At 52.3% G+C, this 57,671-nt stretch carries 49 protein-coding genes (2 of these 49 running past the window's edge); 17 read left to right on the plus strand and 32 right to left on the minus strand.

Translation table 11 applies throughout. The features are described from left to right. Together B036_RS32770 and B036_RS0127165 are read right to left on the minus strand one after the other, a co-directional pair. A protein-coding gene (locus B036_RS32770; RefSeq protein ID WP_020571881.1) for an RlpA-like double-psi beta-barrel domain-containing protein crosses the window boundary here: on the minus strand, positions 1–814 show its 5' portion. The gene continues 521 nt to the left of window position 1, outside the view; 814 of the gene's 1,335 nt are visible here — the first part of the coding sequence; its start codon is at positions 812–814; its stop codon lies beyond the left edge, outside the window. A gap of 451 nt (positions 815–1,265) precedes the next feature. Then, entirely contained in the window at positions 1,266–1,886 is a 621-nt protein-coding gene (locus B036_RS0127165; RefSeq protein WP_020571882.1) for an inorganic diphosphatase, read from the minus strand. A 329-nt stretch (positions 1,887–2,215) separates the two neighbouring features. Here B036_RS0127165 and B036_RS0127170 point away from each other — a divergent pair, with 329 nt between their 5' ends. Next, complete coding sequence (locus B036_RS0127170) at positions 2,216–3,397, plus strand: serine hydrolase domain-containing protein (protein WP_020571883.1); 1,182 nt, start codon at positions 2,216–2,218, stop codon at positions 3,395–3,397. Between the two features lie 462 nt (positions 3,398–3,859). Here the strand turns inward: B036_RS0127170 and B036_RS0127175 are convergent, their stop codons facing one another. Next, complete coding sequence (locus B036_RS0127175) at positions 3,860–4,753, minus strand: hypothetical protein (protein ID WP_026232399.1); 894 nt, start codon at positions 4,751–4,753, stop codon at positions 3,860–3,862. Positions 4,754–4,834: 81 nt separating this feature from the next. Here B036_RS0127175 and B036_RS0127180 point away from each other — a divergent pair, with 81 nt between their 5' ends. Continuing rightward, positions 4,835–5,257 carry a DUF1801 domain-containing protein gene (locus B036_RS0127180; RefSeq protein ID WP_020571885.1) on the plus strand — a complete coding sequence of 141 codons (423 nt, stop codon included), beginning with the start codon at positions 4,835–4,837 and terminating at the stop codon, positions 5,255–5,257. Between the two features lie 102 nt (positions 5,258–5,359). On the opposite strand, the gene B036_RS31400 is transcribed toward B036_RS0127180, so the two are convergent. The 3 genes from B036_RS31400 to B036_RS0127195 form a co-directional block, all read right to left on the minus strand. Beyond that, on the minus strand, positions 5,360–8,380 hold the full coding sequence (locus B036_RS31400; RefSeq protein WP_020571886.1) for a CotH kinase family protein: 3,021 nt from the start codon (positions 8,378–8,380) through the stop codon (positions 5,360–5,362). A 231-nt stretch (positions 8,381–8,611) separates the two neighbouring features. Then, complete coding sequence (locus B036_RS0127190; protein WP_020571887.1) at positions 8,612–9,073, minus strand: hypothetical protein; 462 nt, start codon at positions 9,071–9,073, stop codon at positions 8,612–8,614. Positions 9,074–9,210: 137 nt separating this feature from the next. Further along, the gene (locus B036_RS0127195) at positions 9,211–9,402 is read right to left on the minus strand and encodes a hypothetical protein (protein WP_026232401.1); all 192 of its coding nucleotides are present in this window, start codon (positions 9,400–9,402) and stop codon (positions 9,211–9,213) included. Positions 9,403–9,867: 465 nt separating this feature from the next. Here B036_RS0127195 and dnaK point away from each other — a divergent pair, with 465 nt between their 5' ends. Beyond that, positions 9,868–11,781 carry a molecular chaperone DnaK gene (gene dnaK, locus B036_RS0127200; RefSeq protein WP_020571889.1) on the plus strand — a complete coding sequence of 638 codons (1,914 nt, stop codon included), beginning with the start codon at positions 9,868–9,870 and terminating at the stop codon, positions 11,779–11,781. A gap of 131 nt (positions 11,782–11,912) precedes the next feature. Here dnaK and B036_RS0127205 read toward each other — a convergent pair whose 3' ends face one another. The 5 genes from B036_RS0127205 to B036_RS0127225 form a co-directional block, all read right to left on the minus strand. Continuing rightward, complete coding sequence (locus B036_RS0127205; protein WP_020571890.1) at positions 11,913–13,874, minus strand: hypothetical protein; 1,962 nt, start codon at positions 13,872–13,874, stop codon at positions 11,913–11,915. Between the two features lie 6 nt (positions 13,875–13,880). Beyond that, a complete protein-coding gene (locus B036_RS0127210; RefSeq protein ID WP_020571891.1) occupies positions 13,881–14,258 on the minus strand; it encodes a hypothetical protein in 378 nt (125 codons plus the stop codon). 18 nt (positions 14,259–14,276) lie between these two features. Next, positions 14,277–15,638 (minus strand): peptidoglycan-binding domain-containing protein, encoded by a 1,362-nt coding sequence (locus B036_RS0127215; RefSeq protein ID WP_020571892.1) that lies wholly within the window; start codon positions 15,636–15,638, stop codon positions 14,277–14,279. 66 nt (positions 15,639–15,704) lie between these two features. Next, positions 15,705–16,541, minus strand: coding sequence for an aminotransferase class IV (locus B036_RS31405; RefSeq protein ID WP_020571893.1), 837 nt, complete (start codon positions 16,539–16,541; stop codon positions 15,705–15,707). Positions 16,542–16,889: 348 nt separating this feature from the next. After that, complete coding sequence (locus tag B036_RS0127225) at positions 16,890–17,690, minus strand: polysaccharide deacetylase family protein (protein ID WP_044103902.1); 801 nt, start codon at positions 17,688–17,690, stop codon at positions 16,890–16,892. A gap of 147 nt (positions 17,691–17,837) precedes the next feature. Between B036_RS0127225 and B036_RS0127230 the strand changes: the two genes are divergently transcribed. Further along, on the plus strand, positions 17,838–18,542 hold the full coding sequence (locus tag B036_RS0127230) for an SDR family oxidoreductase (protein ID WP_026232403.1): 705 nt from the start codon (positions 17,838–17,840) through the stop codon (positions 18,540–18,542). 190 nt (positions 18,543–18,732) lie between these two features. Here B036_RS0127230 and B036_RS0127235 read toward each other — a convergent pair whose 3' ends face one another. Together B036_RS0127235 and B036_RS0127240 are read right to left on the minus strand one after the other, a co-directional pair. Beyond that, complete coding sequence (locus tag B036_RS0127235; protein ID WP_020571897.1) at positions 18,733–19,650, minus strand: MBL fold metallo-hydrolase; 918 nt, start codon at positions 19,648–19,650, stop codon at positions 18,733–18,735. A 196-nt stretch (positions 19,651–19,846) separates the two neighbouring features. Continuing rightward, positions 19,847–20,356: a VOC family protein gene (locus B036_RS0127240; RefSeq protein ID WP_020571898.1), complete on the minus strand. Its 510-nt coding sequence runs from the start codon at positions 20,354–20,356 to the stop codon at positions 19,847–19,849. Between the two features lie 378 nt (positions 20,357–20,734). Here B036_RS0127240 and B036_RS0127245 point away from each other — a divergent pair, with 378 nt between their 5' ends. Beyond that, a complete protein-coding gene (locus tag B036_RS0127245) occupies positions 20,735–21,412 on the plus strand; it encodes a hypothetical protein (protein WP_026232404.1) in 678 nt (225 codons plus the stop codon). A gap of 64 nt (positions 21,413–21,476) precedes the next feature. Here B036_RS0127245 and B036_RS0127250 read toward each other — a convergent pair whose 3' ends face one another. From B036_RS0127250 to B036_RS0127265, 4 genes are all read right to left on the minus strand, one after another. Further along, positions 21,477–22,676 (minus strand): alginate O-acetyltransferase AlgX-related protein, encoded by a 1,200-nt coding sequence (locus tag B036_RS0127250; RefSeq protein ID WP_020571900.1) that lies wholly within the window; start codon positions 22,674–22,676, stop codon positions 21,477–21,479. Beyond that, the gene (locus B036_RS0127255; RefSeq protein ID WP_020571901.1) at positions 22,676–24,145 is read right to left on the minus strand and encodes an MBOAT family O-acyltransferase; all 1,470 of its coding nucleotides are present in this window, start codon (positions 24,143–24,145) and stop codon (positions 22,676–22,678) included. The genes B036_RS0127250 and B036_RS0127255 overlap by 1 nt, the downstream gene beginning before the upstream one ends. 239 nt (positions 24,146–24,384) lie before the next feature. After that, the gene (locus tag B036_RS0127260) at positions 24,385–25,710 is read right to left on the minus strand and encodes an MFS transporter (protein ID WP_020571902.1); all 1,326 of its coding nucleotides are present in this window, start codon (positions 25,708–25,710) and stop codon (positions 24,385–24,387) included. An 87-nt stretch (positions 25,711–25,797) separates the two neighbouring features. After that, positions 25,798–26,436, minus strand: coding sequence for an SDR family oxidoreductase (locus B036_RS0127265; protein ID WP_020571903.1), 639 nt, complete (start codon positions 26,434–26,436; stop codon positions 25,798–25,800). Between the two features lie 265 nt (positions 26,437–26,701). Between B036_RS0127265 and coaD the strand changes: the two genes are divergently transcribed. Then, positions 26,702–27,178, plus strand: coding sequence for a pantetheine-phosphate adenylyltransferase (coaD, locus tag B036_RS0127275; protein WP_020571904.1), 477 nt, complete (start codon positions 26,702–26,704; stop codon positions 27,176–27,178). 265 nt (positions 27,179–27,443) lie between these two features. On the opposite strand, the gene trxB is transcribed toward coaD, so the two are convergent. The 5 genes from trxB to B036_RS33840 all read right to left on the minus strand — a co-directional run bounded on the left by trxB (position 27,444) and on the right by B036_RS33840 (position 30,709). Then, positions 27,444–28,382, minus strand: a complete 939-nt coding sequence (gene trxB, locus B036_RS0127280; RefSeq protein WP_020571905.1) for a thioredoxin-disulfide reductase — start codon at positions 28,380–28,382, stop codon at positions 27,444–27,446. A gap of 299 nt (positions 28,383–28,681) precedes the next feature. Next, entirely contained in the window at positions 28,682–29,398 is a 717-nt protein-coding gene (locus tag B036_RS0127285; protein WP_020571906.1) for a hypothetical protein, read from the minus strand. Positions 29,399–29,522: 124 nt separating this feature from the next. Next, positions 29,523–29,996 carry a DUF7149 domain-containing protein gene (locus B036_RS0127290; protein ID WP_020571907.1) on the minus strand — a complete coding sequence of 158 codons (474 nt, stop codon included), beginning with the start codon at positions 29,994–29,996 and terminating at the stop codon, positions 29,523–29,525. Positions 29,997–30,194: 198 nt separating this feature from the next. Continuing rightward, complete coding sequence (locus B036_RS0127295) at positions 30,195–30,434, minus strand: hypothetical protein (RefSeq protein WP_020571908.1); 240 nt, start codon at positions 30,432–30,434, stop codon at positions 30,195–30,197. A 17-nt stretch (positions 30,435–30,451) separates the two neighbouring features. Next, on the minus strand, positions 30,452–30,709 hold the full coding sequence (locus tag B036_RS33840) for a hypothetical protein (protein WP_157472509.1): 258 nt from the start codon (positions 30,707–30,709) through the stop codon (positions 30,452–30,454). A gap of 51 nt (positions 30,710–30,760) precedes the next feature. Between B036_RS33840 and B036_RS0127300 the strand changes: the two genes are divergently transcribed. From B036_RS0127300 to B036_RS0127310, 3 genes are all read left to right on the plus strand, one after another. Further along, positions 30,761–30,982 (plus strand): hypothetical protein, encoded by a 222-nt coding sequence (locus B036_RS0127300; RefSeq protein WP_020571909.1) that lies wholly within the window; start codon positions 30,761–30,763, stop codon positions 30,980–30,982. 139 nt (positions 30,983–31,121) lie between these two features. Next, a complete protein-coding gene (locus B036_RS0127305; RefSeq protein ID WP_020571910.1) occupies positions 31,122–31,700 on the plus strand; it encodes a YdeI/OmpD-associated family protein in 579 nt (192 codons plus the stop codon). 55 nt (positions 31,701–31,755) lie between these two features. Continuing rightward, entirely contained in the window at positions 31,756–32,742 is a 987-nt protein-coding gene (locus B036_RS0127310) for an SAM-dependent methyltransferase (protein ID WP_020571911.1), read from the plus strand. 58 nt (positions 32,743–32,800) lie between these two features. On the opposite strand, the gene B036_RS0127315 is transcribed toward B036_RS0127310, so the two are convergent. Then, positions 32,801–34,153 (minus strand): DEAD/DEAH box helicase, encoded by a 1,353-nt coding sequence (locus tag B036_RS0127315; RefSeq protein WP_020571912.1) that lies wholly within the window; start codon positions 34,151–34,153, stop codon positions 32,801–32,803. 317 nt (positions 34,154–34,470) lie between these two features. On the opposite strand from B036_RS0127315, the gene B036_RS31410 reads away from it, so the two are divergent. After that, positions 34,471–36,720, plus strand: a complete 2,250-nt coding sequence (locus B036_RS31410; RefSeq protein WP_020571913.1) for a T9SS type A sorting domain-containing protein — start codon at positions 34,471–34,473, stop codon at positions 36,718–36,720. Between the two features lie 141 nt (positions 36,721–36,861). On the opposite strand, the gene B036_RS0127325 is transcribed toward B036_RS31410, so the two are convergent. The 3 genes from B036_RS0127325 to folP form a co-directional block, all read right to left on the minus strand. Continuing rightward, on the minus strand, positions 36,862–38,166 hold the full coding sequence (locus B036_RS0127325) for an aspartate kinase (RefSeq protein WP_020571914.1): 1,305 nt from the start codon (positions 38,164–38,166) through the stop codon (positions 36,862–36,864). Positions 38,167–38,310: 144 nt separating this feature from the next. Then, a complete protein-coding gene (locus B036_RS0127330; RefSeq protein WP_157472512.1) occupies positions 38,311–39,513 on the minus strand; it encodes a DUF4230 domain-containing protein in 1,203 nt (400 codons plus the stop codon). Positions 39,514–39,592: 79 nt separating this feature from the next. Beyond that, the gene (folP, locus tag B036_RS0127335) at positions 39,593–40,429 is read right to left on the minus strand and encodes a dihydropteroate synthase (RefSeq protein ID WP_020571916.1); all 837 of its coding nucleotides are present in this window, start codon (positions 40,427–40,429) and stop codon (positions 39,593–39,595) included. Positions 40,430–40,733: 304 nt separating this feature from the next. On the opposite strand from folP, the gene B036_RS31415 reads away from it, so the two are divergent. Beyond that, entirely contained in the window at positions 40,734–42,077 is a 1,344-nt protein-coding gene (locus tag B036_RS31415) for an apiosidase-like domain-containing protein (protein WP_071596818.1), read from the plus strand. A 24-nt stretch (positions 42,078–42,101) separates the two neighbouring features. Here the strand turns inward: B036_RS31415 and B036_RS32775 are convergent, their stop codons facing one another. The 3 genes from B036_RS32775 to B036_RS0127355 all read right to left on the minus strand — a co-directional run bounded on the left by B036_RS32775 (position 42,102) and on the right by B036_RS0127355 (position 45,862). Further along, on the minus strand, positions 42,102–43,094 hold the full coding sequence (locus B036_RS32775; RefSeq protein WP_020571918.1) for a DUF6624 domain-containing protein: 993 nt from the start codon (positions 43,092–43,094) through the stop codon (positions 42,102–42,104). 67 nt (positions 43,095–43,161) lie between these two features. Further along, positions 43,162–44,433, minus strand: coding sequence for a hypothetical protein (locus B036_RS32780; protein ID WP_020571919.1), 1,272 nt, complete (start codon positions 44,431–44,433; stop codon positions 43,162–43,164). A 373-nt stretch (positions 44,434–44,806) separates the two neighbouring features. Then, positions 44,807–45,862: a sugar phosphate isomerase/epimerase family protein gene (locus B036_RS0127355; protein WP_020571920.1), complete on the minus strand. Its 1,056-nt coding sequence runs from the start codon at positions 45,860–45,862 to the stop codon at positions 44,807–44,809. A gap of 226 nt (positions 45,863–46,088) precedes the next feature. On the opposite strand from B036_RS0127355, the gene B036_RS0127360 reads away from it, so the two are divergent. Beyond that, a complete protein-coding gene (locus B036_RS0127360) occupies positions 46,089–46,613 on the plus strand; it encodes a DinB family protein (protein ID WP_020571922.1) in 525 nt (174 codons plus the stop codon). A 176-nt stretch (positions 46,614–46,789) separates the two neighbouring features. Next, on the plus strand, positions 46,790–48,286 hold the full coding sequence (locus B036_RS0127365; RefSeq protein WP_020571923.1) for a hypothetical protein: 1,497 nt from the start codon (positions 46,790–46,792) through the stop codon (positions 48,284–48,286). Positions 48,287–48,443: 157 nt separating this feature from the next. Here the strand turns inward: B036_RS0127365 and gatB are convergent, their stop codons facing one another. Next, positions 48,444–49,898: an Asp-tRNA(Asn)/Glu-tRNA(Gln) amidotransferase subunit GatB gene (gene gatB / locus B036_RS0127370; protein ID WP_020571924.1), complete on the minus strand. Its 1,455-nt coding sequence runs from the start codon at positions 49,896–49,898 to the stop codon at positions 48,444–48,446. Between the two features lie 169 nt (positions 49,899–50,067). Between gatB and B036_RS0127375 the strand changes: the two genes are divergently transcribed. The 3 genes from B036_RS0127375 (at position 50,068) to B036_RS0127385 (ending at position 53,964) form a co-directional block, all read left to right on the plus strand. After that, positions 50,068–52,119, plus strand: coding sequence for a LysM peptidoglycan-binding domain-containing protein (locus B036_RS0127375; RefSeq protein WP_020571925.1), 2,052 nt, complete (start codon positions 50,068–50,070; stop codon positions 52,117–52,119). 291 nt (positions 52,120–52,410) lie between these two features. Further along, positions 52,411–53,262, plus strand: coding sequence for a 3-keto-disaccharide hydrolase (locus B036_RS31430; RefSeq protein WP_020571926.1), 852 nt, complete (start codon positions 52,411–52,413; stop codon positions 53,260–53,262). A 3-nt stretch (positions 53,263–53,265) separates the two neighbouring features. Then, the gene (locus B036_RS0127385; RefSeq protein ID WP_020571927.1) at positions 53,266–53,964 is read left to right on the plus strand and encodes a DUF434 domain-containing protein; all 699 of its coding nucleotides are present in this window, start codon (positions 53,266–53,268) and stop codon (positions 53,962–53,964) included. A 263-nt stretch (positions 53,965–54,227) separates the two neighbouring features. Here the strand turns inward: B036_RS0127385 and dnaX are convergent, their stop codons facing one another. Then, positions 54,228–55,979: a DNA polymerase III subunit gamma/tau gene (gene dnaX / locus B036_RS0127390; RefSeq protein WP_020571928.1), complete on the minus strand. Its 1,752-nt coding sequence runs from the start codon at positions 55,977–55,979 to the stop codon at positions 54,228–54,230. Between the two features lie 444 nt (positions 55,980–56,423). Here dnaX and B036_RS0127395 point away from each other — a divergent pair, with 444 nt between their 5' ends. Then, positions 56,424–57,110 carry a hypothetical protein gene (locus tag B036_RS0127395; RefSeq protein WP_020571929.1) on the plus strand — a complete coding sequence of 229 codons (687 nt, stop codon included), beginning with the start codon at positions 56,424–56,426 and terminating at the stop codon, positions 57,108–57,110. 133 nt (positions 57,111–57,243) lie between these two features. On the opposite strand, the gene B036_RS0127400 is transcribed toward B036_RS0127395, so the two are convergent. After that, positions 57,244–57,671 carry the 3' portion of a hypothetical protein gene (locus B036_RS0127400; protein WP_020571930.1) on the minus strand. It continues 1,438 nt past the right edge of the window, so the window shows 428 of its 1,866 coding nt (coding positions 1,439–1,866); its start codon lies off the right edge, out of view; its stop codon occupies positions 57,244–57,246.

A 57,671-nucleotide genomic window follows, 5' to 3' on the forward strand; every position in this document is an offset into this window, starting at 1 on the left:
TAGGCGTTGTGGCCGTAGGGTAACGGCTGTAAGTGGTTGGTTCCCGGCTAACGGTGGCTGGCTGTACTTCACGAGACATTACCGAAGTGGCACCAGGAGCGTTCAATACAGCATAATTTCCTGAAACTGCAGCCTGTTGTGACGGCGTACCATAAACCTGCGGACTATTGTATCCCGTAGAAGGAGTGACTACCTGATTGCCATAAGCAAGAGGTGTTTGATTACGCTGCGTTGCAGGCGTGTTGGTCGTGGTGCCTCCGCGTGATTGCCATTGATTAGCGCGATTAATTTCAACGGGGCGTGTCACCTGCCCACCGTAGGCGGGCACGTTTGCGTAGGATTGCGGCTGAGTGGCTGCGGGTGAGGGGTTCCAGTTGCTGAAACCAGTCCGTTCAACTGAAACGCGACCACGGTAATTTAGGCCAAGTTGGTTGGCCGCAGCCTGACTAAGCATCAACAGGCAGTTGGCGCATTCCTGGCCCCGATCGTTGATCCGGACACTTGCCTGGCGACCGTTATCCAGGTTCTGAACCTTAACGATGGTACCAAGTGGCAATATTGGGTGACTCGCAGTCAGGAAACTATTGTTATAAATCTCTCCAAATGCGGTGCGGGCACCTTGAGCATTTGGATTGTAAATCCCCGCTAAGCCAGTTTGGCGCTCGTTGAACGCTTTATCGTAGGCTACCTGAGCTGGAGTTTTGGTCACCACCTCCTTTGGGTGGGCTTCTACAGACTTAGTATTCCATTCAAACTGTTGAGCTTGAATTATGGTAAAAGCACAACAGGCGATTAAGGTCAGTAAGTATTTCATCGTAATAGTTGGGGATTATGTAAGTCAAAAAACAGGATGAAGGTCCGGAGAGTCAATGTGTTAGACGCAAAATAATGGCTTTGACACCTTAAATGCGGGAAAACCATCATCTTTTTGCCGAAACAGGTGGTTTTTTAACACCCTTTTGCGCCTACAGCTTATTAAATGGTCGTTTTTAGCGAAGGTTTAACGCGAATTGTTTAGGGAATGGTATGTTGGAGATAATAATATTTAACGAATATGTTTAGTGAGTAGTGGGTAGAGGGTGGTAGGTAGTGCTGCCTCACGTGGCTGCTCGTTGCGCTCAATTTAAGGCTTAAGTCAACAAAGTGAGCAACAAGCGTCAGCACTAACCACTTCTCCTTGCCCGATAGACAATGGCGAAAATGGACCTGACGAACGATGAGAACAAAGACGTGCGGCACCACTACTTATTACCCATTATTTCCCCCTATTGATCCAATCGCCATTTCCGTACCTCCCGCCAGGCGTAGGTCTCGTCTTCCCATCGAATGAGCTCAGTTTGTTTGGCCCCTTTGTAATTGAGGAACCAGGCTTCGATGATGGAGCGGGCAGCGTCTTGTTCGAGGGCAAATTCCAGGAAGTTTTTGGGTTGGAAAACGCGAAGGGTCGAATCAGCCGGGACTGCGATTATTTTAGTGTCGATCTCGCCCCGGTCTCGTAGTAAAAGTGCGGCAATTGGAATAACTGGAAGCAGCGTACCGGTAGGCACGCTCTCACAGATGACCAGCACGTCAAGCGGGTCGCCGTCACCACCACGATTCCGATCCATCAGGGTGTTGGGAACGAACCCGTAATTGCCGGGGTAGGGCAGGAAGTTGACGATTCGGGTGACGCCTCCGAGCAATGTGTCGTTGCTGAAGCCGGTCTCCGTTTTATACTCAATTTTATGGTTCGTGCCGGCCGGAATCTCCACGATCACATTCAGGGCTTCCCCATCCATACTGGAAATAGCGTAAGGCGCGTTGGGAATATTATAGCCAGTTTTTTCATTTTTACATCCCACGAACAGGAGCGCAAAAAGAGGAAGGAAGAACAGGTAGTAACGCATAGGAATGTGGTAAGGGAATAAAGGTAGCAAAGGTAGAAGGGATTGGAGAGATTGTAGATTCCTAATTGTTGATTTGGCAACAGGCGCTTCCATCACCCTTCTTAAACATGCTCTTTGTCCAAGTGGAAGGGGGCAAAATTAAGTATCAAGAATTAGCTATCATCAATCAATGCTCAGGGCTTTATTTTTGGGCGCGGCCGCAGGTGCTAAGTCAGGTGAAAAGAGCACGGTGAGGACCTGCGCCGGTAAACCAACCTTGCTCCTTAAAACGTTCTCATGGCACCTGCGTTCGCGCACAAAAACAATTACCTTACCAGAAAAAACTTCAGATGAACGCTTTGCGCTTGATTTTACCCTTACTATTGATCGGTCAGCTTTTAAATGCCCAGGCCCCCGATAAATTTGCTGCCTATACAGATTTTCTCCAGGAAGAAATTGCTGAGGAACGCATTGCTGGAGCCGTGTCGCTGATTGTAAAAGACGGCGAAGTTATCCACCAGGGCGCCTGGGGAATGAGTGACCGGGAAGCTGGCGTAGCGATGAAAAAAGACGACGTCTTTCACCTGATGTCGATGACCAAGCCAATCATTTCCGTCGCCCTGATGCAACTGTGGGAAAAAGGAAACTTTAAACTTGACGATCCGGTAAGCAAGCACTTGCAGGGGTTCAGTAACCTGCGCGTGGCAAAAGACGTGAATGAGGGGAAGGATGGACTTACGGACCCCGTCAAAAGCCCCGTCACCATTCGCCAGATCCTGTCGCATACCGCAGGTTTCAGCCACGGCCTTAGAGGTACGGCGCTCGACAAAGACGTAGCCCGGGCACTTTATTACCAACCACAAAAGGACATCAAATCTCGCGTGCGAACGCTCACCCAACTGCCCATGATCGGCCAGCCGGGAGAGCAGTGGTCCTACAGCGCATCACCTGACATTGCCGCATTGTTGATCGAACATTTTACCGGAGAAACGGTGGATGATTACCTCCGAAAGCGCATTTTCAAACCACTGGGGATGAAGGATACTGGATACAATATGACGACCGAGCAGGCAGCACGGATGCCAAAGCTTTATAAAGTAGTTGATGGTGAATTGGAGCGCGACGTTATGCAGATGCCCGCCAACGGCCATTCCGTTTTCGGTGGTAGCCATGGGCTATTGTCTACGACGGCCGACTACGGTAAATTCTGTGAAATGCTGGTGAACGGCGGTAAGGCCAACGGCAAACGGATCCTGAAGGCGAAGACCCTGGAACTAATGACCCAAAACCAAATCGGCAACAACGTCTACGCCCCTGGCCAAACCTTCGGGCTTGGCTTCGGTGTTACCGCTGAATTACCGGAGGATGGGCTGGACAGCGTCGGCCGTTACTACTGGAGCGGAGCCTACTCCACCTTCTTCTTTGTCGATCCGGCGAACGACCTGTATGCTATTTTGATGACGCAGACTTCGCCTTTTACTGGTAGGTACGGGGATGCTTTGCGGAAGTGGGTTTATAAGTCGATTAAATAGTTTGGTTGCGGGGGCGCTTCGCTCCTGTTGCGGGGTCGCTTCGCTCCGGTTGCAGTTGTTGCGGGGTCGCTTCGCTCCGGTTGCAGTTGTTGCAGGGTCGCTTTGCTCTGGTTGCAGGTGTTGCAGGGTCGCTTTGCTCTGGTTGCAGGTGTTGCAGGGTCGCTTCGCTCCGGTTGCAGTTGTTGCAGGGTCGCTTCGCTCCGGTTGCAGTTGTTGCAGGGGCGCTTCGCTCCGGTTGCAGTTGTTGCGGGGTCGCTTCGCTCTGGTTGCAGGTGTTGCGGGGTCGCTTCGCTCCTGTTGCAGGTGTTGCAGGGTCGCTTTGCTCCGGTTGCAGGTGTTGCGGGTCGCGCTTCATTCTAATTCTATCGTTTGAGGGCACATTGGGGTTTGTACCTGCAACCCCTGCAACTTCTGCAACGTGAGCGGAGCGAACCCCTGCAACGTGAGCGAAAGCGAACTTCCCTACCGCTTCAACCCATAAGACTGTTTCTCCCCGGTGCTCAGATCAATGATCTCCATTCGATAATCACCGGGGGGAAGATGGTAAACCGGAACCTGATCGATTTGCCGGCCTACGGGGACGCGAAAGCGGAGTTTGTCTCCCTGGTACAACTTCAACAACTTTTCGGTGCTTTCGAGGCGAAGGTAAAGGTGCTCGCGCTCCGAGGCGTCGAATTGTTTGAGCTCAGCGGGAGAGGAAGACGGAGTGAAATCTCCTTCGGTCAGGTCATAGCCACGCAGGGCCAGTCGAATATCGTAGGTCTGATTTGGCCCCGCCAGCTGAATTATTTTCATGCCTACGCCCGGAACCATATCTACGGTCACCTTCAATTCATGACTCCCTGGAGGCAGCGCTTTTCCGAGGCCGGAAAGGCTGATGTTATCGGGCTTGTTGATGAATTGCAGCGGGAGGTCTTCCTCTCCGCGAACCCAGATCTTCAGGATTGCGGTAGCCTTGGTGCCGGCATGCCCCGCTACGTGAACGATGTCTACGGCGGAAAGGCGGTCACTAAAATCCCGGCGCTTCTGCGCCAGCGGGTCAACGCGTTGCGCGGTTTTTTGCCGGACCGTGCCCGAAGTTTGGCTGCTGCCCGAATCCATTTCTTCAGCCGACCGTGTCCGGACCAATTTCCCTTCTGCGTTATAGACGCTGATGCTGTCGAGCTGCCATACTTCGTCTCCCATTGAAAGGCCGCGCTGAAAAAGGTACGATTTAGAGACCCCTTCCGTATCTATTTTGCTGAAATGTTTGATGTTGGAAACCTGCCCCCAGCGGGTATAAACGGTGTCCTGGCGGTTTTGGCCGGCAAGTAGGGTAGTCAAGCAGAGGAAAGTGAGTGTTAGGATGTTTCTCATAGCAGGTGCTTTGCTCTGTAAGATGCGGATTTTTTTGAAAACGGTGTAATGGGGCTCTACATTAGTACCTTAACATGATCTATGCTGAAAATTAAAACAGACCCCAGGGTCGAACCGAAGTTTGAGACTTATCCTCCGGAGGTAAGGGAACGGTTGATGTATTTGCGCAAGCTGATCCTTGAAGTTGCCGCCGAAAGCGACACCATCGGCGAAATAGAGGAAACGCTGAAATGGGGAGAACCAAGTTACCTGACGAAAAAAGGGAGTACCCTCAGGATGGACTGGAAGGCCAGGGCTCCGGATCAGTACGCGATGTATTTCAAATGTACCAGTAAGTTGGTAGATACCTTCAAGGTGGTACACGGAGATATTTTTCGATACGAGAACAGCCGGGCCATCCTGTTTAAGCTGGAGGAGGAGGTGCCAGTTGCTGGGCTAAAGTCCTGCATCAGTGCGGCACTTCATTACCATTTGGTGAAGCAATTGCCTGATTTGGGGATGTAGCACTTTGTATACCGTAGCGCTTCGCAACGTACCGCTAGCGGTTTGTCCCTTATCCCGCACTTCGTCCAGGGGAACAATCGTGTAATCGATACGCAAAACCCACTACTGCTTCAGCCACCTCAAGCCCACGGAACCGCCCCCTGGCTCTCGCAGTTCCAGCCAGTAAGCGCCGGAGGCAACGTCGCCTAAACCGAAACTTTGCACCTGCGTCCCCGCCCGGAAATCAGCGTCGAATAACTGCCGGACTACCCGGCCCTGTGCGTCGATCAGGGTTGCCGTAAGGTGAGTGCTCCGACTGGCAGTGAAACTCAGGCGGAGCAGGCCGGTCGATGGATTGGGCGCAACCACGATGTCCCGAACACTGGTCAGGCTGCCATTCGGATCAGAAACGTTGTCGGTATTTTCTGTAAATACGGGCCGCAGGGCCATTGGCCTGAACATGTTCATGTTCAGCTCTTCAGCGGAAGAGGTAATGTCCAACTCCCAGTATTGGAAAGTATAATCTTCTTTCGCCACCGCTTTTACGCGGATGGGGATATTTTGGAAGTAATCGCCGGACCAGACATTCTCGTTGATCGTAAGACTGTTTACCTCCACGTAACCCGCCAGGGTATCGGTAATCCTGACCGTAAGCTGATGGTGGGCCGGCAGGTTGTATTGCTGCTTGACGAAATTCTTCATGCTGGGCGCTCGATTTCTGAAAAACCGGCGGATGGATTCAACGGCACTCCGCCAATTATTGCCAGCTTCCCAACGCTGCTGGTGAAGGGGTATTTCACTTTCAATCGCGGCGGCCTGCCTGTTGATGTGTTCAATAACGGACGTTGGTAAGAAGCGGGAGTTCATCTCATCGGCTAACTGATTGATGAAACGATGGCGAAAGCCGGTGTTCTCCATCATCCGACGAAAGAGGAAGGTAGACCAGGGCGGATTTGGCCAGTTCGGTCCGTTGGCCTCCAGGGCAAACTGCAGGGTATTGGCGTTAGCCGCATTGCCGTTCCAGAGGCCGGCACCAAAATCGGTATCAAAGAGTATCCAGCGCCATTTTCCGCCGTCGGGCTGCCAGTATTTAATGTTGTTCCCCGGCCAATCGGTATTGTCATAATAAATTTGAGCAACGAAGTACTGGATGAAATTGTCTAGATCGATCTGATCGGCGACCTGCCGGTAATTGGCCTCGTTGGTCAGCGTGTTGGCGGCCATAAAATCAATCATCGCCCGGTAGCCCTCATTGCTGCCTTGAATCACGTCTGCATCAAACTCCAGCATGTTGATCTCGTCCGGATCATGACCGTGTAAGCTGGCCAGGTAGTGTTCGTTGACTTTCTCCCGCAGGTTGTAAAGCCCCCAGTATTCACCGTTCAGGTAGGTAGCCACACTGCGGTAGGCCTGGATGTCGACGTTAGAGTTTTCCATCAGGCTGGTCAGCACCACATCGCGGAGCATGGAAGATCCGTTGTCGTTGCCGGCATTGCGGAGCACGAGTGCCTGGAATTCGGTGTAGCTACGTTGGGGGAAAAGGCCATAGTTGATCTCATCAACGCCGTAGCGACTACGGGCGAACAGAGACAGTGATCTTTGATCGTTGGCCCGACTCCAACCGCCAAAGATTTTCACCCCTCCGTCGAATTGAAACCTGGCACTTCCGTCTGGCTCATGGAAGGTGAAGTTGATCGGATTTTCAATCTCTTCCCATATGTTGGAGCCGAAGAAGGGGAGATTACCTTCGTATCCTTCCCCGAGGACATACATGCCGGTAACCGGATGGAAGAAGTTGTCTGGTTCGGTCACCAGCGTCACTACTGGTAAAGAGTGATTGGTACCGATCAGATAAGTCTCGGACTGGGTAGTGGAAGGCAGGTAATCGGGGCGGAAAATAGCCGCACGTACGACCGTGGTTGTATTGATGGCGAGGGGGGCAGTATACAGCGGGGAAGTGGCCGCTGGCTCCGTAGCGTCTAGCGTGTAACGGATCTGATAGGGGGTATCGGCGCCAGCCAGGCTAAGCGCAAAAGTTCCCGTAGGGCCGCCGCCTTGCGAGAAAATGACCGAACCGGGGGCCAGGCCGGCAAAGCCAGTGTCGGGGTTCCGTTCTCCGGGTGTGGTGGTGCGGAACAAACGGGGCACACCACCCATGCCGGGGATGCCGATGGAAACATTGGCGGGAACATCATGGACCCTGAGGCTGTCCACAAATACCCCGGCGGTGTCGTGCAGGAATAGGGTCTCTCCGTCGACAGACAGTTTAAAATTGGTGTGCAGGGTTGCTCTGGGAAGGGACAAGATTGTGGGAGGGGTCACCCCATCACTATTGAGGCCGGCGTAGCGGGCCGTGAGGAAGGGAATCATGCTCATGTCTGACGAAAATGCGTTGACATTGTGGACCTGTATACTCAGTAGATTCTCCCCGGCAACCAAAAGGGAAGCAGGATCGGCCACCACAAACCGAAGCGGGATACCCTCACCATAAATGCGTGCCTCGTAGTTGTTGTTGGCAAATGCATTCCAGGCCGGCCGGCTGTCGACCATGTTGAACCGGGCAATTTCTGTGCCGTTGAGGTAAGCCACGAAACCGTCGTCGAAGTCAACGTCGAAGAACAGTTCTTTCAGGTTTTCCAGGGTGTTGACGGTGAAGGTGCGGCGCAGAAAAACTGAGCTTGTACCGTTTGGTACGATCGTGGCGTCGTCGCCGTCGTCGTAGCCAAAGCCGCTTGGACCTTCGGCCCAGGCTGCGTCGTCAAAAAAGGGGCTTGTCCAGGAATCGTCAACGGAGCCAGTGGGAATGAGGTAGCGGAAATCATCACCCCGGTTGACGAGGGTGCGGTAAGAAGCCACGTCGGACCGGTCCTTATCTGAGGCCCAGAAGAAGGCATATTGATCGGGGGCTAAGGTCAATCCATTGGGGATGGTCCACTTGCCGGGGTTGTCGGCTTTGTCTGACAAGGTGTAACCCGATAAGTCAACGGTTTGTGTGCCTGGATTATAGAGTTCAAACCAGTCGGGAGAGTCGTCATCTTCATCCAGGAAGATGCTGTTGGAAGAGACGGCTTCGTTGAGGCGAACCTGTGCGAATATTATATTCGGCAGGGTAAAAAGGCACAAAAGTAGCAGGCGTGTTGTCATGGTGGGGGGCAGTAAAGAGAATTGGCTAAGGTAACTAAGGACTTAGACTACAGGTCTCGTTTACATCGGCTGGTGTGTACAACAGGTTGCACAACTTGAGTCTTTAGGAGGCTTTTACTTTATTTGATCTCGGTCAGTGTTGAATTGATGACCAGTAAATAAAATTGGGAGAATTCCTCTTTTAGTGCATTACTTTGATTTGAGCAGTCAATAAGTATTCTGAATCAACCGTCATACGATTCCCAGCACTTCAAAATCGAGTTCGTTGAAAGTAAAGGTGTCTCCGGTTTCCCGGCCGTGCAGTGCTTTGCCGATGGGGGCGTTCAAAGAGGTACAGAAGAAAATTCTTCCCTCCAGTTTGACTTTGCCCAGGCCAATGGCGACCAAGTAGTTGCCCCGGTTGGTGGCTACCAGACTACCGGCAGAAATGCGTCCGGAGGAGGTTTCTGGTTTGATTTGATCGAGGACCTGGCGGACCTTAAGGACCTCAGCCAGCTGACCTTGCAGTTTGGCTTCTTCCATCTGCATCATGGCGCGCCCCGTCTCGAATTTATCGCCGGCACTCGACTTGGTTTCTCCGTTTCGGGCGGTTTCGATGCCGGCCAGCGCGTCGGTGATGCCGGTAATCCGTTCGTCCGTTTGGGTTTGGCAATGGGTTAGTAGGGCTTTTTTTAGTTGTAGGGGGGTGGCCATATTGGAGTTGTTGGGGCGGCGCAAGGTAGAGAATAAGAGAATGGCTGCCGCAAGTACCGTTTGCGGCACTGTACTTGCTCACCTGGGCCGAAGTAGCACAGCGAAGTGCGTAGTCGTGGCGGTAGTTATTCACACATTCAATTATTCTCCCACTCACTTTTCAGGCGGGGCCGCAGGTGCAGGGGAAGGGTTTTGGGGCGCAGAGAGAAAGGTGCTGGTCCGAAGTGGTTTAGAGCGATTTGCTCATCGGATGCATCTTCCAGCCTGGCGTAGCCGGGTGGAAGTTCATCCGATGTGTCGAATTGCGTGCCCGCCAGCATTTTATGCATCCGATACCACGTAGTAGACGCGAAGCGAAACTTTTGCGACTGCGTCAGCAAAAGATGTATCGGATGTAGGGTGGTTAGAATTTCAAATCAGGAGGCTTTCGAGGAAGCGCTCGTCGGCCGAGGCGCGACGCAGGAGCTGACTCGTCCGCCGAGAGATTCCGACCATCTACGCCCTCTCGGCCGACGAGTCAGGCCCTGTGGGCCGCCTCGGCGGACGAGCGGTCTTAACCCTTTTGCTACTTAATCCTTCCCCTTGCACCCGCGTCCCCGCCCGGAAAGCCTTACGAATCGCCCGCGACCTGCCATAATGTCGCAACTCAGTCATAAAAAATGACAGTCCTGGCATTCATACCAAGGACCGACGGAAAAACTGACACCCGCCTCCCTGTCTTTGGCATGCGGCACGGACATTGCCTGTAATGGCCGACAAGATTTTCAACTTACAACCATAAAATATACAATCGTATGAGCAAGATTATTGGTATCGACCTCGGTACAACCAACTCGTGCGTGGCGGTGATGGAGGGCAACGAGCCCACTGTGATCTACAACGAAGAAGGACGTAACACGACCCCTTCCATCGTAGCCTTTCTGGACGGCGGCGAACGCAAAATCGGCGAGCCCGCTAAACGTCAGGCAATCACGAATCCGACGCGTACTGTAGCCTCTATTAAGCGCTTCATGGGTATGCGCTTCGATGAATCCAAGAACGACGTAAGCCGCGTGGCCTACAAAGTCGTGAAGGGTGACAACGGCGTTGCCCGTGTCGACATTGACGGCCGTCTATACACGCCACAAGAGATCAGCGCCATGGTGCTGCAAAAAATGAAAAAAACCGCTGAGGATTTCCTCGGTACTGAAGTAACGGAAGCCGTAGTAACGGTGCCTGCATACTTCAACGACTCCCAGCGTCAGGCGACGAAGGAAGCCGGCGAAATTGCCGGCCTTAAAGTCCGCCGGATCATCAACGAACCCACCGCAGCTGCCCTGGCCTATGGCCTCGACAAGCGGAGTAAGGACATGACCATCGTCGTGTATGACCTCGGTGGTGGTACGTTCGATATTTCTATCCTTGATCTTGGAGACGGTGTCTTCGAAGTAAAATCAACGAACGGTGATACGCACCTCGGTGGTGATGACTTTGACCGGGTGCTGATCGACTTTTTGGCGAATACCTTCAAGGATCAGGAAAACATCGACCTGACGAAGGATCCGATGGCCCTGCAGCGCCTCAAAGAGGCCGCTGAAAAAGCTAAGATCGAGCTTTCTTCCAGCACGGAAACGGAGGTTAACCTTCCTTACATCACGGCGGTAGATGGTGTGCCTAAGCACCTTGTCGTTAAGATCAGCCGCGCGAAGTTCGAACAACTGGCCGACGACCTGGTACAGCGTACCCTCAAGCCATGTGAACTGGCACTGAAGGACGCCGGACTGAGCAAAGACGATATCGACGAAGTGATCCTCGTTGGCGGTTCTACCCGTATCCCACGGATCCAGGAAGCCGTAGAGAAATTCTTTGGTAAGAAGCCTAACAAAGGCGTAAACCCCGACGAAGTAGTAGCCATTGGTGCTGCCATTCAGGGTGGTGTCCTGAGCGGTGACGTAAAAGACGTACTCCTGCTGGACGTAACGCCACTGAGCCTCGGTATCGAAGTGATGGGCGGTATGTTCGACAAAGTGATCGACGCCAATACGACCATTCCTTCTAAGAAGTCTAAGGTCTACTCAACGGCCGCGGATAACCAGCCGAGCGTGGAAATCCACGTCCTGCAGGGCGAACGCTCGATGAGTAAGGACAACCGGCCAATCGGTCGCTTCGTACTCGGAGATATTCCACCAGCGCCACGTGGCACGCCTCAGATTGAAGTAACCTTTAACCTGAACGCCGATGGCCTGCTGGAGGTATCCGCTAAGGACAAAGGCACCGGTAAGGAAACGAGCATCAAAATTGAAGCCGGTACCGGTCTCAGTGAAGAGGATATCGCACGGATGAAGGCAGAAGCCGAAGCCAACGCTGATGCTGATGCGGAAGCTAAGGAGCGTGTGGAGAAGCTCAATGCCGCAGACCAACTTGTTTTCCAAACGGAGAAACAACTGAAGGAATTCGGTGAAAAAATCCCGGAGGAGAAGAAAGCTGCCATCGAAGCCAGCCTGACGGAACTTCGCGACGCACACAAATCCGAAGACCTGGCCAAGGTTGACGCTGCAACTGAAACCCTGACGGCTGCATGGAATGCTGCCAGCCAGGACATCTACCAGGCTCAGCAGGAAGCTGGTGGTGCCGATGCTACCGCCGGTACTGACGCCGCCGGAGGCTCAGGCGAAGGTGCTGCCGATGATGTGCAGGACGTTGAGTTTGAGGAAGTGGATGGGAAGTAAAGTTGGTCTATCGGTTCATTAGACTATTGGCCTGTTGAACTGAACGATTAGCTGATATCCGTCCGGCTTTGCCGGAACGTAAAATGGGAAGGCCCGTTGACACTTAGTGTTGGCGGGCTTTTTCTTTTGCACTACGCTACTACCACATCCTTATTCTGCCAGAGTTCATTCAACACCGGTACCCCTTTAACAATACTTTTCATAATCTGCCACCCAAGCCAGACCCAGCCCCCCGGGCTTGTTAACTTTCCAATGGCCCTGATGATCCAGAGGGCGCTGTCGATAAAGTATAACATATCTTCCTGCATACGTTTGATATGGGAAGCGTGTTGTCCAGGTTCTTCGGGACCAAAGCCAGCAGGAACGTAATTGATGGCATCGAAATCAAGCTGGAATTTGGTAGCAAAAATGCGGGGTGGTTCCGTGGCCGTAGCCGGAGCCGTTTCAGTGACCAGCGGACGGCCAAAGACGAAATGCGAAAGGTACTTGAAGCCCTGGAAAAATCGGTCAATGGCATTGCGAATCGGGCGCAACATCTTTTTGATGAAAGTGAAAACGGGGCCTAGTAACTTGCTCAGTGCCTCACCAATTACCTTAATACTTTTCTTTAGCCAGTCAACGACTTTTTCAAGACCACCGACGATAAAGCCGCCGACCTTACGGAAAAAGGATACCCGGCGTTTGGTATGAAGGGTATTGTCGGGGAAGAGTTCACCTACACCGGTTTCCCCCAGGATGTGGCTGTCGAAAGCTTCGTTGCTGATACCCGCTTTGGCGGGGAGTTTTTGCAGCATATCCTCCTCATCGTCCAGGTTTGTACTCTTGACCATTTCTCTTTCCCTCGACGCAATTCTATTAGTGAAAACCTGAATGATTGCGATGAAATCTGCGGCGTATACCTCGTTGTCATCATTAATTTTAACTAATAAGGAACGTACTTTTCGGGCGGTTTCCGGCTGTTTTTTCTTCAGGAATTTTTCAAACTTATCGGGGTCTTTAGGTGCAGGGTCAATGGCTTCGGCAGTGAAGTCCGCCTCGTCCATGAGGAAGTGTTTCAATGCAACGTGGGAAAGGGCCTCCCACTTTTCATCAATTGTTCCTGTATAGTAGCCTGTTTGCCAGAGCTTGATTTGCAATAGCCGGATGTCCAGGCCATTATCTGGCCGATGATTTTTCTTGCGCGCGCCTCTTCTGATCCTGTTTACCGTTGGGATGTGGTAGTACTTATTAGATACTTTAGTGGCTTTTTCGTTTCTGAAATCTTTAGGCGTCAACTTTTCCAGTAAGACGAAGGTGTCGGCTTCAGGAGGAACTAACTGATACCGTAGGGGAGGGTTCTTTTTGCGTTGTTCGGTATTGTTGACGTAAGAGACCAGGAGGGCGTCTATACTTGTCATTTTAGTCCAGAAGCCACGCGGAATACTTTGCTCTCTGGCTTTTCCTGTCACGTTAAAACCTTCCTCGAACATTGTATTCAGCACATCAAGGTTCTCCCCGCTATAATAGTCAGATAATGGCCCAAGATCGAATTGGGACGAAGAAAGGGTACGCAACCGATAACTAAGCGCGCGACTAAAAACCGATTGTTCGCCAATTTTATATTTATCGGGTACAATTCCGGCACCATCCCAACAAGTGTGAAAGCCGATACGGTCGACGATAGTGGCTAGATGGGCTTGTAAGAAAAGTCGGTCAACAGTACCTCCGGGGGGGAGGATGTGTTTCAGCTCCGGCCACTGTTTCTCTTCCGCCAAATAGTGGCGTACACCTCCCACTACCGGGTCCTGCAGCCGGGGATCGGTTAGTATGTTTTTTTTGTGTTTATGGTAAAAAATGAACTGCGCTTCACTGAGGTACCGAAGGTCACGAAGGTGTTGCACCAGCTCGTGCCAAATCGCACGTAGGTTTCGGGCATCTTCCTTCCGGTCGGCAGCAACCTGGCTTACCTCTGGTTCAGGAAAGGGCATACTGTACTGCAGCGGCATTTGCCGTTCAGCTACCTTCTGTAAGGTGGCAATATCTTTATCGCCCGAGGAGCCGTCGGAGAAGGCTTGGCACGAGGAGACGAAGGCTTTGACTGTGGATGAGGCCATCGAGGCTTATTCGATTGCCCCCGGTAACTTTCCCTCCCGCTTGAATAAAGGCTTGAGGCGGGCAACGATGTTGGCGCGGGCTTCCCCCGCTGCAGCAACCGTTTTGAGGTGCATATCCAACAACTCCCGCTCATTTTCATTGAGGTCAGAGGCGACAAAGGTTAGGGTGTCCTTATCCACTTCAACGTGGGTAGCGGCAATAACCCGTAAGTTTCCGTTGATGGTTGTCTTACCGCCTTCGCGGCCAAAAAGTTGTTTGAAATCAATGATAAAGTCAGGCTTCTTATTACTCGAGTCGCCACTGTCTTTTTTCTTGGTGATGATGGTCATATCTCCCGTGACGGTTATAACGTCGAGGGTGATGAGATCGGAAATAAATGACATAGTAGTATGGGTTAATGGTTATTTTAATTTTTTACGGAGGCCGGCAATCTTTTGGTACGAAATAGCCTCGGCAGCGACCATGTCATCTGCGGAGAATAAGGTGTAGCGAAGCGGCAGGCAAGGGCTCCATCTGGAGTTCCGACCGTAAACCAAGATAAGATCCATCAGCATATTGTAAGCGCCCTTGGTTCGTAATCCGCCCTTAGGTTTAGTACTTGTGCCAAGGAGACTGGTTTTTTTTGCTGCGAAGGAATTACACTTTTGGAGGCTCTCTGAGCTGTCAAGGTAGCTGCTTCCTGCAATAACCTGACAACCTGCAGACCAATTACTCAGCCCCAAGCCTGACCAGTGAATGTTGATCGTTGTGTTGGCCGACTGATCGGGGCCTGCTTTAATATTCTCTTCCGTGAGCGCATCGGCGCCAGAGGTGTCCCGGATAATCATAACGCCATGCTCGGCGGGGCGAAATGCGCGGTACGTCTTAGATGAACTTGACAACATATGCCAGCTAAACTGGTAAAGGTGCTGACCATTGATGAGGTAGGCTTCCTGCTCTTTTTTAGCCATATGTACGGAAGAGTCAGTAGAACCATAAAATATAAAGCTGTGGCCATTGACTAAGAGGACAAAGAGATCGTCAACTGGTCTTCTTTTTTCTTTTTTTATCTTATTGTTCTTCTTTACTTCAACTATTTCGTGGTTGTCTTCATTGGCAAATCTCCTGATTCCGAACAACAGCGGCTGGTCCTTTGGGAACTTCCAGTCTTCGGGTAGTAAGCTATCTGTTTTACCCTTGAATCGCCTGTTTGCGGCTTCAAGAGCACCAGGGTTTTTCTTAAGGTGCTTTACTGTTTTTTTGAAGCGGTCCCGCCACGTTTTAGCAAGAACGGCTTCTTCCTTCTCCTTAGGAAGGTTGGCCCAATCAGCCTGTTTTGCTTTGTGCGTCTTTTTATCCTTTGTTTCTTCTTCCCACAGCTTTTCCCAGCGAGCGATGTTTTTCCAGGTTGTAGGACCTACGATCCCATCGGGATAGGAAATTCCTTTTCCGGGGTCATAATCAGGGTCCCTCGTTCGTACGTACTCCTGAAACAGCCGTACTGCTGCCTGGGTTACGTAGCCAAAAAAACCGTCATGGCTGGCATTTGGCATGAAGCCTGCCTTTTTGAGGAATTGGGTTAATTTAACTACCTCATTATTCTTATTCTTTGTAAGAGTTTTGATCCAACGGTTATTAGAATTCCTATCGTCTGCAAGTAATCTTGAATTTATGAGGGCTTTAGGACCATAGTTCGAAAATCCGTATGAAGCCATATAGCTTTTGAGCGCAACTTCAGAAAATGAAGAGTTGGCGTCGATAGTACCTAATTGAAGATTGGCCATTATTTTTCTATGGGTATTTTACAGTGTGGCAATAAGGTAGTCTTTTAAATGATACTTGATGGCAGTTTAAATATTTGCCGTCCGAATGTATTCTGGCCAGGCTGACATGATTTTTTGTGTAACGCCACCTGGTCTGCCAGCTCCCACAGTTTGTCCATCCACAAAAGTAATCGGCATGGCCCCCTTCATGGAGCTGCAGATAATTGCCTCGTCTGCAGCCTTCAACTCGGCGACGGAGACTACGCGCTCTTCGACCGGAATACCGAGTTGGCCAGCTAATTTCAATAGGTGAAGGCGGGTGATGCCACGTAAAATGTTCTCCCCCGGTGTGATTAGGGTGCCGTCCTTGACGATCATAAAGTTAGATCGGTCGCTCTCGCGGACGTTTGCGTCACGGTCGACGTACAGGGCGTAGTCGGCACCCTTGGCTTTTAGCATTGGCTGTATACGAATACCTTCCAGGTAGTCAATGGATTTCACTTCAGGAAACTGGCGCTCGTAGTGATGCAGATGAACTTTCATGCCGCGCTCGTACTCCTCGGCAGAGTGGCCCTTGAACGGGTAGGCCATCCCCACCAGGTTGGGGTTGGTGGGGGTGTAGCCATCCGGCGCGTAGCCGCCGGTGAGCACAAAGCGGATGCCGCCATCTCCACCGCCATTGCGCTGGATCAGTTGCCGGACGGTTTTCCGAAGGTCTTCGCGGCTGACGGGCATGTCAAGCGCCAGCAGTTTGGCACTGCGTAAAAAGCGGTCGAGGTGATCTTCGATGAAGCGGGGCTGGCCGTCGGCGTACCGGAAGTAATCGAAAATGCCAAAGCCGCGCAGGATCGCGAGGTCGGCGACGTTGAGTGCGGCCTTTTCTTTAGGAAGGTACTGGCCGTTGAGGTAGACGATGGGGAGCATGGTGCTAGTGTGTTGATGGCGAAAGGTAGGAAATTTCAAGGGTTACACAACTTTGGAAGTTGCCTATAAGGCGTCAGCGCTATAGGTTGCTTTCTTCGGCAGTTGCTATTAGAGGTTTCCGGGAATTATGGGTGAACAAGTGACCACGGAGTGGTCTAATTATATTCACCCCGGGAGAAAGGTCGCGAAGCGGACTTTTACCAGGAGGAAGACAAGAGATATGACCGTAACGGCGCATCGTGTCGCCAAACTAATGCCCCTTCTTTTACCCCGGATTTTGGCGTTCCGCCTCATCCGGGGCAAGTTGATTCAATCCCGCCGTGACCTCATGAAGGTTTCATCTACGCTTTAGCGCATCAGTTCCCGGTACTGCCGGGGCGTGATGAACCGAACCTTTTTAGCTTCCAGGAACTGAATGATCCGTTTAAAGTCTTCCATTCTGGAGGCATCCGCGACCCAGCTGCGGGGGTGTCCCTGGAGCACAATCAGTGGCTCGTGCTGATATTGTTCCCAGGCAGCGATCAGGCTGTCGGGGTTCGGGACGTGTACGGGCTGTTCCAGGTTTAAGGCCGGAATCCGGGGGTATCTCGCTTTGGTGGTAACGATGTTATTGGGTGCGTACAGCCATTCGGTCAGCTCCGGCAGCTCAGCCAGCGCACGGGCGGTATTGGTGTCAACGGCGTTGTAGGGGGCACCGAAGGTGGTCATTCGCAGGCCTGTTTTGTCGAGTAGGAGGGCTTGTGTTTTTTGCAGGCTCCGAAGTTGGTGGGTGTAGCTGGTCCCGAGAAATTCCCGAACTTCCTGGCCTTCCACCACGGGTTTGCAGTGGCACCAGCCATGATTCCATACCTCGTGGCCGCGTGCGTCCTGCGCTTGTAGCCAGGCGTAGTAGTCGGGGGAGCCATCCTGCATGCGTTCGCCGACGATGCCGATGGTGGCCACAATGTTTTTCGCGTTGAGGTAGTCTAAGACTTGTGTCCAGCCGGGGTGGACTAAGTCGTTTTCAAACCAGGCATCGTCCAGTTTTAATATGACGTAGGGGGTGGGCGCGGCCGCAGGATGCAAAGATCGGACGGAGGAGCAGGCGAAGGTCAACCAGAGCAGTGCCGGTATGGTTATGGCTAGTATTGATGTTGGTCTAAGCTTCATAAAGCAAAGGTAGCGTTGTGTTACATGGCTCTTTGGCTGTTTCCTGATTTCTGTCTCAGGTCTGCTGCTCATGGTCAGTACTTTGCCTTCAACCAGCCGCTGCACCTGCGACCCCGCCCTGAAAACAGAACGCTAAAAAAAATAAATATGCCCGATACCCAAAAAATAGCTTTAGTAACCGGCGCCAACCGCGGCCTAGGCAAAGAAAGCACCCGTCAACTTGCCGGGAAAGGCTTTAAGGTCATTCTCACCAGCCGTTCTGAAAGCGGGCGGGAGGTCGCGCAGGCTTTTCGGGACCAAGGTCTCGATGTCGTCTTCCATCAACTCGATGTGGCCGACGGACAAAGCATCGCCGAACTCGCCGAATACCTCAACGAAAACTACCCTCAACTCGACGTCCTGATAAATAACGCAGGAATCCATTATGACACCTTTCAGAGTACCCTAAACGCCGACTTCGCCATCGTCGAAGAAGCCCTGCGCGTCAACGCCATCGGCCCCTGGCGTGTCAGTAAGGCATTGATGCCGATGTTGAAAAAAAGCAAAGGGGGACGTATTGTCAACGTCTCGAGCAGCTCCGGTTCTTTTGCTGATTCCTGGCCAGGAACCCCCGCCTATTCCATGTCTAAAACGGCGCTGAACATGCTTACGCTCAAATTAGCAGCTGACCTGGAAGGCACCAACGTCAAGGTTAATTCCGTATGCCCTGGCTGGGTCCGTACGGCCATGGGTGGCCCCGAAGCGCCACGTGACGTGACCGAAGGTGCCAGCAGCATTCTCTGGGCGGCTTTGTTGCCGGATGATGGGCCTAGTGGCGGGTTTTTCCGGGACGGCGTGGCTATTTCTTGGTAGGCTGTTTTGGAGTAACCATTAAGGTCACTAAGGCAATAAGATTTACATTAAGGAAGCGTTCGGTGATCAGTCGAGCGTAGCGAGCAGCCAACTGCGGCAGCCTACAAGCGAAGCGTCTACAAGGCACGAAGTGCTGTCTAAAAGGTCGCGAAGCGGCCGTCTGCAAGAAAAGAGCGTAGTGACTTTTCGCCTAAACAAGTTCCCACATGGAAGACAAGTTGACGTCGCGAAGTCGTTCCCCAAACTTCCATTCCGGAGCTCCCGGAATGATGATTGTCTTTGCCTTCAGGTCGTCCAGGCTGGTGCCTTTTTTCTTTTCTTTTTTGACGTATTTCTGCAGGGACTTCAAATAGAGTTCAAATGCCTTGATGTCGCTGGAGGTACCCACCACCGGGTATTCATCGGCGGCATGGCCGAAGATGTAGAGGGTGTCTTTATCGTAGGACTTCCGGATCTTTTTCATGACCGAAGCCCAATTGCGAATGTCGCCGCCAGCCTTGGGGTCAATGTAGGGGAAGCGCCGGTTGAACAGTAAGTCGCCGAGGTGGGCCACGTTAGCATTCTCGAAGTGAACGACGGCGTCGCCGCCGGTATGCGCTTCACCAAAGTGACGGAGGCTGATGGTTTCTTTGCCGTCGGGAAGGTTGGTGGACCAGCCTGATTCGAAGACAGTAGAAGGGAGCGGAACCGTGCCTGCTTTATCGTTTTCGGCCAGGTTATCCATTAAGTTCTTTTTGGCCCGTGCGTGTGCTACATGGGTACTGGCCATCTCCGCAAAAACGCCGTTACCGCCGGTATGATCTCCGTGGTGGTGGGTGTTGGCCAGCACGGCCAGCTGGGCCAGCTTTCCTTTGGCTTTGAGGTCGGCCAGCAGTGCTCCGGCGGACTCAGGGAATTGGGTGTCTACGATGACACCGCCCTCGGGCATTCCGCCCGGCAGGTAGACGCCAATGGTGCCACCACGATTGGTGTAATAACCTACGTTACCCCGTAGAAGGGTGAATTTTCCGTCGTCTGCGGGGCGATAGCCCCGGGCGAAGAGATTGGCAATCGGGGAGGCTGTCAGTGCGGCTACGGTAGTGGTGGCCAGGAAGTTACGGCGTTTCATGTGGGATGTGGGGTTTGAATATAAGGGGTGGCAAGATAATAATCTTTGGATGTAAGGTTTAATGTGGTGGAGATATTGTGAGGTTCCCCAGGAAACCCTCTCCTAACCTTATCCAAAGGGAGAGGGCTTTTGAAAACGCGGTGCGTTTTTTACAGCACCTCAGTAGTTGTCAGCCACTGGTATATTCCTTTAAACATCATCCTGCCAGCTCAATTTCAATGACCCGGTCGAGGGGTAACTCGTGAAATTTCACGCTTAGGCCAGCGGGTAAACGTAGGCGCAGGTCGGCGTTAAGGGGCTTAGTTAGTCCTTTTCGGTCAAGTTCATCTTCGGTAACGCCAAGATGCTCCACCAGCCAGGTCTCAAATTGTGGCAGCGGACGGTCGGTGACGAATTCAGCGTGTTCATAACCTTCGGGGTAGGGACTGCCCGGTTTAGGCTCTGGTAGTTCTAATAGCCAGATCTCGCGCTGCTTAAACCGAAAAGGCGTGGCCATCCGGAAGGTGGCGATCCGTCGGCCGTTGATCGGGCTTTCTACCAAGAGCCTGTTATCCTTTAATAAGGAGCTTCGTAAATCCTCATAGACGGATACGGTAGCGACCCGGTAGCAGATGTGGTCGAGCACTAGATGGTCGAGTGCACCCGGTGATGGCTCTAAGAACGTAAATAGCTGGTGAAGGAAGGGAGTGGGCGAGGGCAGTGGCATGGGATGTGATGTGATGTAAGGTACGCTTGATTGAATAGTTGGGCTAGCTTGGAGGAGATACGTGTGTAGAACAAATTACACAAGTCTAAGTCGTCAGACCAACTTTTATCCGGCTACGCCAGGCTAAAAGAATTGGTCGGACGACCGCCCGGGCCATTGTTCGCTGTCGGATGGATCGTTTTTACCTGACGCAGTCGGCAAAAACTGCGTCCAACGGCTCCTGAGTTAGCATCGGGGGGCAATTTGTCATCCGTACGGAAAATTTGGGCAAGACAAAATGTGTAATCAAATAGTTCATTGTGACAAATTAAGCACCTTATTTGGTGTTATTTTGTTTTAAATTTCGTATCTTTACAACAACATCAAACACCCGTTATTATGTCTGAAAGTACTGCGTTACGCCCTTCTGCTTCTTTGCCGACGACTCGTTTGGCGGCCTACCTAAGTTGCCAAATCAACCGTGCTTCCGCCATTGGGCAGCGCTTGATGTTTTGGCGGCCATCCCGGGAAGCAGGCTATGTCTTTTACATCGACGCCGACGAAGTTGGCTTCCGGCTTTACGATCGACTGTTTCAGGCTTACCTGGATCGGTTTCCACATCGCTTTGCGGGTGGCCGGATCGAGGACGTACCGGAGTTAGTCCTGGCCCTGACGCATCTGCCCCGGACGGAACTCGAAAACCTGACCTTGTACATCATCAGCCAGCTGAACCGGGAACGGGACCGGGTCGATTTTCAGTTTTACACCATGGTGTCGGATTTGCTGCGCCAGTTGTTGGCTTACCGGCCCTGGGCCAATGAGGACGGTTTACGCCGGATCGGGGAGGCGTTTTATTTTACTTCCCCACAGGGTTATGATGGGGTGGTGTACTGGCCTTTAGTGGCTTATTTGCGATCGGTCCGGGCTTCTTACGGCGGGCGGCCTCCGGAAGGTCAGGTACGTCAGGTTCTGGAGCTAATGGCAGAAGAACTGCGCGGTTTCTTTGTTTTTGGCTACAGCCGCGAGGTTGGGGAAGCGCGGGATGTGCTGGGGGAGTTGTTGACGAGTAATTCCTGATTATTAAATGGTGATTCCTGATTACCGCGAAAGCAACAATTACCAATTAACAACCTTATTCACCTCACCACTTTCCGTCATCCTGTGGAATTTCCAGCAGGTTAAACAAGAAGCCTTCCCAGATGAGTTGGAGGTAAATATCTCCGCCTTCCCGGTCGTAATCGGGGAGGTTGAGGTGGTGTTTCCACTCATCAAAGAGGAAGAAGGTGGAGCTGAAATGTTCGCTTAGCGGGTGAATTAGGTTTTCGCCAAAGCTTTCCCGGTTTACGAAAAGTGAGGGAAGTTCGGTACGGTCACGGGCATTAGTTTTCAGGCGTTGGCGGACGTAATTTTGCTTGTAGGGAAACCTATCGGGAATGGTGATGTCGGCACGGGGAACTTCCTTTGTGGTCCAATCGTGGTGGAGGGTTTGGGAGAAATCCTGATCGGGCCGGTCGGCGCCGATGATCTGTGCCAGGGTCATCCCTTTAGCTGGTTTTACGCTGATGGTATAGGTGGAGGTGTCCAGGGGCTGGAGGGGAAAGCCGTCGGCGATCATCCGGTCGGTAATGGTTTGGGCGGCGAGGAGTCCGGCCTTGACCGTCCAGTGATGATCGGTGCGAAAATAGAGGTCGTTCTTAGCGGAATACTTTTCGGGGCGGGGCCGCAGGTGCAGGGGCAGGTGGTTAAGGGCAAAGTTGCGCAGCGGAGTATGAAGGTCTATGTACGGTAGTTCTGTCTGATCGAGAGCGGCGTACAGTTGACGAGCGGCGTATTGCTGGTTAAGGGGCCGGACGTGGTCCGGCAGAAACTCCGGATAAATGTGGTGTTTCAGCGGGGCGATGGCGAGGTAGTATTTGCCTCCTCTGGCCCGGATGCTGTCTCTTCTGGCCAGGAGTTCATCGACTACCTGATTGAGCTCTGCGGGCGTAAAACGGCGTTTGCCCCGATAGATGTCGAGCTGTAGCCCGCCTTTGTAGAGCCATTCGTCTTGTCCGACCACCACCAGGTCGGGTAGGGGAGAGCGGCGGTTAGTGAGGGCCTGTAGTTTGGCGTTGAAACGTTGAAAAAGGCCCTTCCATGGGAACTGGTCGTTGAAGTAGGCCTCCGCGTCGCGGGGGAAGGGGTCCAGGAGATCAGGGCGGAAGACCGGGGTCTTCACTGCTGCTTTGTTCTCAAAACTTTGCACCTGCGTCCCCGCCCCCCAAAAGAGCGCATCCGTCCAACTCAGCAAGAGTAGAAGACCGAAGGCAAGCGGCAGGCCGTAGTGGAATATTTTCGTCATCAGAATCGGAAATAGATGAAGGGGTTGAGGGCGTTGTTGACCAGGGCGTTCAGGCAGAGGAGGAAGAGGGTTAGGAGGGTAAAGAGATGGATTATGTCGAGAAATTGGTAGAGGGCCTTGGTTTTGGGGGCTGGGTTATCCGTATTTATACGTTTACTTACGTTTTGTCGTACTTCTACATATTTACTATTAGCCTGTCGTACTTCTACATATTTACGATAAACCAAAGTCCCACCCCCAAAAGCACCAACCAAAGCCACCATCCCCACCACCGTCAACTCCAAATTCCAGTAAAAACCCCAGTCAAAAGCCACCGTATCCCCGTTCAGCCCAAACATCGCCAGGTAGTAATCCCCGGCCAACGCCGCCGACTCCGTCCGGAACAGTACCCAGCCCAGCAGCACTACGACAAAGGCATAAACGACGTTGCCACCAGGCCACCAGCGTTGTCTTTCTAATACAATGAACAGGCCGTGCCACAGCCCCCACAGCACGAACGCCCAAGCCGCACCATGCCAAAAACCAGTGGCCAGAAAAACAAGCAGTAAATTGCGCATTGTCCGCCAATATCCGTCCCGGCTACCACCTAATGGGACATACAGGTAGTCCCGAAACCACGCCCCAAGCGTGATGTGCCACCTCCGCCAAAACTCTCGAATGCTTTTACTGGCATAGGGGTAATTGAAATTCTCCGGTAGCCGGAACCCAAACAACATGCCCAGCCCGATAGCCATGTCGGAGTACCCGCTGAAATCGTAATAGATCTGCCCGGCGTAGAGCACAGCACCGGCCCAGGCAGTTAAGGCGTCCATGGTGCCGAAGTCCAGCGCAAAGATCTCGTCTGCCACGGTAGCCAATGTATTGGCAATGAGCACCTTCTTGACCAAACCGACTAAAAAACGGCGGATTCCCTCCGCCGTCATCTCCCAACTCCGCTGCCGCTCCGAAATCTGCCGGTCCATATCCTGGTACCGCACAATCGGCCCCGCGATCAGCTGCGGAAAAAACGAAATGTAGAGCCCTAGCCGAAAGATGTTGCGTTGCGGCGGTGTGGCACCCCGGTACGTGTCCACCAGGTACGACATGGCCTGGAAAGTATAAAAGCTGATCCCCAGCGGCAGCGCGATTTTCGGCAGTTCAAAGGCTGGAATCCGAATCATGCGCAGCAGATCGTTGGCTTCGCCAACGGCGAACATCGTGTACTTGAATACCGCAAGGGTCGTCAGATTGGCAATAACTCCCACAATCAGCCAACGCCGCTTATGTAAGCCGGTCAATTGTAAACCAACCACGTAGTTCATCAAAATACTCCCCAACAAAACCGCCGTGTAGCTTACGCCTCCCCAGGCATACACGATCACACTCACCAGCAGCAGCCAGGCATTCTGCCATCGGTTAGGTAAGGCCAGGCTTCCGCCCCAAATGATGGGAAGGGCCAGGGTGAGGAAGATCAGGGAGGAGAAGAGCAAGTTGGTCTATTGGTACTATTGGTCTGTTGGTGGTATTGGACTTTTGGTCCGTCAGGGCAAAGCTAAACCACGGGTGGAGGGCTACCAACTATTGCGGACTTAGAAGTGCATCGTTCGAGTGAAGCGAGCAGGGCTGTTATTCCATCCTCTCTTAACTTCCTTAATGCCCCAGTTGCGAAGCAGCCCTAAATGCCTTAATGGTAAAAAATAATTCTTCTCTCGCCGAAACTACCCACTACCTACTCTTCATCAATCAAATCTTCCGTTAGATCATTTTCAACTGGCTTTGCTTCCGGCAAGTGAAACCCCCACAAAATCACCATCCCCAACGCGAAGAACAAAGACAAAGCCAATAGGCTCATCCGCATGCTCCCCGTGATCAGGTCCAGGATGGCAAAAATGGCCGTACCTCCTACGATGGCGACCTTCTCTAGCACGTCGTAGAAACTAAAGTAGGAGGTCACGTCTTCCCGCGTAGGAATTAACTTGGCGTACGTCGACCGACTCATACTCTGGATGCCGCCCATCACCAGGCCAACGGCAGCAGCAACGGCATAAAAGGTAGTCTTTCCCTGGACGAAGTACCCAGCCAGACAAATGCAAAACCAGATGATCAGTTGGAAGTAAATACTGGCCTTATTGCCGTAGCGTTTACTGACGGATGCCGCCAGGTAGGCACCGCCCACGGCCACGATCTGCAAAATCAATACCACCAAAATCAACTCACTACTTTCAAAGCCAAGCTCCTTGGCCGCAAAAATGGAGGCCAAAAAGATGACCGTTTGTACCCCTGCGGAGTAACTGAAAAAGGCGGCTAAAAACCTTTTGGTGGGTGTGGATTTGCTTACCCGCGTCCAAACGGACTGAAGCTCTGCCATACCCTGACCAGCCATGTCGGCAAAGCTGGTACCGGATTTTCGTACGTCGTCCGGCAAACGAGCCAGTGAAATGGCCGCAAAAACCAGCCACCAAATACCAACGGTAATGAAGGCAAGGCGGACGGCCAGCGTCCCCTCCGTCGGTAGGCCAAACCACTCGGGCTTCTGTACCATCGCAAGGTTCAGCACGAGCAGGAGTACTGACCCAACGTAGCCCATCGCAAAGCCCTTGGCACTTAGCTTGTCGAACTTATCCTGGGTGGCAATGACGGGTAAAAAACTGTTGTAAAATACCAGGCCGCCAGCAAAGCCAATCAATCCCATCGCAAAGGCGATGGTACCCAGCCATAACGTATCCATGCCATTGAACCAGAAAAGGCCAATACAACCCACCCCGCCCATGGTGGTGAAAAACTTCAGAAAACCTTTGCGGCGGCCACCAACGTCCGCAATGCCGGACAACAACGGTGAAAGCACAGCAATGATCAAATAGCTGATGGTAATCGTAAGCGTAAGCCACGAACTGTCACTGAACTCAAAACCCGCAACGGTAAACTTATCGTCGATGACCGCCGCAAAGTAGGGCGGGAAAATTGCCGTAGTAATCACCAGGGCAAAAGCCGAGTTGGCCCAGTCGAACAGGGCCCAGCCGTTCATCGTACGCGGATCGTTGAGTTGGTTGGTCATGGCGCCAAGATAGGATTTGTATTTTGGACTTCTATTGTTATCGGTCTGCCCTACCTCATTCCCTAAATGTAAACCTGATCGTTGTTATCAGGAAGGTCGAACCGCTTTTTTAATGGGGGTGTCCCCGGTTATAATTTCGAAAGTCTGGTTTTGCATTGTACCGTCTTCCAGAACTTCAACGAGGGTTTTAGCTACGTCTGCCCTAGAAATGCTTCCCTGGGTTGCCAACTTTTCCTTTAGCTGAATTTTACCCGTACCTGCTTCATCCGTCAGGCTTCCAGGTCGCACGATGGTATAGCCTAAAGTGCTGGCGCGTAAATACTTGTCAGCGTTTTGCTTCGCCCTCAAATAGTCTTCAAGATCGTCACTAGCCGAGGGGTCGTCGGCTCCCATGGAGCTGAGCATTACGAATTTCCGGATACCTGCATTTTTAGCAGCATCCGTTAATCTCTTCGCTCCTTCCTGGTCTACTTCGATGACCTTTTTGCCACCAGAACCGGCAGCAAAAATTACTATATCTACGTCTTTTACTGCGTGGCTTAAATCTTCTTTCAGGTCGGCCAGAACTACAGCGACCTGGTTCTTTTCAAACCGATCTTTTTGCTCCTGTTCGCGAACCATGGCAATGGGGCGGTATTTATCAGCGTCTTGCAGTAACTCTATGATGATCCTGCCCGTGGTACCGTTCGCGCCGGCTACTAATACGTTTTTCTTTTCGTTATTCATGTTTCTAGCTTTTATTGACATTTTGAAATCATTGGACTCAACTACCACCTAAGTCTTGCTGAATAGTACTTTGGTCCACTCGCCGGGTATTTCCTGCGAATAAAAGGACGTCGGATAACTCGACACTTTCAGTAAGCAGTTTGTTAACGGGTAGAATTATGGAAGCAACCATTATTCTAAAATTGGGTTGCCCGAAAATTAAAGTTTGACCAGCCATTAGTAGTATTTTGTCGCCCCAACAGACCAATAGTCCAGTAGCACCAACATGACCAATAGCCCCATCAAAGTAGCAGTATTCCCCGGTTCCTTCGATCCCATAACTACGGGACACGCAGAACTTGTTCGCCGGGCCGTCCCTTTATTCGATAAAATTGTGGTGGCCGTTGGCGTCAATACCCAGAAGAAGTACCTCTTCCCATTGGAGCAACGCCTGGAATGGCTCAAAGCCGTCTTTGCCGACGAGCCCAAAGTCGAAGTAAGCAGCTTCGAAGGCCTAACGGCGCACTTCTGTAATAAAATAGATGCCCGCTACTTACTACGTGGTTTACGTAACGCCAGCGATTTCGACTACGAAAAGACCATCTCCCAACTCAACGACATTGTCGGAGATGGCCTGGAAACCGTTTTCCTCATCAGTCAGCCGGCTTACTCCCATATTAGTTCGACCATCGTCCGGGAAATAATCAAGGGTGGGGGAGATGCTAGTCCGTTTTTGCCGAAAGGGGTAGAAGTGAGAAAATGAGTGAATGGGAGAATGAGTGAATAATGGAATAAAAAGAATGGGAGAATACCTTGACCTTGAAGTCTGGTATTCTCCCATTTATTTGGTTTAGGTAAAGAAAGCTCACAAAAGGTGAGCAAGCGAAGCGCTGCGAACGGCACTAGCGGTAGCTACTATAGACTATTTGACGATGAACTACTTGACAAGGTGAGCAAGCGCAGCGCCGCGAACGGTACCTGCGGCAGCTTATTCAATTATTCCCTCATTCGCCTTATTTACCTTATTTCTAGATGATGCCGATCGAACCCAGGTACCGCTCCGCATCCAACGCAGCCATACAACCCGTACCCGCAGCCGTGATGGCCTGACGGTATACGTGATCAGACGCATCTCCGGAAACGAATACACCGGGGACGTTGGTCTTCGTGGAGTTCGGTTGGTGAATCAGGTAGCCGGTGTCTTCCATGTCGATCCAGTCTTTGAAAATCGCGGTATTCGGCACGTGGCCGATGGCCACGAAAAAGCCTTCGATCGGAATCTCCTGCTTTTCGCCGGTCTTGTTATTGAATACGCGCACACCAGTCACGAATTCATCGCCCAGAATCTCTTCCGTTTCCGTATTCCAGTAGATCTTGATGTTTTTTTGCTTCTTCACCCGATCCTGCATGATCTTCGACGCCCGCATTTCGTCGCGGCGGACGAACATGTGTACCGTCGGGCACAGGTTGCTCAGGTAAAGCGCTTCCTCGGCGGCACTGTCGCCAGCACCGACGATGGCGGTTTCTTTGCCACGGTAGAAAAAGCCGTCACAGACGGCACAGGCACTTACGCCATTGTTCATCAGGCGTTGCTCGCTTTCTATACCGAGCCATCGGGCGCTTGCACCCGTGGAAATAATAACGGTGTGGGCATGAATCTCTTCGCCACTTTCCGTCCAGATCTTATGCACCGGACCACTGAAGTCGACTTTGTCGATCAGCTCATAAATAACTTTAGTGTCGAACCGTTCGGCCTGCTTACGGAGGTCTTCCATCATCTGAGGGCCCATAACGCCGTCGGGGTAACCGGGGAAGTTCTCCACGTCGGTCGTGATCATCAGCTGGCCACCGGGCTCCTTACCCGTGTACAGTACGGGGCTGAGGTTGGCACGTGCGGCATAAATGGCAGCGGTATATCCGGCGGGGCCGGAGCCGATGATGACGGTCTTTAAGGGTTCTTTGCTCATGGTAAATTTTATTTGAGGGGGCAAAAGTAAGCAATCCTGCTGTGTCTTCTCGCCGGATTACGGAAAGAGAACAACCAGGCATTCTCAGGGTTGCCGGTGGGGGTGTCGGGAGGCGACTTTTTGGCTTCGCTGCATACTTCCTATTTGGGCGGGGCCGCAGGTGCATTGGAAGGTTAAGGGCGAGGGGCTCCGGCCCCGAGAATAAAGCGGAGCTTTATTGCACCTGTTGCGGTTACAGACAAAGTTCTCTCGGGGCATAGCCCTTAGCGGATGAAATCAACCACCAACACACCCTTGCCCTAAGCCTTATTATCCTCCCGATACTGCAGCCACAAACAAACCAGCACAATAACCGTAGTCAGCACCAGAATCACCACGTTCAGCGAAGGCGGCGTATCGAGCAGGAAGTGAAATATTCCGTTAACCATGCCGCCATCCTCCTCGTAGCGGGTACGGATCACGCCCTCAAACGTGGGCAGTGAAGTGAGCACACTCAAAAATCCAAAACCCAGCCCGAACGCCCACCGCGCAAACCGGTAAAATTTCCCCTGCCGCTGCAACCCCACAAACAACCCGTACAACGTCACGATGGCAAAGATCAAGAAGGCGTAGTCCCGCAAACCGGGGACGAAGTTGTAAATGGCCATGCCCACCGCACCCGCCAGCGCCAGCCACGCCAACGATACCCGAATATGCTCCCGCTCAAACAGGTAGCCGATGAAGGGCTGCGCAGCTCCGGCCGCCTCATGGATTACCTGACCGCCCGAGCCGGAAACAACGTTGGCCTGCTTCGCCTTGATCTTTGTCACGTTACCCTTGGCCTTTACCAAATCCTCGGCCACCGTCCGGGACATACTCACCATGTCGTCCCGGAAATGCCGCAACTCCACCTCCCGGAAGATCGCCCCCAGGATGTGGTCCGCCCGCAGCTCATCGTTGGATTTGTCGCAGGTGCGGACCTTGTCGGGGTTCTCCCGCAGCTGCCCCAGCAGCGGCTCGTAGTTGTATTTGTACACTTCGTGGATTTCCAGCCCGTTGCAAGTCGGCCACGTGGCGTTCGATAATCTCGTAGACGATGGGGTTGTTCTTGCCGCCGTCGGCGTCGGCGGCCAGCACCTGCTTGCGGAAGGTTTTCCGGTTCTAGAAGATCCGCTCGAACTCGGCGTCGGCGAAGAGGTAGATCGTCTCCCCGTTGGTAATCAGCAGTTGCTTGATGGCGGTGTTGCCGGCGTGGCGCTCGCGCATGAAGTAGAGGGCGAGTTCGTGTAGGGCCTTGACGTTGGGCTTGCTGGCCGAAAACATCTCGCGCGGATTGTCGATCGTTTTTGCCTCGATGATGACACCCACGGGGCCCTTGCGCTTCGGCCCGTCGTGGATCACGGTATCCATGCGCCGCACCTCACTCTGGATCAGGAATTCGTTGATCGGAAAAGCGACGCCGTGCAGGAAGGTTTCCAGGTGGCCGCGCAGGGTGGATTCGCTGACTTTTCCGGCCGTACGATCCAGCAAAAGCGGTAGCTCGTGTTTCATCCGCTCAATGTGGGCGCGGCTGACTTTGGCCTTGCGAAAAGCAGGGCGGAGGGCCTGGGCGGGGGAGATGTTTATGACCTTCAAGGGAGTAGTTGGGTGTTTTATTAAAAACAGGGTAGGGCGGGCCCGCAGGTGCGGGGAGAGTTGGAAGGGCAATATAAGGTTTCCCTCCGCTTTTCACTGAATTACCCAAACGAAGCTGATGGCCAGCACGAGCGCTAGCAAGCATTGGCTCAGCTCGGAGAGCTTTGTATCGCAGGCCTGCATTTATTGATTTTTCAATTAACGCGTCTGTAGCATTTTCTCATCCGATGCATCTTTCTGCTGGCGTAGCCGCAGGAAGTTCATCGGATGTAGGGTGATAAAAATCTTATTTGCAGCGGCAGGTTTTAGCTCGTCGGCCGAGGTGGCCCTTGGGCCTGACTCGTCCGCCGAGTGGCACGGAAAGGACCGAAATTCCTCGGCGGACGAGTCAGGTCGTACCTCCCGCCTCGGCCGACGAGCGATTTCTAGCGTTTGCATTGTATCGCAAATTTTTATCACCCTACATCGGATGTGTAAAATGCGTGAACAAGAGAAACGGTAGTAAATTCAGTATTGAGCGGAGTTGAAGCAGGAGTAAAAAAAGCACTTAACCCAAGCTGGTCCGACACATCCGATGAACTTTTGCCCGGCTGCGCCAGGTCAAAAGATGCATCGGATGAGCGGCTGGACACACCGGTCTTTTTTGAAAAAAAAATACAGGTAAGGCCCACACCACATGGTGCAAATTGGTAGACACCTTCAAGAAGAAACAAAAGCCTGTTTTTTGTTTAAAATATATTATATTTACCACAAATTAAAACAGCATGAAACTCAACCTCCTATCCTGCAACCAGGACCGCCCCGACCGCCGCGCCATCGCCCGCACCATTGAAGAAATCGCCGATGGCGTAGACTATAACCTCGCCAACGAACTGACCGATATCCTGATCGAAGGCTCCGCCGTAGAGATCGAAGTCTCCTTTAACGAAAGCTCCGCGTTCCGGTCCCTCCGGAAGCTGGACATCGATTATGAGATAAAGGACTAACTCTACTGGTCTGTTCTCAGTGCTGTTAGTCTGAAACCAACTGATTGAAACCAGACTCAAGCGGAGCAATTTCGCGGCGGCATGAATTTTTAAACCCGCTGTTAGAAAATTCTCTTTGTAAATCAATAGAACTGAAACAATGAATCCAGCCGTTGATAACTTTCTAGACAAAGCAAAAAAATGGAAAGCGGAGATGACTTTGTTGAGAAGAATCTGTCTTGATTGCGGACTCACCGAAGAGTACAAATGGATGCACCCCTGCTACACCTTTCAAGGAAGTAATGTGGTGCTGATTCACGGATTTAAGGCGTATTGTGCCCTGCTGTTTCATAAAGGAGTGCTGCTGAGTGATTCCGAAGGCATCTTGGTGCAGCAGACAGAGAATGTGCAGGTTGCCCGCCAGATCAGGTTTGCTGATTTGGAAGATGTAATCAGGTTGGAGCAAACCATTAAAACCTATATTTTCGAAGCAATTGAAGTGGAGAAGGCTGGGGTAGAAGTGAAAATGAAAAAGACGGCTGAATTTGAGATGCCGGCTGAATTTGAAAAAGCTTTGGACAGCAACCAGGACTTGAAATCCGCCTTCGAAGCGCTAACCCCCGGTCGGAAAAGAGGGTATTTACTGTATTTTACAAAAGCTAAACAAGCTAAAACACGTACCTCAAGGATAGAAAAATATATCCCCAAAATTATTGATGGAAAAGGATTGAACGATTAGAAGTAACCTGAGCCCTGCTCAGTGCAATCTGCAACTATTTCAGTATTTTCGGCCCGTGCAACAGCTACGCCAAATCGCCGATGTATACCTGGCCGATGAGTTAGATTATCACGAACTCAAATCAGCCACCCTAGTCTTCAAACGCTATTTGCAGGAGCTGACTACCTTAGACCTTGGGAACAACGTCTATCGCAAAGACATCCACTTAACTGCTGGTCTGGCCGTTGCCACGGAGTGGGCTGTACGTTGTGTCGATGACCTGGAGCGGACCAAGCGGTTTATCAAAGGAACGGCAGAAGCCGTCCGGGAGGTACTGCGTCGGCGGCATGGCCCCGTTCAGCTTTTGTACGCCGGAACCGGCCCCTATGCTACGTTGGTCCTGCCACTGCTGTCCGTATTCAACCCGCAACAACTACAATTGACGCTGGTCGAGATCAACGATCAAAGTTACCGGTCCATCCTCCATATTTTTGCACAACCTGCTTTCGCCCCCTACTTGCGGGAGATAATGCAAGCAGACGCCAGTACCCTGAAATTGACAGAGCCAGAGGTCTATGACATCCTGCTAAGTGAAACGATGCAGAATACCTTGAAAAGAGAACCCCAGGTAGCCATCACCGTAAATCTCCTCCAACAACTCAGGTCGGACGCCCTGCTCGTTCCTCAAAGCATCGTGGTTGAACTTGCGGCAATGGATATCAGGTATCGTGCAATGATCGGGGTACAAGAGCCCATCGCTCTGGGTGCCTTAATGGAATCAAGCAGACAGGGGCTGGCGGAACAAATCAGTTTGAATACTGCGGAATTGACTTTTCCTGAAGTCTCGCTTAAAATAAGCGACGAAGCGCTGGAGAGCAAATATTCGCTGGCACTGACCACCGAGATACATGTTTTTGGTACTCAATACCTCCGCTTTAATAAAAGCGGATTGACCATCCCCGACCTTATCCTGAGCCCGGATGACCGCACGAATAAAGACCTGACTTTCAGGGCAAGATATGAACTGCGGCCAGAACCGGGAATTGTCTGGTCGATTGGTTAGTCAGAGTCAGAACTTTGGAGTGCATTCGCGCCAACTGTTTGACTGCCTGACTCCTTGACTATTTCCGTTTCTTCTTCTTAGAGCCCTTAGGCTTCTGCCCCCGCGTGATCGGCTTTTTATATTTCTTCATCATCTTATCCCGCCGGCCTTCCCGGACGGCCACTTTGCTGTTCTTTTCACTCTTTTCGTGGAAGGCAGCCCGATCGGGGTCAATGGAGATAAATTCGGTGTTTTCGGCAACGAATTCCGGCTCTATTTCAAGCGGAATCAGCACATCTGATAGCGTTAATCCTTCGGGAAGTGGATGAATCGGAATTTCTTGGCCCATCAATGCTTCGATGTCCTGCTTGGATGGCTGCTCTTGTTCTGCGACAAACATAATGCCCACCCCTTTTTCCTTCGCGCGGCCGGTACGGCCGACCCGGTGGATGTGCTTCTCGGCGTTGTCCGAAACGTCGAAGTTGACGACGTGGGTGACGGAGGAAACGTCCAACCCCCTGGCAACAATATCGGTGGCGATCAGCATTCGGTAAGTGCCGTCCTCAAAGGAAGCTACCGTATTGAAGCGGTTGTTCTGGGATTTATTGGAATGGATAACGCCCACCGATTCACCGAAGACGGGCTCCATGCGCTCATAAAGGGCGTCGGCAAGGCGTCGCGTTGCGGCGAAGACCAATACCTTTTCTATCGTTGCATCCTCCTTCAGAAGGAGCTCCAACAGGTTGGCCTTTGAGTTGAAGTTGGGGACTTCGTAGGCGTATTGATCGATGTTTTCGAGGGGCGCGCCGGAGGGCGCGGCTTCGATGACTTCGTAGTAGTCGGTGAACTCGCTGATGGTCGCCATCACGTCGTCGATCATCGTAGCAGAAAAGAACAGGTGCTGGCGCTTTTTAGGAAGAAAATCGGCGATGTCCTTGAGTTGGTGCCGGAAACCGAGGTCCAGCATTTCATCTACTTCATCGAGGATGAGTTGCTTGATATTTTTCAACTTCAGGACGCCATCTTTCAGCAGGTCGCCCAGCCGGCCGGGGGTTCCCACCACCACATCTACGCCAACTTCAACTTCCGCTTTATGCTTCTTGATGTTAGTGCCACCGTAAACACCAACTACCTCAACGCTCATGAATTCGGTCAGCTTTTCCACCTCTTGCACTACCTGCGCCACGAGTTCGCGCGTAGGGACAATAATCAGGATCTGAGGAAACGGAGATTTGGTGAATCGCCAGAGCCGAAGGCACGGCAAGAGGTACGCAAAGGTCTTTCCCGTACCCGTTTGGGCAATACCGATTACATCCCTTCCCGCCATGATTGGCCCGAAGGTTTTCTCCTGAATGGCCGTGGGTTTAGTAATGCCCATATCAGCCAGGGCCTGCTGAAGTTGGTTGTTTAGATTGAAGTCGGCAAAAGTCATTGCGCAAAGGTAATGCTTCAACCATGTTAACTTTTAGTACATAACCGGTAACCCTGCTTTTCTACCTTTTCACGGCACCCGCGTCCCCGCCTTAAGAACCTCCGCCGGACAAGCTACCCCTGGCCTTTGAACTTCATGACTATGCGGTAAAATTGCCGTTTAGTGAAACATTGTATGTATTCGGGCAGACTTTGTGCAACTTATGCGTCCCTAAATAGAAAAGGATGTCAAATTTATTCCTCAACTTTAGCGCCAAATTGATAGGTTAGTCATCTTTCCTATATTTTGGCTTCAATTTCATCAGAACTTAGACTAGTATGCGTTATCATTTCTTTCGGGTAGTCACCTTTGTGGCCTTCCTACTTTTTTCTTTGGCACTTTCGGCACAGAAAGCAATGCCCGCCCGCCCGGTTGCTTTTGGCGAACCTACCCAAAAGGCTTACGACATCCAGGGCTGGGACCGGGTAGATGCTACCTCCGGTGCCGTGCAGGTAATGTATAAAAGCTTCTACCGCCCCGTCCCCGGTACTCCGGAAGTTATGGCACGAGATTTTCTGGCTTATTATAAAGACAAAATGGGCCTTACTTCAGGCGATCTGGCCAACCTTGAAGTGTTCGGAACCCCTACGCGTCGGGTAGGAACTACCGTCCGGTTTCATCAGCAGTGGCAGGGTGTTCCTGTACATGGCGGTGAGGTGTCGCTTACCATCAAGCCAGATCGTAGCGTAGTGATGGTGAACAACTCCTTTGTGAAGGATGTCGACTTGCGCGAAGTCAGACCTTCTCTTTCTGCCGACCAGGCCCGCACCATCACCCTTGATTATCTCAATACGGAGGGACGCATCACCGATGAATTCAACGACCTGAAAATTGTGATGAATAAAACCGGTGAGGCCAAACTGGCTTACCGTGTCAGCCTGGTAGCCATGGAGCCCTTAGGGGAATGGGAGGTTTTTGTGGATGCTAAAAACGGCGAAATCCTTCGTGTGACCGACATCGCCGCCTACCACAAGCACCGTACAACACCTGAATACGTGCCCTTCCCTACCATGATGGTGAGCGGAACCGGTAACATTTGGGTACCTGACCCTCTTTCTTCCGCTGGGGCCAGTTATGGGGATACCGGGTTCTCTGATAGTGACGACGCGGATTCTCCTGAACTACTGGCTGAACAGGTGACTGTTACCCTCCTCGATATTACGCTGGAAAACGGTATGTACTTCCTGAAAGGACCCTGGTGTGAAATTACTGACGAAGAATCGCCCAATCGTGGGGTCTTCGAACAGGCCACTAACGTTTGGGATTTTAACCGTTCAGACAATGCGTTTGAGGCAGTAAACGTATACTACCACATCGACGAGTCGATGCGCTACCTCAACGAAGACCTGGGGATTGACGTCCGCCCAACTGATTATCCGGGTGGTGTAAAGTGTGACCCCTCGGGTTTGAACAACGCCGATAATTCCCATTACGTAGGTGGCTCTCAACGCCTTGCCTGGGGTGATGGTGGCGTTGATGATGCGGAAGATTCTGATGTGGTGCATCACGAACTCGGCCACGGTCTTCACGATTGGATCACCATGGGTGGGCTCTCGCAGCAACAGGGCCTCAGCGAAGGCTGTGGTGATTACTGGGCGGCATCCTATAACCGTGGTCTTGGAGACTGGACTCCAGCAGACCCACAATACTTCTGGATTTTTAACTGGGACGGCCACAATGAATTCTGGAATGGCCGCAGCTGCGGCGTTTCTACGACCTGGTCTAACAACATTCCATTAGGTTTGCCGCATGGTCAGGGCCAGGTTTGGTCTACTTCTATGATGCAAGTATGGGATGCCATCGGCAAGCGCAAAACCGACATTATTTTCTGGGAAGGCCTGGCCATGACCAACGGCAATTCCAACCAGAATGATGCGGCCAACGCCGTTTACTTAGCTGCCCGTGCCATTCCCGAATGTACGGCCGCCGAGTTGCTGTCAATCCATACTATTCTTACGGATCGGGGCTACGTCTTACCGGCCTTCGAGCTGCCGGTAGAATGGTTGTCTTTTGAAGCCACACCGGCAGATAAGACGGTTGTCCTTGATTGGATAACTGCTTCGGAAAGTGGTAATGATTACTTCGAAGTAGAGCGTTCTACGAATGAAGGAGGTACTTTCTCAGCCATTGGCCGCGTTACTGCCGCCGGTGAATCTACCGACGCTCAGTCCTACAACTTCATCGATGAGCTGCCGGTCACCGGCCGGAATATTTACCGGATACGTCAGGTAGACGTAGATGGCAGCTTCAGCTACTCCGACATTGTCACGGTATCTTTCAGTGGCAACTCTGCTACAGCGGCACTTGCGCCAAACCCGACCAACGGGATGTTGCGCCTTCACCGGGCAACTGCTTCTGATGCGCCCTTTACCGTTCGGGTCATGGACCTCAGCGGGCGCGAGGTACTCCGCCGCGAAGGCGTTACCGACGGTACGCCATTCTCCGTAGCTGAATTACCTACGGGTGTTTACCTGATGCGTTACCTGGAAGGTAAAGAGATGACGTCTGTGCGATTTGTGCGGAAGTAAAGCGATTAGTCGCTCTGCTCACGTTGCCGGGGTTGCAGTAGTTGCAGGTTTCTTATTCTTTTGGGATGTCGCCGCAACAACTGCAACCCCGCAACTTTTGCAACAGGAGCGAAGCGACGCTGTAACAAAAGCGCGCAGTGCTTAAGCCTTACGGCTCATTACCGGTACTTCCTTGACCACCATCTGCAGCGTAAGCGGCATACGTCCTTCGAGCAGTTGGACTTTGCCACGGCGCATACTGTTGGCTACTTCGGTGGTGTAATGCCGGATGGTGATCAGCTCGAGGTCGCGGTCAACGGTCGTTTTGAATTCAGCGTTCACCAACTTGCGGAACCGTTCGATACGATCATCAATATCATTGACGACAATATTGAAACTGATGGCCGTGTTTTGCATCATGTTTACCTGCAGGCGGGTCGTGGTGATGTGCTCGAATAATTGCTTGATGTGGTGCTCGGCCACAAAGCTGAAATCCCGTGTGCTGATGTTGACAAGCGCTTGGTTTTTTTCCACGGCCACCATCGGAGGATAGTTATCACCGGCCTCATCGGATATTTCCGTACCCGTAGCTGTTGGCTCTACGAAACTGCGGACGTGGAGCGGGATACTCTTATTCTGCAATGGCTTGATGGTCTTGGGGTGGATGATGCTGGCACCGTAGTAGGTCATCTCAATCGCCTCCTTATAGCTAAGGCGATCTACCTTGGATACGTTGTCGAACAGCCGGGGGTCGGCAGTTAATACGCCGGGGACATCTTTCCAGATGGACATGGCTTCAGCGTCGAGGCAGTAGCTGAAAATGGCGGCAGAATAATCGGAACCTTCCCGGCCAAGGGTGGTCGTGAAGTTCTCGGTTGTGGAGCCGATGAATCCCTGGGTCAGGACCATCTTTCCTTCCTCCAAAACAGGAGGTACTTGTTTAATGATTCTGGTTTGGGTTTCAGGCCACTGGACCCAGCCTTCGCGATAGGTATTGTCAGTGATGATGCAGTCTCTGGCGTCGAGCCAATGTGTGGGCATTCCCTCATGATTCAGGAAGGCAGCCACGATGTGGCTGCTTATCAGTTCTCCCAGAGAAACGATCTGATCGTAGTCGTAGTCGTAGCTTTCGTTGGGTGGGTCATCAAAGACCCAATCTACACTTACAAACAGGTCATTGAGCGAAGCTTCCAGGGTAGGTGGGGTTTTACCAAACAGCTCCTTTACGGTTGTAAGTGTCGCGTTGTGTAACTCGGTCAGCTTTTGCTTTGCCAGCTCTACTTCGCCATCGGCGTAGGCCCGGGAGATGACCTCTAAAGCATTCGTAGTTTTCCCCATTGCAGAAACGATCACCACTAAGCGCTGGCCGGAGAAGCTTTTTAGAATGGACGCTACGTTGCGAATGGAAGAGGCGTCTTTGATGGAGGCACCACCAAATTTGAATACGTTGAGGGGTAGGGGTTGCATACTATATAATTTCGGGGCGAAGGTAGAAATAGCTATTGATAAAAGGTTGCTTTAGAACGCACGGAAAGTATAGAGAGCACAGAAATCAGAGAGGACACAGAAAACCTTTGGTTTTCTGCCCTGGATAATTTCTTTTGTGCCTTTTTAGCCCAACTCCCCCTGCGTCTCCCGCTGTGGCGTATTCCGGAACCGTACTTCAATCTTGTAATCCTTTCCGATATTCCGTACCAGGGGAAGGAACATCGTATTCATCAGGTCCTGCGCCTGAACTTTGGCTTTAATCATGACGTCGGATTCCAGTGCCTCCTGCCGGAAGGCCTCCCGTAGGCTATTGACTCCTTCGTTAATGTTGACACTCTCGAGTTCCCGCATCCAACCAATGTCAAGTTTCTCGACTTTAGGGAGGACCTCATGACTAAGAATGGTAGGTTCCGGTAGGGTTATGGTAACCGTCCTGGATCCCTCATCAAGGCCAACCTCGAAATAGCTGTCGAGCCGAAACCCAACTTTCAGGATGGAAATGGCCGTAATTTCTACGTCCGTTTCTGAAACGTTTACGCCCCAGATGGAGGTCTGTAATTGTTTACTGATCCCCTTCTTATCCCTGATCTCCCGCGTTGCCAGTTCCCCGATCACGTTCTCGACCTTCTCTTGAAACATCCCCTTACTCTTACTGAAGTCGTCAATCGCCGCTCGTTCTGCCATGCGAGCCATTAGAGGCTTGAGGGCTTCTCCCGTAGCCACTTTACAGGGGTTGTCAACGTCGGCCCCCTTAGCCAGGATGTTTCCGTTGCGGGTTCGGATGACCACGGCCAATATTTTGTTGACAATGAAGCAGGTGTAGTTGGACGCAACCTCCTCGAAAATCTGGATCAACTTTCCGCCGCCTTCCTCATACCAGGCTTCGTAAACTGCTGCGGAGGAATCGCGCATTCGCATAAAATCATTGTAGTAGAGGACCGCGAATTCGGGATGCTGCGCGTCATATTCCCTGATAACCTCCGTACGCAAGCTGTCGTTTAAGCCCATCCTGCGACTAACGTGTTGCAGAATATCGGTGTTGATGTCGTACACCAGCTGATCAAATTCACGTTTGTACCGTCGGGGGTTCTGCAGGATCCGCAGGGCAGTCTCGGCGTCCAGGTTGATCTTGAAGTCCGCCGGCATGTATTGCAGCTGGTACTCTGCCGGACCCGATAGGAATCCGCCGGGGCCGCCGCTGTAAGATTTATAAGCAAGTGTCCCTAAAATTCCGGCAATCAGGATGACGATTACCATTTGGGTCTTATTGACGCCACCGCTGTCGCCTTTGCGGGTGTTGGGGTTGCCTTGTTGATGCTCTGCCATGATGCTTATTGGTATTTCGTAAATTTCCTTAGCGGGTGGAGCGATGGTAATAATCACGACACAGTCGCTCAACCCGGTATTATTCCTTGAGTAACTCCCACAAATGTACGGCCTGCATTGCTTCCTTTACGTCGTGTACTCTAAGGACGTCTGCACCTTGTTGCAGGGCGAAAAGATGCAGGGCAGTCGTTGCGCTCAGGCTTTCTGCGGCAGTAATCCCCAGCGGCCGCCAAATGGAAGATTTCCGGCTGATGCCGACCAGGATCGGTACGCCCAGGTTACTGAAGGCATTCAGGTTTTTCAGCAACGCATAGTTCTGCGCCACCGATTTCCCGAAACCCCAGCCCGGATCTACCAGCACATCATTGACGCCGGCTTCCCGAAGCTGGATCAGTTTCTCCCCCAGAAAGTCGAATACTGCGGTGACAACATCTTCCCCATAGCTGTCGGTAAATCGCTGCATGTCGGCAGGCTTTCCTGGCATGTGCATCAGTATGTAAGGAACTTTGAGTTCAGGTAGTACTTTAAATAAATCTGAATCAAACTTACCGGCGCTGATGTCGTTGATCATGGCGGCGCCAGCCGCCACGGCTGCCTGAGCGGTAGCGGCGTAAACGGTATCGCAGCTAACGTAGGTAGCTGGAAAAGAAGCCATGATCCCGTTGATCACCGGGATCACGCGATCGATTTCCTCAACGGCCGTGATCATGGCGGCACCGGGACGGCTGCTCATGCCCCCGACGTCGATGAAGGTGGCACCGTCTTCCAGCATTCGACCGGCCCGGTCTACGGCTTCCTGGACGGAGGCAATCCTGCTTGCCGCGTGGAAACTGTCCGGGGTTGCGTTCAGGATGCCCATGATTAAAGGGCGATCGGCAACGAGAAGGCGGCCATTACAATTTAGGGTGAAGGGCATGAGGTTGAATTGCGGGGGCAAGGTACGACGTGGTCCTGCAATTGATGCTAATTGGTGGTGTGCGGTCCAGGGTAATCGTAAGGTTATTAACGAAAACAAGGCCGTGAACGACCTTGCTACAAGAGACGGACCTTCGGCCCTATCCGTTCAGGGCGCGGCCGCTGGTGCAAAATTCGGTTTTTTATGGGCAAAGTTTATTGCCGAATGCTTGGTTGTTCCTCATAAGTTTTTTTCTTTACAGACCAACAGACCAACAGACCAACAGACCAACAGACCAACAGACCAACAGACCAACAGACCAACCATGCGCTACGCCCTCTGCTTTTTAATCCTGTCCCTCTGCACCTGCGTCCGCGCCCAAATTCGCCTTGATATAAGCGAGGACGGTACCCACCTGGTTCATTCGGACAGCCGCGCGCCCTTTTTCTACCTGGGGGATACTGCCTGGGAATTGTTGCATCGTTGTACCGAGCAGGAAATTCGCGACTACCTCATCGACCGGGCGAGTAAAGGCTTCAACGTCATTCAATGTGTCGCCCTGGCGGAACTCGACGGACTAACCGTCCCCAACACCGAGGGCGATCTTCCACTGACCGAACTGGACCCCGCCCGCCCCAACGAAGACTACTTTCTCCACGTAGATTTTGCCGCCCGAATCGCCGACAGCCTGGACCTGTTCCTCGGCTTGCTCCCCACCTGGGGCGATAAATTCAATAAAAAGTGGGGCGTAGGCCCAGAGATCTTTAACCCGCAAAACGCAGAAACCTACGCCAATTACCTCGGTCTGCGCTACGCCAATAACAACATTATCTGGATTCTTGGCGGCGACCGAAACCCCGAAGAACCGGAAGACCTGGCCATCATCCGGGCCATGGCCAAAGGCTTGCGCGTGGCGGTCGAAGACCTGCAATTGATTACCTATCACCCGCAGGGCGGTTTCGGATCAACCGATTTTTTCAGCGAGGATGAGTGGATCGACTTTCATATGTTTCAGTCCGGCCACGGCCGTCTGGACGACAAACAGAACTACGACTTTCCCCGAAAAATGAAGTCTGCGGCACCAGATAAACCCGTCATCAACGGAGAGCCAGCCTACGAGGACCATCCCGTTAACTGGCGCCCGGTGAACGGCTGGTTTACTGACTTTGACACCCGCCAAGCAGCTTGGTGGAGCGTTCTTGCCGGCTCCGCTGGCCACACTTTTGGTAACCACAACATTTGGCAAATGTGGCGCCCCGGCCGCGAGCCCATTTCTTCTGCTCGTACCGACTGGCACGAAGCCCTGCACTGGCCAGCTGCCGCACAGGTCGGTCACGTCCGCAAACTAATGGTAACACTCCCTTACTGGGAACTGTCTCCGGATTTCAACCTGTTTGAAGCTCCCCCCAACAGCTCGGGGCGGGAGGTACTGGTCGCCCGTACCGAACTGGCCGACCTGGTGGTCGCCTATACGCCCTACGGCGATGTATTGCGGCTAAATGCTGGTCGGATTCCCCCCCGGTTTGTAGCCAGTTGGTTTGATCCCCGGACTGGCGAATCTTTCGGATTTACACCAAAAAAGGAAGGTGATGTCCTGGTTTTTGACCCACCTTTTGACGCAGAGCGGGGAAACGATTGGGTGTTGGTGATACAGAAGTGGTACGACTAGGGGCCGGGCAATTTCCACTAACATTTATTCACCATTGACCTCGCCAACTAAAGCCATCAGGTCCGACCAGTTTTCGGGTCTGGCCGTACGGAGGAACGCAAAATCTTCGGAAGTCGCAAACGAAGCATGACCAGCATAGCCCCGTAAAGCGGCCTTCATTAAGTGATAGATAGCGGTACTGGCGTAGCTTTTATTTTCGGCAAGTGCCATTGCGCGGGCGCCGGCAACGTAGTCTTCTGCCGTTAAGTAGCCGTAGTAAAAGGAGGCGTGGAGGTAGTTCTCCGCAGCTTCCTGGTGATCACCGACGACTACTGCAGCCCTGGCTTTGCCGAGATAGTCAGCCACCATCTTTTGGCGGTCTTTCTCTCTTTTTTCTGCGGTTTCAACATCAGGCACCTGGTAAGAAAAGCCCATGGAGGTGGCGTAATCACTGATGGTTTGTTCAATGCCCATGGCTTCGCGTCGTTGCTGTACGCCTGGTTCGTCTTCAATGGTTACGAAAGACTTTTCACCGGTTACGCGGTTGTCTGCAGGCTGGGTGGCATAGTATTGTTTCTCTCCACGGGATTTTCGGACACGGTCATACAGGTAAGCGTAGTTGGACGGCGTGGCCTGCTCCGCGTCGACGGCAGCTTTGAGCAGGGGGAGACACTGTGCCTGAAATTGCGGTTGCCGGTCAGCGTGTTGTACCAAAAGCCAGGCGGTATTGCTGGCATACCTTCCGACCTTATCGTAAGTAGGCCAGCCAATCTCTGCCATAATCTCCCGCATACGGTTGGTATTGTCACGGTCGGTGGCTTGTAACTCTTCCGTCAGGGCTTTGAATTTTTTGGTCGCTTGCTTGCCTTTTTGGATCAGTTTAATGTACTTGAAGCGGAGTTTTTGATCGTCTTTTCGTCGGGCAATGATGTCTGCGCTGATGGCTGGGTAAGTGACGGCGGCGGCTTCTTTTGCTTTTTGAGCCCAGGCCGTTAGGGGTAAGGTGAGAAAGAAACAAAGTAAGATTAGTGTCTTCATAAAATGATGGATTACGAGGTGCTTTTTTAAGGATGTGCACCTGGTGCACGCTAGTAAAGACGCAGATTTATCGCTGAAGTTGCTGCTGCCGCCAGCAAACCTCCACAAATTGCTGTCCTTTTTCTTCTCCCGGTACCGTCCGTGCCCAGTACAGCTTGTCCTGAAATAAGGCAATTTTTGGAAAGCCGGAGGAGCGGGCGGCAGAGGTGGTCACTAGGTCTTCCCTGTTTACTTCGCCAGTTGGGCTGATGGTCCACAGCGTAAGGTAGGCATCGTCAGTATCGGGTTTGGTGGTGAGGGCAGTGGCGTAGGCAGTGCCGTCTTCGGCGAGTTGGAGGTCGACGCGGCCGAGGGGTGTGTTGTCATCAAGAAGGGTAGGGGGAGCCCAGGTGTCGAGCGCGGCATCGTAGTGGCTGAACAGGATTTGGGCGCGGTCCGCGGGTGCAGTGTACCAGATGACGGCAATGTTTCCGGCATCGTTTGCTGCGAGGGCCGGGCCGTTGACCGGGCAGCCGGAGATCTCCCAGTTGTCGGCGTGTACGAGCTTTGGAGTAGACCATTCCCTTCCGGTGGGTTTGATGACGTAGCCGATGTCGCGGATCTCATGCTCGGAGCGGTCGCGGTAGGCGACCATCGTCAGGTCTTTGGTGGCGACGGTGGCGGTGTTGCAGCAGTCGCAGACGCGGTGGTCGAGCTCTACGCTGATGGAATCAGACAGGGTTTTGGTGCGGAGGGTCATTGCTCCGCCGGCACCGTGGCCGTGGTTGTCACCCTGCGCTTCAGCTTCCCCTGCACCTGCGGCCCCGCCCTCCTGAACTTTGGTGTAGCGGCCGTCCAGCCAGGTCACCTGCAAACCACCTCCCGGTATCGCTGCTGAAGAGAGAAAACCGTGCTCTGCTGAGACGGTGTCTTGGTGGAGTTTCTGATGATTATCAATGTCTCCGCCGCCGTTATGAAGCCGGAATTTAATGTCGTAATCGTAGGTTCCTTCAGCGCTGTATTGCAGGAAATGGTAGAATAATTCAGGTCCATGCTGAACGGTCTCACCAGTATAAGCTACAGATGGAAAATCAGCCCAGTTAATGAACCAATCATTACCATTTGCTAAGGGTAGGAATACTGCTTCGGATAGAAGATTTGCTTTGGTAAACATCAAAGTGTCTTCTTCTGATTTTGAAGAGAAAACGTAGGAGAGTAATAGATCATAAGGACTTTTAGCTAATCGTGGCAAATGCGTCCCCACCGGCAACTGATAACATTCCTGTTTAGTTGCCGGGTCTTCCCCATCACAACCCAACAGCAAGGTCCCCAAAAGCAGCACGCCAATATATCTGATCATGGCGCAAAGATAGAAGCTCTCCGGGCTGGTGGCGAGGTTTCTCACTTACCAGCTCAGGTATAGTAAGATCGCTCGTCGGCCGAGACGCGACGTAGGAGCTGGCTTGTCCGCCGAGGGATCTGGTCGGAACCGAGCCTCGGCCAGCGAAGGTTCGGCCGGGATTGTCAGCAAAGGCTCCCCTCGGCGGACGAGTCAGGTCGTTCCTCCCGCCTCGGCCGACGAGCGAAGCCTTTGCTTAATAATCTTGCGAAGGTCGGTTCGGTACATGAGTTCCTCACTAGTGCGCTCCCACCTTAATCCCCTTAATGGCCCAGCTGCAAAGCAGCCCTAAATGCCTTAATGGTGAAATAATTACCTAAACGGTGGAACCCCATCATCCCAGTCCCAAAATCTTCCGGTTAGCAGCCGCATCCGTCCCCGCATCCGCAAAATCATCGAACGCACGTTCGGTAACCTCGATGAGGTGATCGGTGATGAACGGCGCGCCTTCGGCCGCGCCCTGCGCGCTGCTCTTAATGGCGCATTCCCACTCCAGCACCGCCCATCCGTCGTAGCCGTACTGGCTGAGTTTGGAGAAGATGCTTTTGAAATCCACCTGCCCGTCGCCGAGGCTGCGGAAGCGGCCGGCGCGGTCGGCCCAACCTGCGTAGCCGGAGTAGACGCCCTGGCGGCCGGTGGGGTTGAATTCCGCGTCTTTTACGTGGTACGCACAGATCCGCTCATGGTAGATGTCGATGAATTCGAGGTAATCAAGGCACTGCAGTACGAAGTGGCTCGGGTCATAGTTGATCTGTGCCCGGGGGTGGCCGTCTACTGCTTCCACGAAGCGTTCGAAGCTGGTGCCGTCGAAGAGGTCTTCGCCGGGGTGGAGTTCGTAGCCGACGTCCACGCCACACTCGTCGAATACGTCGAGGATCGGTTTCCAGCGCTTGGCAAGTTCACCGAAGGCTTCTTCCACCAGGCCGGCGGGCCGTTGCGGCCATGGGTAGAGGTAGGGCCAAAGCAAAGCGCCGGGGAAAGTGGGGTGGGCGGTGATGCCCATGTTTTGGCTGGCCTTGGCATTCCATTTCATTTGCTGCACGGCCCAATCCTGGGTCGCCTGGGCGTTGCCAGCCACTTCTTTGGGGGCAAAGCCTTCGTACATTTTCTGATAGGCGGGGTGGGTAGCGACCAATTGCCCCTGCAGGTGACTGGCCAGCTCCGTGATGACCAGTCCATGATCGGCGATCTTACCTTTCAGCTCGTCGCAATAGGTTTTGGATGTTGCGGCCTTTTCAAGGTCGATCAAGCGGCTGTCCCAGGTAGGGATCTGTACGCCTTTGTAGCCCAGGTCGGCCATGTATTTACAAATGCCGTCGAGGGAGTTGAAGGGGGCTTCGTCGCCCATGAATTGTGCCAGGAAGATGGCGGGGCCTTTGATGTTTGTCATGATCGGAGTTTTATACAGTAGTTGATTATGGGTTAGCGGGCGGAAGATAATAAATTATGGGGCGTTCCCTCCACATTGGAAAAGGGTGAGATGAACAACAAATGGCGCAAACTGAAGTTCTTTCGTCCTTTTCTCCACCAGTCGCCCACCTGGCTCCCCTAAATTCTGGTCATCGGCTCCCATGATCCGGCTTACGGGTTTTACCTTCGCGCCAAATAATGAAGCCATGCGCATTACTGAACTGAAATCGAACGAATACCATAAATACTACGCCAACTACATTGGGTATGTCGATGACCTTAGCCTGCGCTCCGCGCTGGATGAAAGTGAGGCTCAACTGCTTGAGTACCTTACACATGTGTCGGAGGAGCACACCAATTATGCTTATGCTCCGGGCAAATGGACCATCGCCCAGAGTCTCCAGCACATTATCGATACGGAACGGATATTCTCCTACCGCGCCCTCCGTATTGGTCGGGGAGACGTTACACCGTTGCCTGGCTTCGAGCAAAACGATTATGCTGCCGTTGCAAACGTTTCTGATCGCCGCTTCCGGGATATGATCGACGAATTCCGCACGGTGAGAGCTGCCACTAAAGCCTTGTTCAATAGTTTTACGGAGGAAGACCTTATTCGGCTCGGAACAATGAGTGGCGGTCCCGCTTCCGTTCGTGCCCTGGGCTTCATTATCAGTGGCCATGTGTATCACCATGCTAAGCTTTACCGGGAGAAATATGGTAAGGCGGAGTAAGGGATTAAGGGAAAAGGGAGAAAGGGAAATAAAATAAGGGAAGAGGAGGGAAGCCACTGAGTATTCCTTTAGAGGAGGCCCGTCACCGCGAGGACTTTCCTTTTCCCTTCTCCTCTTTCTATCTTTTCCCCCTTCCTCCCCGTATCTTCACCCTCCCAGTCAATCTCTCTCGTAAGATGCGCATTCTGCTTACCGCCTTATTCTTCCTAGCCCTCACGCCGCTTTTGCAGGCCGATGAGCTTTCCAATCGGCTCCGCCTCATCCTACCGGGTGAAGACGCTCCGACCGTCAATGAACGGCAGTTTCTCTATCAACGTGTCAGCCAATTATTTAGAGAACTGGAAGGGGATAAAGTCGATAAGAAAAGCACTAAGAAGAAGATCGTGCGGATCGAAAATCGGTTGCATAGGACCTACTTACGTAGCTATGCTCCGAACGCTGACCTGGCCGACGCTTTTCGAAATGGCAACTACAATGATGTAACCGCTGCGGTCCTTACCGCCCTGGCCTATGAGTATTTTGATGTTGAATACGAGGTCTACGTAGACCATTGGGAGACCTACCTGATCGCTGATCCCTCCGGGCGTGCCATTACTTCGTACCAACCCAGCCACGAGAAGCATAAGGACGAGATGGAAGCTTCTTTCCGCCGTGATTATCTGGACTTGCTCCGCGCCACCATCATCGACAACTTGCCGAACATCGGAGCGAAAGAGGTCAATGAATTGTTTGAACGGTATTACTATCCGCCGGATAAAAAGCTTTCCTTCGGTCAGCTCTCTGCCTTATTGCTTTACCGAAGGGCACAAAGTGCTTACCAAGCTAAAAACTACCAGAAATCCATTGACTTACTGGAGTTGGCCCTGCAGAAGGAGGAACGCCCGGCATTTCTGGTCTTGCGCAAAGCTTCGGAACTACAGCTTAAAGCCATTACCCAGCCTGATGTGGAAGGGGACATCAATACACTTTTTAAACAATGGGCTGAAAGACCGGACAACCGGTATCTACCCGCGGCCATCCTCCAGCACTTCGACGAAAAGCAACGGCTATTGTTGGCAGAAAACAACCTGGGGGGAGCCGCTGACTTATTGGGCAACTACCTGCAACGCGCGCCCACGGGCAAGAAAGATTGGGCTAAAAATCTCACGGATCTTCAGCAGTATCGGCTCCTGCGTCATCATTTCACTAATGGACGAATGGACCTGGCTCAGCGCCTGGCGGAAAGCCTCTTCGCTGAGGCCCCCAACGACGAGACCATGCGTTTTGTATTAGGAGAACTGGTGATCGATGCTTTACGCCGCACGCGACTTACCGGATCGGAATTTACCATTGCCGTCGAGTCCGCAGCATCCAGGGACCCCTTCATCCGTAAGCAAGATCGCTTCGCCGACTTATTGCTGCGTGAACTGGCCTGGAAGGTCCGGGACCGTTACGAGGCCGACGACCTGCATGGCGGCACCGATGCCCTCAACCACTTTCGCCAGGCCCTTGTTGACATCCCCATCGGAGAGAAACGCAGCCTCTGGACGCTTACGGCCTTCATCGCCGCTTCCAATTACCATTTCCGGATGGAGGAATACCAGAAAGCCCGGGATTTTGTTTCCGAAGGCTTGCGGTACAATCCTAATGAGGAATACTTTTTACACCGGAGGGACCTCTTACAACGGTATTAGAAACTAGGTTACCCCCCTCCCTACCTGGTAGAAAGACTATGGCCTTAGTGTAGCCCTTCTTACTACCCTTAATGCCCTTAGTGTTCTTAATGGTTACTCCCACGCCGGACGAGCGTAGTGAGCATTCCCCGGCGGCAGCACTACCCACTATTCCAGTCTACTCAAGCGCACGACGAAGCAGCGCCTGCGTATCCTGAGGCCCGGCGCTCCCCTTACTTCGTTTCATCACTTCCCCCATAAAGAAGCCCATCAGGCCTTTTTTGCCTTTTCGGTAAGCGGCAACTTTATCCGGGAATTCGGCAATGACTTCGTTAACCAGTCCGGCCAGGAAATCGGCATCAGTATTCTGAATGAGACCAAGTTCTTCCGCTCGGTGCATTGGATCTCCGGGGCTGATCAGCAGGTCGGGCAGCAGTTTGGAGGTGGCAACGGAAGCCGCTACATCGCCAGCGAGGATCAGTTCAACGAACAATCCAATCTGTTCGGGGGTGAGGGGAAGCTCGGAAGGGGACAGGCGTTCCTCGGTCAACCAGGGCATGAGACGATTGACCCAGATCTTTGTAAGGTCGGTAACCGAAGGGGAAGCGTCAGCATAGGTAATGAAAACTTCATAATTCTCCCGGTCTTCACTGAGCTGCGCTGCGTCTGCCGGGCTGATTTGGTGGTCATCGATTAATTGATCGTAAGCTTCCCAGGGGAGCGTACCAATTTCGGCCCTCACTTCATTGATGAAACCCTCCGTCAGTATAACGGGCGGCAGGTCAGGGTCTGGAAAGTAACGGTAATCGTGTGCGTCTTCCTTATCGCGCAGGGCGCTGGTCGTGCCGGTCTCCGGGTCAAATTGGCGAGTTTGTTGTTGTACTTTTTCTCCCTTTTCGATCAGAGCAATCTGGCGTTTCACTTCGAAGCTTACGGCCTGGCGGGCAAACTTCATGGAGTTCATGTTTTTGACTTCGCAACGGGTGCCGTACGCCTCCTGACCCTCGGGGCGCACGCTGACGTTGACATCACACCTGAGGCTGCCTTCCTCCATATTTCCGTCACTGACGCCCAACCAGCGTACTAACTGACGCATTCCAGTCATGAAACCGTCTACTTCTTCTGCTGAGCGCAGATCGGGATCCGTTACTATTTCCAGAAGCGGTGTTCCGGCCCGGTTAAGGTCTACTTTAGTAAAAGGTTCCCCCGCTGCGTGAATGCTTTTGCCGGCATCTTCCTCCATATGTATGTGGTGGAGCTTGATGGTTCTTTTGGGCGCGGACGCAGGTGCAGAAGGCGTTCGGATGGGCAATGCGCCTCCGATGCAAACCGGACACTCATCCTGGGTAATCTGGTATCCCTTAGGCAAATCGGCGTAGAAGTAGTTCTTTCGGTCAAACGTACTGCGCCGGTTGATCTTACAGCCAAGCGCAAGACCAAGTTTGACGGCAAACCTGACTTGCCGCTCGTTCAGCATGGGCAGGGTGCCAGGGTACCCCAGGCTGATCATGCTGATGTTGCGGTTAGGTTCATTGCCAAATTGATTACGATCAGCACAAAAAGCCTTGCTTTCGGTAGCGAGTTGAACGTGGGCCTCTAGGCCAATTACAGTTTCGTAGGTAGTTGCTGCCATTTGCAGGGTGGGTTGGTACGTGATTTTCGGTGGCGAAGATAGGCAAAGAGTTGCGTGCTGGCTGACAACATCCAACCCTGTAATGCGTTAAAAAAACAAAGCTATAAATAGAAAACATCTATATTTGTATCAGCTTTAAACCAACTTGCTACACCAAAACGATCCCAAAATGAAAAGCTTTACTACGCTGATCGTCGCGCTATTGCTGACGACAGGTTCCCTACAGGCCGAACAGATATTCGTTCTCTTTGACGGTACTTGTGGCGACCGCGTCCAGTATGAACAGGCCGTTGCGGCTCAACCCCGGATGAATTATTTTGCTTATCATTTTTCTTTTCAGGGAGGTGATCGTCTGATGCTGGAAACCGGAGCTGAAGGAGCCACCGTACAGAACTATCTCCCCCAGGGCTATATCTATTGTGGTGATCCGAGGTTGAACCTTGAATTAGCTAACCGTGTCAATGGTGGCGTAGACCAGGTATTTATCCTTCTGCCTACAGCCAATAACCAGTACATTATCCAACCGATAGTAATGGCCTCGACCCTTCAGCGGCGCGGTGCCAATTTTACCTACAGCTCTCCGCTTTCCGGTTATCAGTTTGATACTGAAAATGGTATCATTGGTGAAAACCTCGCCTATAACAACGATGGTGCCAAGGTTTACTTCGAAGGTCGTGAGAACAGCCCTTGCACGGGCATTTACCTCTTTCGACAGCTGAAGCCAGGAGCTTCTTATCCCGTCATTGATTTTAAGATTGCTCCGGAGCTAGGTGTTTACGAGCGGCGTTTAGGCAGCGACGGTATCAGTACCTCCGGTGGTGTAATCTCTGTACGTCAGGTCAATGGTATTCCCGTAAATACTTACCTGGCCAGCGTTTGTGCCAGTGAGACGGCGCAGGCTAATACGCCGGCCCCAACCCCACAGCCGTATTATGGTCAGGGACAACAAGGCCCACAGCCGTACAGTAACCAACAGCCACAGCCGCAGCAACCTTACTATGGCAATGATCCTCAGCCAGAGTCTCAGGCCTACGCACAGGCGTACCCAACTACGCCCGTGCCCACGCAAACAATTACCCATACGGTAAGTAAAGGAGAAACTCTTTTCGCCGTTTCCCGTAAATATGGTACTACGGTAGATGCCGTAAAAGCCCAGAACGGACTGACTGGAAATACCGTATTCCCCGGTCAGCAATTGGCGATTAAAACCCCGGTCACTGCGGCCAATAACGCCGTTGCGCTGAATCCCACCGTTCCAACCATCCCCTACAACGCCGGCCCTGTCGCCAATTCTAACCCTGGTGCCGCACAACCGACACCCTATGGTACTTCTCCCGCTGCACCCGTAGCCTATGGTTCTTCTGCCCAGACACCCCGCAGTGGCCAAACCGCGGTTTATGGAGAAGATATTCACATTGTCCAGCCAGGTGAAACCGTAGCGAGTTTAGCGTTGAAGTATGGCTTCACCTCCGCAAAATTCCGGGAGATGAATGAACTTGGCCCCAATGACATTGCTCAGGTAGGAGCACAGCTCAAAACCAGCGATTGCAACTGCCCGGCCCCCGTCCCGGTCACGCCTTCTGCTGAGCCCGCCGCTTATGGAAACCAACCGCCGGCGACCCAGGGTTACGGTCAACCTGCAGCAGTACCTCAGAGTTACGGACAACCAGCAGTAGCGACGCCGCAAGCTTACGGTCAGGCCACTACACCGGCCCCCACGCCCCAGGCTTACCGTACGCCCGAAGGCTACCAGGCCCCACAAACGGCTCCCGTTCCAGCCATGACCACCCCACAGGCACCAGCACAAATGACGATTACGAACAATCCTAATTTCGGACAGTTTGTGCCTAATGCAGCAGCACCACCTTCGGCAACGATGGGGCAGCTGGAAGGTCGCGGCACCGCCGCGCCAGACGTATCTAACCCTGCTACTTACAATGCACGCCCTGCACCTGCGACCGCGCCTGCTGCGGCCCCGAATACTTACCAGTATAACTCGCCACAACCCGTACCCAATGCCTATGGGACACCGGTTGGTGCCACGGCTCCACCCGCCACACAGCAGCCGGCCGCAAACCGCGCTTTTCACCTGGTACAGGAAGGAGAAAGTCTGTTTTCTATCTCTCGCCGGTACGGCCTGACGACGGACCAATTACGGACCCTGAACAACCTGGATGCTGGTGGCGTCATTGTACCTTTCCAAAAGCTTTACGTGAACTAATTTGCTTTACTCTACAGTAAGGAAACGGTTTTGATAGCGGACCGATGTGATTCATTTTGCATCGGTCCGTTGTACTATCGACGCGAGTCAAGAGATAAAATAAGTACTTATCTGTTGAAACAGTCGCACCAGCAATCGAATTATTAGCTTTGCCGCCGCCGGGCATCCCGGCCAGGGAACGATCTTTTGATAAGCCCGGAGCTGGGGCTTCGATACTATATTTAAACTTCAGATTTGCTACCTTAATGGCTACTTCTTTACCACCTCTAAATAAAGGGCAAAAAAACGATCATGAAACAAGGCATATTTATTCTTTTTACCAGCCTTTTCCTGCTTACCGCCTGCTCCAATCAGGATACTAAAACAACAACGGAGGACATGCCCGAACCACCGGTGGAGAACTGGCAACCCCTTTTTAACGGCAAAGATCTTACGGGCTGGGACATCAAGATGTCGGGACGGGAGCTGAACGATAACTTTCGGAACACCTTCGTTTGGGAAGATGATATGCTGAGAATCAAGTACGACGAGTACGAAACATTCGACGACGCCTACGGACACATGTACTACGAAGTCCCCTACAGCCACTATAAACTCCGCTTTGATTACCGGTTCACCGGCGAGCAAACACCGGGCGGTGCTGAATGGAATGTCCGCAACAGCGGGGTGATGCTTCACTCGCAATCCGCAGCCAGCAATGAATTCGACCAGGACTTCCCCGTTTCTGTGGAGCTGCAACTACTTGGTGGACTTAGTGACGGAAAGGACCGCCCAACGGCCAATGTTTGTACGCCGGGCACCTCTGTCGTCATGGGGGATACCATCAACCACCAACACTGCATTAGTTCCAGTTCAAAAACCTACGATGGCGATCAGTGGATAAGTGCCGAAGCCGTTGTGCTGGGAGGAGAGGCCATGCACTTCCTGATTGAGGGGGATACTGTACTCAGTTTTAACGAACCCCAACTGGGAGGCTGGGATAAAGAGGGCAGGATGTTTGAAGCCTGGGGCGTTGCCCGCGACAAAGATATGTGGCTGAAACGCACCGGCGAAATTCTCACCTCGGGCTATATTTCCCTACAGGCAGAGAGTCATCCGATCGACTTCCGCAACGTAGAACTACTGGAACTTCCAAAAGAGTAAGACTTGCGTAACCGAGGCCCTCAGCCCAACGATAAAAAATTATTTGCTCCCAGGTTTTTCCCGGCGCTAAGGGAGGCCACCGATGATCTCGGCTGGCTCCTTGGCCGGGGGTACGGGCCGGATTCGGCCTTGCAATTGGTCGGAAATCATTACCGACTGAACAAACGCCAGCGCATGGCGGTGGGGCGGGTGGCAGCCACAGGGGAGAAAATTACTGCCCGCAAGACACGGGAAATTTCCTTAAAAGAGATTACTGGTAAGGCCATCGCGATTGACGGCTTTAACCTGTTGATCCTGCTGGAAAGCGCATTTGGCGGCGGCCTCATCCTTGCCGGCCGGGATGGAACGTTACGTGACCTGGCCAGCGTCCACGGTACCTACAAACACGTGCAGCATACGGTGCCGGCACTGATCAGGGTAGGGGAGGCATTGCGGGCGGCCAGCGGGGTTACCTGGTATTTTGACACCCCGGTCTCTAATTCGGGCCGGCTGAAAACCATGCTGCGCGAACTGGCCGAAACCCATGGATTCAACTGGACTGTCGAGCTGGCCTACAATCCCGATAAAGAACTGATCGCTTTGCCAAATGAAGTTGTCCTTATTTCCTCAGACAGTTGGATTCTGGATGATGGCGGGGCCTGGTGTAATCTTGGGCCGGAGCTGGTGTCTGATATTGAGGGGGCCTGGGTAGTGGGCTTTTAGTTTATGGTCTGGTCGTTAGTTCATAGTTAAATAGTCAATAGTGCTGCCGCACAAGGCAACTCGCTGCGCTCGTATAGTCCGACGGACTACTAGACTACTGACGCGAATCAAGCGCTAAAGTGAGTCTTTTTACTTTACAAATAGCTTGGGATTCAGCTAATAATTATTCTCTCCTTCAATTATTCATCATTTGATTGCTGACGCGATTGTTTCAACAGATAAGTACTTATTTTAGCGCTTGATTCGCGTTACTAAACTATGAACTACTCCTCCGGCCGCAAATCAAACCGCTTCCGCAAGTCATCGATGGCCGGGTTTTTCTCCCGCATCGCCAGGAATTTATCCTTTGCGGTGACCCTTCTTTTTACCTCAGACTTTTTGGGCTTCAGGGTCGCGTCCTCCTTTAAAATGAGGATCAGGCCGGGCCGCCGAAAAGCATTGCGAAGATGATTGATCAGGCTGGCGTCCTCCCTGAACGAGGCAATTACCCGCTGACTGCCGATCCGTACATGAACCTCTTCACCTTTCAGGCTTGGAATGGCCTTTTTCATGTTCACCGCGAGGGTGGAGCCGGCATTTTTGGTCAGGAAATTGTCCCAGGCAGTACGAAGAGATTCTTCAGTAAGTTCCGGTAATTCACCGGCATCTTCGGTGTCTTCCTGCGAGGTGATTTCTGCCATCATTCCATCCAGGTCAACGGTAGCAAACGCTGTAGTGGGGGCGGGAGGCGGAGTAGGTGCCGCACCGGGCTCTTCCGGTGCATCCAACTCGGGTTTTGGCTTTTCCGGTGCGGCCAGTTCTCCGCCATTACTGGCCTCAACGCTTACGGAAGGGGTGGGGTCAGGACTTTTTTTTTCCAGCGCAGCCGCAGGTGCAGGGACGGAACCAGCAGCAGCAATGACGGTGGGTTCATTGCGGAAAGCCCGCCTGACGGCGGTCATCTTCAGCAAACTCATCTCCACGTGTAGTCGTTTGTTACGCGCCAGCCGGAAACCGAGGTCGCACTCATTGGCGATGTTCAGGATCGTCAATAGCAGGTCCGGAGGACTGATGGCCGCTTGCTGGTGATAACGTTCTCGCAGGCGTTCGCCTACTTCGAGGAGCTTAAGCGTTTCAGGGTCCTTACAAACCAGCAGGTCACGGACGTGGGCCGAAAGGCCGTTCAGAAAGAGGTCTTCGTCAAAGCCTTTGCCCAGTACTTCGTCGAACAGCAGCATCATTCCTCCCCGATCTTCGGTGAGGATATAATCTACGGCGCGGAAGAAGTAGTCGTAGTCCAGAACATTGAGGTTCTCAATGACCGCATCGTAGGTGATGGAACTGCTGCTGGAGGCGACCATACGGTCAAAGATGGACAGGGCGTCCCGTAGGGCGCCATCAGCTTTTTGCGCAATTATGTGCAGGGCATCTTCCTCAGCGGTAATGTTTTCCTTTTCGCAAATTCCCTGAAGGTGGACAATAATGTCTTTAGGTTGGATACGCTTGAAGTCGAAGATCTGACACCGCGATAGGATGGTCGGAATGATCTTGTGCTTCTCCGTAGTAGCCAGGATAAAGATGGCGTAGGGAGGGGGTTCTTCCAGTGTTTTCAGGAAGGCGTTAAAGGCAGCCTGACTGAGCATATGGACCTCATCAATGATGAATACCTTAAACTCTCCTTGCTGTGGTTGGAACCTGACCTGTTCGGTCAGTGCCCTGATATGATCAACCGAGTTGTTGCTGGCCGCATCCAACTCGGTGATGTTGAGGCTGGCGTTATTGTTGAAGGAAACGCAGCTGTTACACTCATTGCAGGGCTCGTAGTCTTCCGTGCGATCTTTGCAGTTTAACACCTTGGCCAGAATACGGGCAGAAGTGGTTTTACCAACCCCACGAGGGCCACAAAAAAGGAAGGCGTGGGCCAGGTGGTCAGTTTGCAATGCATTCTTCAGTGTTCCCGATACGTGCTGCTGGCCCACTACTTCATCGAAGCGGACGGGGCGGTACTTACGGGCGGAAACAACGAAGTTGGACATACCGCGAAGGTAGTAAAATAGTCAGAGAGTCTAGGAGTCAGATGGTCAAATAGTCAGGGAACCACTAAGGCATTAAGGCACTAAGGGCTACACTAAGCAAGGAGTCGTTAGTATAACCATTAAGGGCACTAAGGCATTAAGAACTACAGGGCGCAAACCAAATAAAACCAGATTTCTGACCGTCTTATTTTGCCCCTGCTGTCACCAAAAAATATTTCCGTAGCGGTGCTATGCAAACGATTTTTGGCGGCAGCAGGAACAAAATCGCCAGGTCAGAAGACCTGGTTTTATTCTATTCGCGTCCCTGAGCGAAGGCGGTCGGACGGCTCGTAAGGATGAGGTGTTCTTCAATCGGAAGTGAAACTTCGCCCTCCGAAGTCCCGTTAAATAGTAATTTACTGGCTGTCCGTCAGTTTTACTAAAGAGACCAACCACGACCACCGCATGCATAACTTCATTTTTACCTTTCTAGTCCTTATTCTTTCTTCTTTTTCGTTGCTGCAAGCCCAGTTTCAGATAGATGCCTATTCCGGTAACTGCTACGTAAGGACAGGGGAAGGTGGGTTGGAACCAATCAACCGCACCTACGTCCGGGAATTACCGGTGTACCGAGGACGGGGTTTGGAGCGTCAGCAGGTAAAAAGGATAATGGTCCGCAACGGTTTTCACCAACCGGCGGTATACGTACAGGCCAAGGACGGTCGTAATGCTATCGATGTCCTACGGCCGGAAGTGAAAGGCGAGGAGATTGAGTATTGGATCGTCAAAGACACCCGGCTTACGGAGTACTACGACTGGCAGACCGTACAGGAGAGTTGGACAGACTATGAAGGAAAGGAAATCAGGGCGCAGTGGGTGCGTTGCAGCTGCCAGCTGCCGGACGAGCGACTACAGCCCGTTGTCAATAAATTAGTGGAATTCGGTTTTTTGCCCAATGACTTTAGGTTTAATGGCCAGTCGGCTGAAAGCCGGCAATTGCTCGTAGTGGGAATCAACGATTACGCTCGTTCCCGTAATCTGGAAATGCTGCTGGAGAAAGTCCCTCATTTTGTGGTGGTGCCACTGCAGATGTTGAAGGACCTCGACCTGGAGTTTGTGAAGACTAAGGAATGGGCTTTTATTCGGGGGTAGGGGAAGTTAGAGAACCATTAAGTGCATTTAGGCATTAAGTGCTACACTAAGGAAGGTAGGAGGATTTGAACCACTAAGACACTAAGGGGAGTAAGGGCTACACTAAGAAAAAGCGGGGGGCTACCGCATCGTGTTATTCATGTAATAATTTGAAATCTCCCCAATGAACCATTAAGCTGTCTTGGCTAAGGTTCCAGAAATAGAGCTTCACTTTGTCCCCAGACTGGATGTCTTCCAAACTGATGTTGAATTTTAGAGAATCCCGGGTCGGGGTGGCCATGGCACGGGGGATGTTCACCTGTATCCATTTTTTAGCGCCGCCATCCCGTTTGTGTTCCATTACTACGCTGGGGAATTTCCACTTATCGAAGCTGTCGCCGAAATAGGAATAATGAATATTGCCACGGAGCCACATCACCTGGTCCGGATAGCCGAGAATAAGGTCTTCTTCAAGGATGTTCACAAATTCCTGCCGGGCCTTGGGCGGAACCGCCAGGGGTTCATTGATGCCGGGAAGTGGGGTGTAGGTCAGCTTACCATCTGGTATCTTCTCGTTAATGT

This window comes from Neolewinella persica DSM 23188 (assembly GCF_000373105.1).
Lineage (GTDB): Bacteria > Bacteroidota > Bacteroidia > Chitinophagales > Saprospiraceae > Neolewinella > Neolewinella persica.

Bases quoted from the DNA above. Each gene is read 5' to 3' on its own strand.
- B036_RS0127395 (WP_020571929.1), top strand. From the start codon at position 56,424: ATGCATAACTTCATTTTTACCTTTCTAGTCCTTATTCTTTCTTCTTTT.
- B036_RS0127215 (WP_020571892.1), bottom strand. From the start codon at position 15,638: ATGGCCAATCTTCAATTAGGTACTATCGACGCCAACTCTTCATTTTCT.
- B036_RS0127170 (WP_020571883.1), top strand. From the start codon at position 2,216: ATGAACGCTTTGCGCTTGATTTTACCCTTACTATTGATCGGTCAGCTT.
- B036_RS0127230 (WP_026232403.1), top strand. From the start codon at position 17,838: ATGCCCGATACCCAAAAAATAGCTTTAGTAACCGGCGCCAACCGCGGC.
- coaD (WP_020571904.1), top strand. From the start codon at position 26,702: ATGACCAATAGCCCCATCAAAGTAGCAGTATTCCCCGGTTCCTTCGAT.
- B036_RS31430 (WP_020571926.1), top strand. From the start codon at position 52,411: ATGAAACAAGGCATATTTATTCTTTTTACCAGCCTTTTCCTGCTTACC.
- B036_RS0127315 (WP_020571912.1), bottom strand. From the start codon at position 34,153: ATGACTTTTGCCGACTTCAATCTAAACAACCAACTTCAGCAGGCCCTG.
- B036_RS0127300 (WP_020571909.1), top strand. From the start codon at position 30,761: ATGAAACTCAACCTCCTATCCTGCAACCAGGACCGCCCCGACCGCCGC.
- B036_RS0127240 (WP_020571898.1), bottom strand. From the start codon at position 20,356: ATGCCACTGCCCTCGCCCACTCCCTTCCTTCACCAGCTATTTACGTTC.
- B036_RS31410 (WP_020571913.1), top strand. From the start codon at position 34,471: ATGCGTTATCATTTCTTTCGGGTAGTCACCTTTGTGGCCTTCCTACTT.
- B036_RS0127175 (WP_026232399.1), bottom strand. From the start codon at position 4,753: ATGAGAAACATCCTAACACTCACTTTCCTCTGCTTGACTACCCTACTT.
- gatB (WP_020571924.1), bottom strand. From the start codon at position 49,898: ATGGCAGCAACTACCTACGAAACTGTAATTGGCCTAGAGGCCCACGTT.
- B036_RS0127325 (WP_020571914.1), bottom strand. From the start codon at position 38,166: ATGCAACCCCTACCCCTCAACGTATTCAAATTTGGTGGTGCCTCCATC.
- B036_RS0127250 (WP_020571900.1), bottom strand. From the start codon at position 22,676: ATGACGAAAATATTCCACTACGGCCTGCCGCTTGCCTTCGGTCTTCTA.
- dnaK (WP_020571889.1), top strand. From the start codon at position 9,868: ATGAGCAAGATTATTGGTATCGACCTCGGTACAACCAACTCGTGCGTG.
- dnaX (WP_020571928.1), bottom strand. From the start codon at position 55,979: ATGTCCAACTTCGTTGTTTCCGCCCGTAAGTACCGCCCCGTCCGCTTC.
- B036_RS0127225 (WP_044103902.1), bottom strand. From the start codon at position 17,690: ATGAAGCTTAGACCAACATCAATACTAGCCATAACCATACCGGCACTG.
- B036_RS31415 (WP_071596818.1), top strand. From the start codon at position 40,734: ATGCGCTACGCCCTCTGCTTTTTAATCCTGTCCCTCTGCACCTGCGTC.
- B036_RS0127360 (WP_020571922.1), top strand. From the start codon at position 46,089: ATGCGCATTACTGAACTGAAATCGAACGAATACCATAAATACTACGCC.
- trxB (WP_020571905.1), bottom strand. From the start codon at position 28,382: ATGAGCAAAGAACCCTTAAAGACCGTCATCATCGGCTCCGGCCCCGCC.
- B036_RS0127180 (WP_020571885.1), top strand. From the start codon at position 4,835: ATGCTGAAAATTAAAACAGACCCCAGGGTCGAACCGAAGTTTGAGACT.
- B036_RS0127235 (WP_020571897.1), bottom strand. From the start codon at position 19,650: ATGAAACGCCGTAACTTCCTGGCCACCACTACCGTAGCCGCACTGACA.
- B036_RS31400 (WP_020571886.1), bottom strand. From the start codon at position 8,380: ATGACAACACGCCTGCTACTTTTGTGCCTTTTTACCCTGCCGAATATA.
- B036_RS0127195 (WP_026232401.1), bottom strand. From the start codon at position 9,402: ATGCATAAAATGCTGGCGGGCACGCAATTCGACACATCGGATGAACTT.
- B036_RS0127190 (WP_020571887.1), bottom strand. From the start codon at position 9,073: ATGGCCACCCCCCTACAACTAAAAAAAGCCCTACTAACCCATTGCCAA.
- B036_RS0127305 (WP_020571910.1), top strand. From the start codon at position 31,122: ATGAATCCAGCCGTTGATAACTTTCTAGACAAAGCAAAAAAATGGAAA.
- B036_RS0127165 (WP_020571882.1), bottom strand. From the start codon at position 1,886: ATGCGTTACTACCTGTTCTTCCTTCCTCTTTTTGCGCTCCTGTTCGTG.
- B036_RS0127265 (WP_020571903.1), bottom strand. From the start codon at position 26,436: ATGAATAACGAAAAGAAAAACGTATTAGTAGCCGGCGCGAACGGTACC.
- B036_RS31405 (WP_020571893.1), bottom strand. From the start codon at position 16,541: ATGCTCCCCATCGTCTACCTCAACGGCCAGTACCTTCCTAAAGAAAAG.
- folP (WP_020571916.1), bottom strand. From the start codon at position 40,429: ATGCCCTTCACCCTAAATTGTAATGGCCGCCTTCTCGTTGCCGATCGC.
- B036_RS0127245 (WP_026232404.1), top strand. From the start codon at position 20,735: ATGTCTGAAAGTACTGCGTTACGCCCTTCTGCTTCTTTGCCGACGACT.
- B036_RS0127210 (WP_020571891.1), bottom strand. From the start codon at position 14,258: ATGTCATTTATTTCCGATCTCATCACCCTCGACGTTATAACCGTCACG.
- B036_RS0127355 (WP_020571920.1), bottom strand. From the start codon at position 45,862: ATGACAAACATCAAAGGCCCCGCCATCTTCCTGGCACAATTCATGGGC.
- B036_RS0127205 (WP_020571890.1), bottom strand. From the start codon at position 13,874: ATGGCCTCATCCACAGTCAAAGCCTTCGTCTCCTCGTGCCAAGCCTTC.
- B036_RS0127260 (WP_020571902.1), bottom strand. From the start codon at position 25,710: ATGACCAACCAACTCAACGATCCGCGTACGATGAACGGCTGGGCCCTG.
- B036_RS0127365 (WP_020571923.1), top strand. From the start codon at position 46,790: ATGCGCATTCTGCTTACCGCCTTATTCTTCCTAGCCCTCACGCCGCTT.
- B036_RS0127295 (WP_020571908.1), bottom strand. From the start codon at position 30,434: ATGCAAACGCTAGAAATCGCTCGTCGGCCGAGGCGGGAGGTACGACCT.
- B036_RS0127330 (WP_157472512.1), bottom strand. From the start codon at position 39,513: ATGGCAGAGCATCAACAAGGCAACCCCAACACCCGCAAAGGCGACAGC.
- B036_RS32780 (WP_020571919.1), bottom strand. From the start codon at position 44,433: ATGATCAGATATATTGGCGTGCTGCTTTTGGGGACCTTGCTGTTGGGT.
- B036_RS32775 (WP_020571918.1), bottom strand. From the start codon at position 43,094: ATGAAGACACTAATCTTACTTTGTTTCTTTCTCACCTTACCCCTAACG.
- B036_RS0127375 (WP_020571925.1), top strand. From the start codon at position 50,068: ATGAAAAGCTTTACTACGCTGATCGTCGCGCTATTGCTGACGACAGGT.